Here is a 57,671-nt window from a genome sequence, read left to right as displayed (position 1 = left end):
TATTTTTTCGAGACATGTTATATATACGGTTTGGGGCAGGTTTAAACATTTAAGTTTCTCCTTCAATATTCTTAGTTCCACAATAAATAGCTTAAAATTGTGCTTCTATAATAATATAGTGGCATGGTTTTAAAATGGGTGATTATCCTACTATCCTTCTTTCTATTCAGCTTTATGGTAGTGGATGGTAGCAGAGCATTAATGATCGGTGATTATTTTCGCCCTGAGACTGGCGAGTATGCGGGTCAACTTGGCCCTTGGGCGGGATTGGTAAAATCAGTAAACATTGATCCCGAATCCGACTTCATGAAATGGATGTTTCTACTTTGGGGAGCAATAGGTCTATTTATAATGGTAGCTTTTGCGATGAAAGTACGCGATAGTGCCAAAGCATTATTGATCATATCGTTACTTACGCTTTGGTATCTTACCATGGGCACAATGCTATCTCTAGCTATTGCTGTGCTAACCTTTATATATTGGCGCCTCAATAAGAGCAAACCAAGTCTTAAAACATAACTGATTAAAGACCAGATATTTATTATTTTTATCTCTTTCTAAAGAAAGAGCAAAAACGGACAAACATTAAATAAGATAGTATGAACGAAATTGCAGAGATGAAAGCCGTCTATTTCATTCCCTACATTATCCCAATAGCCATTATCATAATTGCTATTGAGGTAATTATGAGTCTTAAGAATGATGAACAACTTTATGAGAAGAAAGACTCGGCGGCAAGTGCAGGTGTTGGTATTGGAGCAGTATTAGTTCAGGCCTTTACCAAGGCAGGGACATTAGCCGTATTCATGGCTATTTTCAAATTATTCCAACCAGTTAGAGAAGCCATGGGTTATTCGTGGTTAGGCACAGACTGGTATATTTGGGTACTTTGTATTTTGGGCGACGACTTCAATTTCTACTGGCATCATCGTTTTGCACACACTGTTCGTGTACTATGGGCGGCACATATACCACACCACTCTTCCGAATACTTCAACTTTGGTACCTCTTTCCGTAACGGTTGGGTTATATTTTTCTTTAAACCCATCTACTGGTTATGGATGCCTGCAATAGGTTTTCACCCTGCTATGGTCTTTACCGCACTAGCGATCAACTCTTCTTACCAATTCTTACTGCACTCTGTAAAAGTACCTCACTTAGGATGGTATGAATTGATATTTAATACACCTCAACTACACCAAATACATCACAGTAAGAACTTTGCCTACATGGATAAGAACTATGGCGGCATCTTTATATTCTGGGATAAACTATTTGGTACTTTCCATAATGGCCGTGATGGACAAGAACGTCATTTTGGAGTAACCAAACCACCAGAGAGCTACAATCCATTTGTGATCATGTTTCACGAATATGGCAATATAATGGGAGATGTAAGAAAGGCTAAAACCCTAAAAGACAAACTCAACTATATTTTTGCTCCTCCGGGATGGAGTCCCGACAAATCGACCTTGACAGTAAAAGAAATGAGCAAGCTGATAAGAGAACAAGAAGGGCAGCTTACTGAACACCAAAAAAAGGTATTTGGTTATATTGATGGCAATCCTGACATGAAGAAAGAGCTCATAGAAATGGACTAACAATATACACTAACGGGTAAGACAATAGTCTTACCCGTTTTTCATTAACAATACCTTATTATTTTTTTACCTACATTCAAGCATATGAACAACACACAGGATCTACGATTTGCAGTACTTATAGATGCTGATAATGTACCAGCTTCTGGAGTAAAAGAGATCATGGAAGAGATAGCCAAGTATGGTACGCCTACTTACAAGCGCATCTACTCCGATTGGACCAGACCTCATATGAACTCTTGGAAAGAAGTACTGCTGGATAATGCCATTACACCAATACAGCAGTATAGCTATACCAAAGGTAAAAATGCAACAGACTCTGCGATGATCATTGATGCTATGGATATACTTTACAGCAAACGTGTCGATGGTTTTTGTATCGTATCAAGCGATAGTGATTTTACAAGATTAGCTCTGAGATTGCGAGAAGCAGGAATGAAAGTAATAGGTATCGGTGAAAAGAAAACCCCCTCCCCCTTCATTGCTGCATGTGAGAAGTTCATCTACCTGGAAATATTAAAGCAGGATGCCCTTGAAGCAAAAGACAATGCAGACACTATAAAGCAAGAGAAAGAAAGCATTCAGAAAATAGACCAAAAACTCATTCGGACATTTACCAATGCCATCAACGATCTTGCTGAAGAAGACGGCTGGGCCTACCTTGGTGATGTAGGCAATTTGATCAACAAAAAGAAACCAGACTTTGACCCCCGTAACTATGGTTTTAATAAACTAGGGTTATTAATGAAATCCATCAGCAATTTTGAGATCGATGAGCGACAAGACAAAGGCAATATAAAACTGATATACCTTCGCTTAAAACCAAGACCTAAATCCAAAAAGAAAATAGCTAAGAAAAAAGCCTAGCTATTAAATAGTTGGGTATTTCATATTTAAGGACTTCAAGGTATCCCTTAGCTTTTTAGCAACATAGTAGGCTTTATACCAGTTTTGATCAGAAGGGACAATATGCCAAGGAATGGCATTACAATTCTCAAAAACGTCCTCATAACATTTGTAGTACTGCTCCCTATAAGCTGCCTCTACAAAGTCTCTTTTGTTGTACTTCCACATTTTCCTAGGCATGGTCATTCGCTCTTTCAAGCGTTCTCTCTGCTCTTGTTCTGACACATGTAGGTAGAACTTTAATACTTGTGTGCTATTATGCTCTGTTATCAACTGCTCAAAATCATTGATCGCTTTCATTCTCTTGAAAGCAGTCTTGTCATCTATCATGCTATGTACACGAGTCACTAAAACATCTTCATACTGCGAGCGATTGAAAACTTGTATCATTCCCTTTTGAGGAGCATGCTTGTGTATTCTCCACAAGAAATCATGAGCAAATTCTTCTTCTGTAGGTACTTTGTAGGACTTCACATGAATACCATGAGGATTAAGACTACCAAACACTTTTTTTATCAAGCCATCTTTGCCGCTGGCATCCATACCTTGCAACACCACTAGTACACTATGCTTACCTTCAGCGTAAAGCATATTTTGCAGCTCGTCCAACTCTTCAAGGATATTGGCTAATTCGTTTTTTATTTCTTCTTTAACTAAAGCTTTAGGCGCTCTAGTAGCCATTTCTTTTAATGATACTTTACCCATGTTTAGTTCACTAGATCAGCATTAAACAATCTTCTGTACGACTTAATAAAAATTGCACCTAAGTTTTTATGTGGTGGCACATAGTCGTCAAACATATCTTTGACAGGACCTCTCTTATCTGCAAAATAGACGTCTAAGCTCTTCCAAGTATCTATCCAGTTCAGATCTTTACCTTCCAATAATTGATCATTAATTTCTTTAATGATGGGCTCATTCACACTCATTGCACCCGTTTGCTTTGAAGAGATAATATTAGCATCAGGAGACTTGTCTAACACTGTAGCCAAGTTATGATACCCTCCACAAGACCCTAACATCACCACTCTTGTTTTTTTCACCAATCGCTCTAGTGTAAGTGGCAAGTGATAGCTATGCCCTCTGTGTACCATAATTGAAGGCTCTATTTTGTTTTTAGCAAGGTAGCTACACAATTTTTCTATGGCGACTTCATCTTCCGGTTCTTTCAAAGGCATGTTGGCATAAATAACCACAGGTTTACCAACCAAAGATTTAATCTCTGTCCAGTATTGCGTCTTTGTAATAGACCATTTTTTATTTTTAAAATTGGTCAGGAAACTATTATAAGAAGCAGCACCATCCTCATCTCCATAAAAATAGAATTGCTCATACACTGTTCCTGAATCATTGGTCAGATCATCAAATGTTACCCTGATAGCATCTCTAGCATAGTCTGCTTTTTTATTCTTCTCAAATAAGCTAGCTAATAAACCATATATGATAACCCCTTTCTTACTTTTTATCTGGTAAGAATGCTCATAGTTCTTCTTTACCTCTGTTCTTAAAAAATCTGCCAATACAGTATCCTTAATACTACCAAACGCATCGGCAACATCCACCGCATCCTCCAGATCGTTTTCTTTTCCTTTCTCCAAACCACCTACAAACTCTTTCATTACAGCAGTACGCTCAGCTGGCCCCATGGTTGCTAAAAACTCACTCAACGTATTGTACCCTGCACACATGCGCAAAAAGGTTCTAAACTTATCCTTATGCACATTTTCCAACAGTTCATTACCTTTTGTAGAGTCCATACGTTCCAGCATTCGACTGAACGTTCCTAAAAAGCTACTGGTATAAATTTCATCCTGGCCATAGACCATTATGAAATATAACGTTTCTGGAGAAAAACCATTGATGCATTTAAACCTCACCTTCCCTGTTTCTTCGTGCAGGTCATTCATCTCTCTCACATACTTCAATCCTCTGTATTGAAGCTCATTGGTGTAGGTATCTCCGCCAAGACTTACATTTTCCAACTTTAGCCTTACCAAGTTCTGATAAAACAGGTCTTCATCCGCAGTTATAGCATCGATCTCAGGAATTGTCTTTTTACCTCTATACACATCATTTAAAAACGGCATAGCTTTTAATGGAGACTTAGACAATGTGGCTATTTGTACAATAGTACGTACCAAAGCATCATCGCATGCCCTTACAGCATTACTCAACTTATAGTTGGTAGAAGAAGCATAGTTGAACACTTCGCTAGGCACTACTTTAGCCGCTTCTTTTATTATGTCACAAGCGTAGGGATGTGTTGCAAACTCATCTAAACGTTTTATCAACTTCTCCGGTTCACGCTTACCCATTTCCCTATAGATAAATGCTCTGTCTTCAGACGCTACTGACAGCAAAGAAGGGCAGTTATCCAAAGTATACATATTGATATTTTCCTTTACAAAAGCACTCATACGCCCTTCAAAATCAGCGATGATCATGCCGCGAAGATTTGTTGATGCTCTTCTATAATAATAAGGATCTATCTTATAGTCTGAAGTGTATCTTTTTACAAAATCATACACTACTCTCAAGTATCTTATCTTCATATTACGCTCAGCAAAAGCATCGATACTATCTGTAGGTAAATTCTCAATAGTAATTTCCAGTTGATCAATATCTTTCAGCATGGCTTCTGTAAGCATATTGGTCAACTCAGGATTTTCTGCATAATATATACGACCGTCTGTACGTCCATCTGCGAGGTCTACCTGCTCTTGCACTCTATCTATCTTATCATGCCAACGCTGCATGTTCAATGGCACCAATTTTATTAATGTATCTACGTCGTAAATACTAATTTCCGGTACATCTTCCTTTTTATTCTTATCTCTTCTTCTTTGTGCTGAGGCATCTGTAACCAACAAGGCTACCAACACAATAAGACCAATAACCTGAAAAAATCTCTTGCTCATAAATCGCTTTATATTGAAAAGAATATAGACTAGAGCCTATATTATCTGTAAAAATACAAAATGCCGTCGTGGTTATTAAAATTGTTACACGACGGCATGAAATATTAACTTTTCTGTCTATTTCTCAGGATACAGCGGAAACTGTTCCATATACTTATTCACCTCAGCCTTTACTGTGCTTATCACCTGCTCATCGTCAGGAGACATCAGCACTCTATCTAACCAATCTACTATTTGAGGCATATCAGCTTCTTTAAGCCCTCTTGTCGTCATAGCAGCCACACCTACTCTAATACCTGATGTAATAAATGGAGACCTGTCATCAAAAGGCACCATGTTTTTATTTAAGGTAATATCAGCTTTTACTAATGTATTTTCAGCCTTCTTACCACTTATGTTCTTATTTCTAAGGTCTATTAGCAGCAAATGATTATCCGTACCACCAGACACAATATCATACTCCTTTGCCAAGAAAGCCTTTGCCAGCGCCTGCGCATTGGCTACTACTTGTTTAGCATAGGCTGTATAGTCGTCACTCAATATTTCACCAAAAGCTACTGCCTTTGCTGCGATAACATGTTCTAAAGGACCTCCCTGCGTACCTGGGAATACTGCCATATCTACTAGATGCCCCATGCTACGAATCTCACCTTTGGGACTGGTCAAACCCCAAGGGTTATCAAAATCCTCTTTCATCAATATCAAACCACCTCTTGGACCTCTTAGCGTTTTATGTGTAGTTGTTGTTACAAAGTGGCAATGATCGAACGGACTTCTCAAATGCCCCTTCGCTATAAGACCTGCAGGGTGAGAAATATCTGCCAATACAAAAGCCCCAATTTTATCAGCAACAGCTCTTATACGTGCATAATCCCAATCTCTACTATATGCAGACGCTCCGCAAATGATCATTTTAGGTTTATGCTCCAGCGCTTTTGCTTCCAGCTCTTCATAATCTACTAAACCGTCCTCTTTTTTCACTCCGTAGTGAACTGCATTATACAGCTTACCTGAGAAGTTTACAGGAGAACCGTGCGTTAAATGCCCGCCCATGCTAAGGTCTAAACCTAAAATAGTATCACCAGCCTGCAAAGCAGCTAGCATAACAGCAGCATTGGCCTGTGCACCACTATGTGGCTGCACATTAGCATAGGCTACACCAAATATTTCTTTCGCTCTTTCTATTGCTAAGGTTTCACTTTTATCTACGACTTCACAGCCACCGTAATAACGCCTACCTGGGTAACCCTCGGCATATTTATTGGTCATTACACTTCCCATGGCTTCCATCACCTGAGCACTTGTGAAGTTTTCTGAGGCTATCAGCTCCAAGCCCCTTCTCTGGCGGGCCAATTCTTCATCTATCAATCCAAATATTGCTGTATCGCGTTGCATTTTGTATAATTTTCGCTGCAAAGTAAGGCAATCTAACGTTAAAGCAAAGTAGCTACCCTGCTAGTTATTCCACTATTCACAATAAAAAAGCCTCGCTGATAGCGAGGCTTCGTATATATTAAAAATAATATTACTTCTTAGAGATGTACATTTTCTCCTTAATACGAGCAGATTTACCAAAGCGGCTACGTAGGTAGTACAATTTAGCACGACGTACACGACCTCTTTTATTCACCTCGATCGAATCGATATGCGGAGAGTATAAAGGGAACACACGTTCAACACCAATACCGTCAGATATCTTACGTACAGTGAATGTTTGTGTATGACCTACACCTTGACGCTTAATAACGTTACCCTTAAACGACTGAATACGCTCTTTAGCACCTTCTACAATCTTATAGTTAACAGTGACATTGTCACCTGCTTTAAACTCAGGTATTTCTTTATTAGCAGATAACTGCTCGTGTATAAAAGCTACAGCTTCCATTTTTACTTAGTTTTTGGGTCTGCAAAGGTAATAGTAATTTGTTTATCAACAAAAATATTTATCAAAAGGTTTGTAGATTTTTTCAAATCCAGCTCATTTACTGCTTTACCACTCTGCTAAAAAAGGTCTTACCCGATTTATCAGAAGTTTTCAAACAATATACACCATTTGGTAAATCATTGATATTCAAAGGATAATCATTACTCTCCCGAACACAACTACCATTTAGATCCAGCAAAGATACTTTTTCTACTTCTATAGAAGTCTTGGCATATACCATTCCTGTAGTAATAGTCGGATAGATAATAAGCCCCGTCTTATCTCTCCTAGGTTCTTGAATACTAGTTGGCGGTTGTAGGCTATACTTATACACTGTATTAGCAACAGGAGATCCTTGTAACTCATAATTATCAAATACTACCCCCGACGATGATAATGTGCTATCATCTGGCATTGCAGTATTACCATATACCATTAACCCGTAGTCATAATTCAAAGGTGTAATACTCTTAAGATGGTGAACCCCTGACAATGGGCCTAGCACAAAAGAAGTACTGGCAGTAACATTATTTGGTCCCATGTGCAATTCAAAATCATTACTGCCTTCATATAGCCAGAGTTGAAAGTTCATGAACACCGAAGTATCGGAAGCACAACCTGCATTTTTGACCTGTATCTTCATTATTCTGTTCCCTATGCTCCCTTCTACTTTATAGGTCCTTTTCGATAAGTTCAGTCCCTTACTATAACCTCTATCTTGTATCCCTACTGCAGCAAAGCCATCGGCATAATAAAAATGGGTAGAAGGGTCAAATACCAAACGAGCAGTCGTCTCCAATCTAAACTGTGTAAAATTTTGCCCCATAAATTTGTACGTAAACCCTATGGGCAAAACAATTCCTTGTACGCCTCCCCAGGTTCTGCCATTATCTATTGAAGTATCATTGGTTATTTCCTGATACGTTTCCATACGTCGAGAAAAGTAATAAGGCTGTGCATGAACACTTAAAACCAATACCCAACAAAAAACTAAGGCTATAATTTTCTTCATGACCGTTTTATTTTATCTGGATTTTTTGAGTGTATTGCTTTGTTCCAGACGATACTACAATTGTATAAGTACCTCCTGCGAGATCACTCACATTCAAAGTACCCTTCCCATTTCCGTTTATTAGCAATGGAGCTGTTTTTATTTTTGCCCCAAGCGTATTGTAAACAGTAATAGTATATTCCTTGTTAGCAGATGCATCTAACAACTGTATACTCAATGCAGCATTAACAGGATTGGGAGATACCACTATTTGACCAGAGCTATTGGCAACAGTATTTATTGACGAGGGTTTGGCTGCACTTAGCTTAAAAATATTACGCCCTATAGCATAAGCCACAAAGTTAGCACCGTCAGGTATCACCCTTATTTTATTAGTATAAACCCCAAGATTTTTCGATTGCCATGTAGCACCTCCATCTGTAGTTTCATACCCCGACAAGTCAGAACCAACCCAGCCTACATGATCGCTCACGAAACCAATACCGAATTCTTTACAGCCATTATTCACGAGCGGTAGATCTGTCCATGTCAAACCGCCATCTGTAGTCTTGGCTACATACCTATTATTATTCAGGGGATCGTAGCTGAGTATGGTTAGGTATCCAGTTTTACGCGATGGGAAAGATGCCTTCCAGCATATCTCATTAAATCGAGAAGAGGTATATACTGTAGTAAACGTTTGCCCGCCATCAGTAGTATATAATACCTGTGCATGACTACTAGGTACTGAGGCATCGCTAGCTGTAAAAACAAAACCTGTATCAGGCCCGAAAAACTTCAGATCTAAGATCATAGCACAATGCGCACTCATATCTTTTGAGGTCCATGTTTTTCCACTATCAGTAGACTTAATAAGGTGCACGGGACTACCTACTCTACCTGCAGCGTATACAACCTTGTCATTTACAACATCTATTGCACATAAACCCTTTACGGTTGGTCCTGAGATATTAGTTACAGGCAGCCAATTCACACCACCATCTGTAGTTTTGTATAATGGGATAGTGTCTGTTACGCCGGGAAAATATGCTGTACCGATATTTCCAGCAAAGCCAGTTAAGGAATCAATAAAACCTACACATCTAAAATAGGTGCCGGGCTTATCTATTTGTTTTGTCCAACTATTGCCTCCATCTGAAGTTTTATAAATTCTTCCTGAGCCATTTATACTCCACCCAGTAGTTGGGGTTACAAAGTAAATGTCATCTTGTTTACCACCGTTGGTTGGTGCATTGGGTAGAGACACCCATTTGTACTGTGCCATGGAAACACCGGCACATAATAAAGCTGAGCATAGCAGTAATATTTTTTTCATTGTATCTATGTTTTAGCTTCAAAAAAACATAGACCTGCTTACCTCTACAAAAAATGGCGGGGTGATATATGGGGGGACAAAATTAGAATTGACAATTATGTGTCAATCCTCATACAAGTCAGGTCGTCTTTCTTCAGTGCGTTTTAACGATTGCTCCTGACGCCATTCATCAATCTTTTTTGCATGACCACTTAATAAAACTTCAGGCACCTTATGGCCTCTGAAATCTGCGGGTCTTGTATACACAGGCGGAGCTAACAATCCATCCTGAAAAGAATCTGACAATGCTGATGTTTCGTTATTCAATACACCGGGTATCAATCTACCAATAGCATCTACCACCACTGCTGCGGCCAGCTCACCACCACTTAATACATAGTCCCCTATCGACAACTCCAGCGTAACATATAATTCACGTATCCGCTCATCAATACCTTTATAGTGCCCACAGATAATGATCAAGTTACCTTTTAAAGACAGCGCATTGGCTTGCTTTTGATTAAAAGTGATACCGTCCGGGGTCATGTATATGATCTCATCATAGCTCCTTTCCTCCTTTAGCTTATCTATCAATATAGCTAAGGGCTCAGGCATAAGCACCATACCTGCACCACCGCCAAATTGATAGTCGTCAATTTGTGCTTGCTTATAAGGGGTATGATCTCTTATATCATGAATTACTACTTCTAACAACCCCTTATCTTGCGCTCTCTTCATTATAGAATGAGCGAAAGGGCTTTCTAAAAGTTTTGGTACCGCTGTTATTACATCAATCCTCATCATTGCTATCTCCTGTATATACATCTAATAAACCATCCGGCAGGTCAACTCTTAAGTATCTATTGCGGATGTTTATATCTAAAATTATTTCTTCTACTAATGGTATCAACACCTCATTATCTTCATACATAACAGTTGCTATCCACTGCTGACCCGCTTGCATTACATCTGCAATCTCCCCTATACCTCCTACAGTTTTATCTACAATGTTAAAACCTACCCACATCAACGGAGATTCTTTACTTGTCTTACCAAGCACATCTTCTGAAACATACACATCTTTGCCTACTAAGACTTTAGCGTCCTCCATTGTGGTTATCTCCTCTAGCAAAATGTGTTGTTCATCGGAACTTTTCTCCTTCACTTCTTGCACAAAATAAGGGATATTGCTCCCCTTCCTCAACGCAACAAACAGCACATCGTTTGCCTTTAACCAGTTGCTCTTCTCTACGATATGCTTTAATATCACAGTGCCTTGCAAACCATGGGTAGCTACTATTTTACCGATCCTTACCATAAAAACTTCGTGCAAAGTTAATCGAAAGCACTAAAAATAACTGAAATAGAATTTTGAGTGGGCTGCATACTCGATGTTTAGCTCATCGCCGTTGGCATAATTATTAAAATCTTGCGCTCTTACTTCTATGCTCAATTTGTTAGGCGATTCCAAGTAGAAATAATAGGAATTATTATGAGGCATATATTGCTTCCGCTTTATGTATGTACGCTCTATCACTTTTAGCTTGTCCTTCAGATCTGCATGTAACTTTCCTAAATTCCGCTTATAGCTGACAAACATAATACTACCTGCAAAAACCAAAAGAAACAAAACACCGAAAAAGTACCTCGCATAAGAAAACGCTATCTCAATTTCGATCTCATCGCCCTCTGCTGCCTGAAACCATGCAAAAATAAAAGGGATTATAAAGCAGAATGCCATCAAAACCCTTGCCACCTTATAAAACTGAGCTCCTTCTTTTTCTGCCTTTTTTTCTAAAAAAGCATACTCTTCTTTTGTTAATGCTTCGGTATATATATAGCTCTCTTTTGGCATACCTTATGCTATATCCCGTATATATTGCCGTATTTAGTAGTAGCGTACTCCATAAATGCTCCCAAGTTCAATCCTTCTCCTGTAATCCTTTCGCATAATTCTTCAGAACGGTATTTTCTACCATGAACATGCACCTTATTGGTCAGCCATTGATGAAAATATTTAAACGAACCTATTGCGATATTTGCTTCAAGATCGGGCATATCTTTTTTAGCTTGCTTATAAAACTGTGCCGCATAAAAACTACCTAAAGAATAAGTAGGGAAATAACCAAAGCTACCATGAGCCCAGTGCACATCTTGCAGCACTCCTTCTTTATCGTTAGTAGCTGACACCCCCAAGTAGTTTTGATAACGGCTATTCCATACTTCTGCCAAGTCTGCTACATTAATAGCTCCTGACAGTAGTTCTTTTTCTATTTCATAACGGATCAATACATGGAAATGGTATGTCAACTCATCAGACTCCGTTCTAATAAGCGATGGCGTTACTTTATTTATAGACTTGTAAAATGCATTTACGTCCACACCATTTAGCTGATCGGGAAACAAGCCTGTCAACTCTGGATAAAAATGTTTCCAAAACAGTAGACTTCTTCCAACATTATTCTCCCAAATTCTAGATTGGGACTCATGTATCGATAATGAGGCCGCCTCTCCTAATGGCAAACCATATTGCTCTGCTAACAACCCTTGCTCATATAGCGCATGACCGCCTTCATGTATACTACTCCATAGTAGTGACGCAAAATCATTTTCATCTACTCTGGTTGTTACCCTTACATCGTTTGGAGAAAAAGAAGTAGTAAAAGGATGCTCTGACAAGTCTTGCCTACCCGCATCAAAATCATATCCCATTTTCTTCAAGACGGCGATGGAAAAATCCCACTGCTTATCTTTTGGGTAGTTTTTGTACAAGAAGGAGCTTTCTACCTGTTGTGCCTCTTTGATCTTCGCTAATAAAGGTGGTAACTGTTCTTTTACCTGAGAGAATATGGGCTCTAGCATAGCAACTGTAGCACCTTTTTCATACTCATCTAGCAAAGCATCATAGACATGACCTTCATAACCATAGGCATCTGCTTTCTCTTTAGTCAGTGCCAGCATATTAGTCAACTCAGGCACATATACTTTATAATCATTCTCCTTCCTCGACCTTATCCAAGCGTCGTAGCTTTTACTTACTTGATTAGTCAATCTTTCCACTAAACTTGTAGACAGCTTAGTCTCCTTATCATAATCTTCTTTACTAAGTTGTACGTTGGCTAACTCATCTTCTCTTAACCCATCCTTACTTAGTAGCTGTTCTAATATATTGCCGTAGTGCTCACTAGTAAGCAATTCATGACTATAAGAGGCTAGTGTAGCTAACTGCCTACCTCTATGTTCAAATCCCTTTGCAGGCATGAAGACTTCTTGATCCCAGCCCAATACTGCCGATGCATAATTGACATCTGCTGCTTTTTGATTTATCTCCTTATAATCTTGATATAGTTCTTTAGCAGACTTTTGTTTCAGCATATTTTATTTGTTATTGTCTTCCGTACCTTCTAACCGAAGCACTTTATTAATACCATCTAGCGACAGCAATTTCCTACTCAACTCATCCAGTTCACTTCTATCCAATACATACACCATAATAGTACCATCAAAAATACCATCGTGAGAATCGATACTAATAGAACGCATATTCATATTCAACTCGGCAGAAATGATATTGGTAATCTTCTGTATCACCCCTACATCATCCAAACCAATAATACGCACCCCTGTAAGGAAAGATATCTCTTTATTCTTAGCCCATTTAGTCTTCACAACCCTATGGCCATAGTTAGCCAATAATTGTGCTGCATTAGGGCAGTCGTTCCTATGAATTTTCACACCTTCCGATGAGGTTACAAACCCAAAAACATCATCACCAGGTATTGGTTGACAACATTGTGCCAGTTTATATTTTATCTTATCAGAACTCTCTCCAAAAATAACCAGCTCAGACCCCTTAGCAGGTTTTTGTTTTGACAGCTCTTCTTCAGAAACTAACTGTTTGGCATCTAGCTGTACTTCTTTTGCAGGACGATACATTTTATCACCATGTATCTTAAACTTCTTAAAGTCCTTAGTATCAATATTGCCTACAGCAACGCCATAGAACAGATCTAGCTGCGAATCTTTTTTATAAAAAGTAGTGAGCTCATGAATATTATGAAAGGACATAGGTACACCCAAGTTTTTCAACTTTCGTTCTACTATTTCCTTACCTTCTTCTGCGGTCTTTCTCTTTTCCTCTTTTAAGTAATACTTTATTCTTGACTTGGCCTTACCTGTTATCACAAAGGACAACCAATCTTCATTAGGTCTTTGCTTTGAAGAGGTTATTATTTCAACCTGATCTCCGCTTGTTAGCTTATAGCTTATGGGTACTAATCTGTAGTTCACCTTTGCACCGATACAACGTGCACCCAATTCAGAGTGTATATCAAAAGCAAAGTCGAGTGCAGTTGCTCCCTTAGGAAGCACCCTCATTTCCCCTTTAGGAGTGTAGATGTATATCTCTTCTGTGAACAGATCGGATTTAAAATCTTGCAAGAAATCCAGCGTGTCTGTATCGGGATTGCTCAATACATCATGCAGGTGCTGCAACCAACTATCCAGCTTACTTTCTTTATCGTCCTTACCTCCTTCCTTATATCGCCAGTGTGCTGCCAATCCTTTCTCTGCAATCTCATTCATACGTTTAGTACGTATCTGCACTTCAACCCATCTACCACCTGGCCCCATTACTGTTGTATGTAGCGCCTCATACCCATTACCTTTGGGTACACTTATCCAATCTCTCAGGCGGTCGGGACTAGGTTTATAAAAGTTGGTAACAATGGAATATATCTTCCAGCAATCCTCTTTCTCTTTTTTTATTGGCGTATCAATAATGATACGGATGGCAAACAAATCATACACCTCTTCAAAGGCAACATGTTTTGTTTTCATTTTATTCCATATAGAATGAATAGACTTGGGCCTACCAAAAATATCTATATCAAACTTTTGATTTTGTAATTCTTCTTTGATGGGTTTTATAAACTCCCTTATATATTTTGAGCGTTCACGTTTAGTCTCTGTTAGTCCATTTTCTATTTCTTCATACACTTCGGGTTGTGTGTACTTTAACGATAGATCTTCCAGCTCAGATTTAATTTCGTACAGCCCCAATCTATGAGCTAAAGGAGAATATATAAAGGTTGTTTCAGAAGATATTTTCAGTTGCTTCTCCTTAGCCATGCTTCCAAGTGTGCGCATGTTATGCAATCTATCTGCAAGCTTGATAAGTATAACCCGAGGATCATCAGCAAGTGTTAATAATATCTTTCTAAAATTCTCTGCTTGTACTGTCGTATCAGCTTTTAAATCTACTACATGAGAAATTTTAGTTAGTCCATCAATGATCTTTGCATGGGATGCTCCAAACTCTCTTTCTATATCTTCTAAAGTAAGTTCTGTATCTTCTACAACATCATGTAGCAAAGCGCACATCGCAGAGGTAACTCCTAATCCTACCTCTTCAACAACAATTCGAGCTACAGCTATTGGATGTAGCACAAAGGGTTCCCCTGACTTTCGGCGCATATCAATATGCGCATCTACAGCCACTTCAAATGCTCTACGTACTCGGGCTTTATCGCCCTTTTTCATTTTTTGTTTTAATGAACGTAATAACCCTCTATACTCTCTGGTAATGAGCTTTTTCTCTTCTTCCTCGTCTTTATTGTATAATGTATTTAGAATCTGCACAGGATGGTGTCTTTGTTGTATGAATTTACGAAAATCCTAATTACAAAACATAGCTGCGGGGATGCTGCCATATATATTATTATCCCTAGTATTTAGACTGGTAAAACTTAAGGTAAGGCTCGATATCTTTATCTACCAATAGTTTTTTGTAGTTACTTTCCGATATCATGATCAGGTCGTATTCTCCGTTCTGGTATTCTCTGAATATCTGCTTAGTACTACGCAGCATTCTGATATAGATCTTTGCCTGACTTAATCCATTAAAACTCTTAACATTAACGATACCTTGCTTAGCACTTATCATAGAGATATCAGTATTCAAGTTCAATGAAGAAAACTTGAACTGATTAAAATCGTTGATAGCTGCTTTAACTCCCATAGCCCTCTGCTCCATTTTATTGAATGTAAAGAGGACATAATGATTCTCATTAGCATTATACTTAAACGCCACTGGAGCATTACTAGGTGCTTGTGCTATAGGTATATTAGCAGGTTTGGGCTGTGGTTTTGCAGGAGTTTCTCCACCTACTGACGAGGCCTTATTTTTATTAATGTATCGCAATACAGCTTCCGCCCAGCTTCTTAATGATGACGATGGATGAGCACTCATGAAGTCTGTAAGTAATGAATCTGCATATTCATAGTCACCACTACCTGCCAAAGCAATGGCTTCCATGATCCTAAAACGGTTGCTATACACTGAGTCCTTATACAACTTCTGACCATTCCTTGCTCTTGTAAGCACATTGGTATAATCTCTACTCATCAATGACTGGTAGGTCTCATCATAATAGTTGGAGACACTAACATCAGTCTTGATCACCTCTACCTTTTCTTTAGGCTGTACCAAACTTGCCCACTCAGAGTCACTATACTCTTTTATGAGACGCTGGCTATATTCACTGGCCTTATCTAGATTACCTTCTCTTAAGTTGATGATATACCTTATATATAGTTCCTCTGCCTTATGCTCATGGTCGGGGAAACGTATATTGAGTGTATCTAAAGTATGTATGGCTGGTGGATAATCTTCAAGTGCTTGGACATATGCATTAGCAACATCTACATAAGCTCTTCTTACCTCTTTTAACTTTTCCTCTTGTTCTTTACCCGCTTTTGGGATAGCGGCTAATAAACTCTCTTCTGTAGGTATACCATTCTCATCTACACCTTCTGCCCCTTCTGTTTCAGCTGCTTCATTATTATTTTGTCCGTTAAAACCACCAGCGGAAAGCCTCCTCCAGTCATCTGCCAATTCCCGATTACCCCATTTTTGTTTAAATGCATTGTAGCCTTTTTGCAACTGTGCAGGGTTAGAAAAATACCAGTTGGCGTAGTTCCCTTTCCTGTTACCAGAGTTCTTAGCTATATTGTTCAGCCCTGCATTCTCTGCCTGGAAAATACTATCTGCTATTCTCCTTTCTAGGATTTTAATATACTTCCTGACAATACTTTTTTGCTCCTTAGGCGTTTTCATAGCCAGATCCAGCAAGCTATCGTTGTGACGAATAACTCTAAGAGGAGTAGTCAACTCTTCCAATACACCCGCTCTTTTAACGGCAACCGACATTAGAGTATCATCAGGTACAGAGGTAGCAAATTGGATAGCACTATCATAGGAGTTTTTGGCATTCTCGTACTCCTTAGAGTTATAATATACATTCCCTAATAATGCAAAAGATTTCCCCTTTTGCTCAGCAGAAGATTTAGGCGAACTAATACTTTTTTTCAAATAATCTATACCATCTTCCGTATTGTTATTGTTGACTGCTAGCTGCCCCAATACAAAGTAAACTTGCTCATAATACTTAGCATATTTACCGTCCTTCAATACCTTCTCCAGCATTGCTGTTGCTCGCTCCTGTTCCGTCCCGCTTAGCATATAACTATAGGCTAAGTTCTTCCTCGAATAGAAGTCCATGTCAATATTAGGATGGAGCTTTATTGTCTTTCTAAAACTTTCAGCAGATGCAACATAATCGCCTTGCTCTTGTAGCAATTGCCCATTTATATAGGATGCTCTTCTTCTGATCCATTTAGGCAATTTATCATCATTGCTTACTATCCTCAAGTGTTCTGTAGCTCCTCTATAATCTCCATCACTAAGCCCTATATATGCTTTTTCCAAGGCCATTCTTCCTCGTAGCGACTCAGGGAAGTTTGGATCATTCTCAATAAGATCCAGTACAGATTCAGCTTCACCTTCCTTATGAGACTCTGTATACGTTCTAGCCAGCCATAATATAGCTTGGTTATGTACCGAGCGATGCTTAATTAAGCCTACAACTCCTTTATCTTCCTTCTCTACTATTGAGCTTGATTTTTTGCGTGATTTGTTTCTTTTCTTTTTCTTTTTATCTCTTAGGCTTACTATATACTGGAAAGAAGCTGCGGCATTCTTATAATCGCCTTTGTAATAATAGGCTTGCCCTAATAACAAATAAAGATCATCACCCCATTTCGTTCTAGGGTCATGTATTTGTATACCTAATGACGCTTTTTGGATAATACTATCCATATCAGGAGCCAACACCGTAGAATCTCTATCAGGGTCAAATGGATATAATGCTAAGAGCGAATCATAGTTCTCTTGCCGGAACCGCAGCATATTCCGTATGGCTTCATCCATTTTCCTATCGGCATTGAAGTAATAATTATACCTTGAAAAAGTGTTTTGTATCACTTGCCGTGGCAAAGACCATTTCTTTTTCAGCATTTTCTCATTACTCCATGCCTCTCGTTTTTTCTTTATCTTGAGCTCTAGGGCGAGTTCTTTATTTTTCTCTCTATTCTTTCTATTTAATTTTCGCTCTTTATCTCGTTCTTCCTTTATCTTAGCCAAACTATCCGACCTTATTTTTCTTACGGCCTTCACACTATCCAGATACTTGTTCCTAGAAGCGGTCATACTATCTAAAAAGGCTTTTCTCACAGCAATAGCACTATCATTCACTCTTTTCCGCTCCTTTGCTAGACTGTCAAAATATTCTTTGCGCACAGCACGCATGCTATCCAGCCTCAGCTTTCTAACTATTTGTACACTGTCTTTATACCTTTTGCTCTGTCTGTATGCCCTTACTACAGCAAGACTATCCGACCTTTTTTTCTGTATTGCCTTTATACTATCTATATATGCCTTTCGAACAGCAATGGTGCTATCCATTATTCTCTTCCTAACAGTACGTACACTATCGAAATAGGCTTTTCTTACTGCTTGTATGGAGTCTACCCTTGCCTGTCTGGCAACAGTTATACTATCTTTATAAGCCTTAGATTGTTTATATTCTCTTATTACCCTTAGGCTATCAGCTACTTTTTGACGTGCAGCCTTCATACTATCCAGCTTGTGTTGTCTGACCAGCTTAACACTATCAAAATAGTTTTTTTGCGCTGTCCGGGTTGAGTCTAGAATATACTTTCTAGCTGTTTGTATACTATCATTATACGCTTTTTGGGCCTTGCGTGTAGAATCCAGCTTTTTTTGACGTTCTTCCTTAAGCTCTTCAAAATAGGTCTTCTGAGCATTTTTTATGGAATCTAACCTTTGGCCTCTTACCACCTTTATGCTGTCTGCCTTACTCCTAGGCGGTGCAGACACTTCTTTTTCAGCTTGCTTCTTTGATTTTTTGAACAATTGAGCATGCGCATAGTTATTGGGGTACAACCCCAAACAAATAAAAAAGAAAACTAATGCGAATATTCTAGAGTTCAATGTATTTATATGTCACTTTTTTAAACTGATACTATATTAACTATAATACCATCAAAATATTTTGTGCCGTCAAGAGAGGGCAAAATACGCTTATCACTTTATTCTTTCAAAAAATACTACAAATCGTTTTATTTAACATATGTGTTTAATATTTAAGTTTGTTTTGCTCGGTCGTAATGCGCAAAAATGTAAATTGCAAGCCAATGGGAAAAGTTAAGAACGATAAGAACTTAAAATCAGGATTTTTTAAAAAGTTAAGCACTCAATATAGGATAGTGTTTATCGATGATAACTCGCTGGAAGAGGTAGCTTCTTATCGTCTTACTATGCGTAAACTATACATTCTTCTTAGTACATTATTCGTAATGGTTTCCTTCATTACTATTGCGTTAATACTTTATACGCCTTTGAAGTACTATGTACCCGGCTATGCTTCAGGCAGTAATAGATCTCAAATTATAAAACTGAAACACACCGTAGACTCCCTATCTGACAGAGTAAGTGCACAGGAACAATATGAACAAAGTATAAGAGATGTGCTATCAGGTAATATTGTAGATAGAGACACTGCTAAACTTGACTTAAAGAAATATAACGAAGAACGTAAGAATAGTTTGCTAAAAACAGAGGAAATAAAAAGAACTGCTATAAAAGAAGTTGCTAAAGAAAACAAGAAAAAGAAATGAGCCAACCTAAGCGACAAAACGAAGCACTTAAATACATGGGGCTAGGCATGCAGTTGCTGGTTACTATAGCCATAGGTGTTTGGGGAGGACTACAACTAGACAAGCTAACACCTTTTGACTTTCCTTTATTTCTGGTATTACTGCCCCTTCTGGCACTTGTTTTATCTTTTTGGAGCTTGATGAGAACACTAAATAATAAAAAATGAAACGGACATTCATCTTATTAACTATAGCTGCCTTTATTTTTATAAGTGCTGCCTTATCAGCACTACGTATATATGCACCTGAATATAATTACACCGTTCTTATGACGGGTAATATAGTCTTGTCTCTATTATCATTTATCTCATTCATGGTAGTTACAAGACAAATAAATGATAAGCCGGACGCTTTTGTAAGAGGTGTTTATGCCTCTACCTTTTTGAAAATGATCATAAGTATGTTTGCCATACTTATATATGTATTCATTAATAGAGACCAACTTCACAAGCCTACTATTTTTTCTTTGATGGGTATCTATGCTGTTTATTCTACTATAGAGACTTGGCTGCTGTCTAAAATGGCCCGTGATACAAAGTAAAATGGCAAAGCAAGAAACAGGCTTAACTACCTTAGAGCAGTTTTTGCCACCAAACACTTTTGGGATGGTTATCCGTTATTTTAAAAAATACCCGATCCATCTCACACTCACCAAGGAACGCAAAACCGTATTGGGAGATTACCGTCCTCCTACAAGAAAGGACAAACATCACCGTATCAGCTTAAATATCAACCTGAATAAATACAACTTCCTGATCACCCTCTTACACGAGCTGGCTCATTTGGTAACATGGGAAAACTATAGAGAACGTGTATCACCACATGGTAAAGAATGGAAAGAACAATTCAGAACCATACTACTACCCTTCATTGGCAAGAAAATATTTCCAATGTCATTAGAAAAGGCATTAGTATTATATCTACGAAACCCTGCCGCTAGTACATGTACAGACCCCGGACTTTTTAAGGCATTGTACAAGTACGACAAAAAGAAACCCAACTATAAATTAATAGACGACCTAGAGGTAGGACATTGGTTTCAGATAGAAGATGGCAGGGTGTTTGAAAAAATTGAGCAACTAAGAACACGCTCTCTTTGTAAAGAACTTGGAACAAGAAAAAAATATTTCTTTCCAGGCATTTATGAGGTAAAGCATGTAAGAAGAGACCGTAGGCTTATTGCCTGAAATCACCCAATTTTTCCCCCTTTACATATTTCGATCACACAAGAAAACATATAACGCATTTTGTACATTTGCAGACTAAATACATTTGGACATGAGATTTAAACATTCATTACTAGCATTTACAGCTATAGCAGCACTAGCTGCATGCCAAGAGAAAGAGAATAAAAAGGACTTAACTTGGCTGCTAGACCTGGCAAATATGGATACAACCGTTAGCCCGGCCGACAACTTCTTCTACTATGCTAATGGTGGTTGGTTAAAAAACAACGAAATACCCGAGTCTGAAACTCGTTGGGGTAGTTTTGACTTATTAAGGGAAAACAATATCAATAACCTACATACTTTATTAGAAGAAACAGCTAAGACTAAAGCTAAAAAAGGAACTGCTGAACAAAAAGTAGGAGACCTTTATGCTTCAGGTATGAATGTGGAAGCGATAGACGCTGCAGGGATAACCCCTATCAAACCAGTACTAGATAGAATAGATAATATCACTACTCCTCAAGACATACTGGATGAAGTAGCAAGAATGAGAGCACAAGGCTTAGGGCAAATATTCTCATTCTACGTTTCTCCTGACGACAAAGATGTTACTAAACAAATTTGTCAGATATACCAAGGTGGTCTAGGCATGCCTGATCGCGATTACTACTTCAACAAAGATGAAAGAAGTACTAAGATCCGTGATGCTTACAAAGCTTATCAAATTCAAGTTTTTGAATTGATGGGAATGGATGCGGAAACAGCAAAATCTACGGCTGCTGAAGTATATACTCTTGAAGAAAAACTGGCAGAAGCATCAATGACAAGAATAGAGCGTCGTGACCCTTACAAGACTTATAACAAGTATGACTTGGCTAGCTTTTCTAAGATGACACCAGGCATGGACTGGAATGATATTTTCACTAAGTACAAAGCTGCCAACCAAGACTCACTTATCGTAGGCATGCCAGACTTCTTTACATCTTTAAGCAAAGAACTACAAACAACACCTGTAGATACTTGGAAAAAGTACCTGAAGTTCCATACCATAAACGATATGGCTCCTTACCTGAGCAGCAACTTTGACAATGCGCGTTTTGACTTCTACGGCAAAGTTGTAAGAGGACAAAAAGAACAAAAACCTCGTTGGAAGAGAATATTACAAGTAGTAGATGGCTCTATCGGTGACCTACTTGGTAAAATGTATGTAGACAAACACTTCAAGCCAGAGGCTAAAGAAAGAATGATCGCTTTAGTAAACAATCTTCAAGAAACTTTTGAAGAGCGTATCAAGCGTCTTGACTGGATGACTGAACCTACAAAGCAAAAGGCTATCGCTAAGCTACACACTTTTGTGAAGAAGATCGGTTATACTGACAAATGGAAAAACTATAGCGACCTTGAAATTAGTGCTGACAACTATGTTCAAAACATATTAGCAGCTTCTGCTCATGAGTATGACTATATGATGAATAAGCTGGGCAAGCCTGTTGATAAAACAGAATGGTTCATGACACCATCTACCGTTAATGCTTATTACAACCCTGCGTTTAACGAGATCGTATTCCCTGCAGGTATCTTAGCTTTTCCTTTCTTCCACCCAGATGCTGATGATGCGATCAACTATGGTGGTATCGGCGGTGTAATTGGTCATGAAATGACACACGGTTTTGACGACCAAGGTAGTAAATACGCTGCCGATGGCAACCTGAAAAACTGGTGGACAGAAGAAGACACAAAAGCTTTTGAAGCTAAAACTCATGTTGTAGTTGAACAGTTCAACAACTATACTGTTTTAGATTCTATACATGTAAAAGGAGAATTAACGCTTGGTGAGAATCTAGCAGACCTTGGTGGGCTCGCAATTGCTTATGAAGCATTTAAGAAAACACCTCAAGGACAAAGTAATGAGACCATAGACGGTTTTACTCCTGATCAACGTTTCTTCCTTAGCTGGGCACAAGTATGGAGAGCTAACACAAGACCAGAAGAAGCTGCCAACAGAATTATTACGGATCCTCACTCTCCTGTAGAATGGAGATCGAACGGACCTTTAAGTAACATGACTGAATTTTATGATGCATTTGGTGTAAAACCAGGTGATAAAATGTACCGCCCAGATAGCATACGTGCTAAAGTGTGGTAATAGAATATATTTCAATTTCTAAAAAAGCCGTCTGCAAATTGCAGGTGGCTTTTTTGTTTACACAAAAACCACACCAAAATATCATTTTTTTGTGGTTTAATTTTTTATGACAAAAAAATTGCTTATTAAAAAACATTTGTATTAAAAAAGTAAATTAACCGTCAGTTAATGGTCATTCCGCATCTTTTCATTTTAGTTACGCTTTTCCTTGCACTAACTTTTATATCGATAGAAAAAATTGTTGAACAACTAAAACACAAAACTTATGAAAAGAAATATCAAGCTACTCATTTTGATGATGGGTATTACCATCCCGTTAATGGTAAACGGACAAACAGGCGAAATTAGCGGCAAAGTTGTAGATAACAATGGAGAACCTGCAATAAGTGCCACAGTGCAGGCACTAGAAGGAGGCATTGTAAAAGGAGGTACGGTTACTGATTATGATGGAAACTATGTTCTTAAACCTCTATTACCAGGGAAGTATACAGTAAAGGTATATTACATAGGATTTAAGACAACTGTTACAGAAAACATTATTGTTAGTTCAAATAAACTAACTACACTAAATATCAAACTTAAACCAAACTCGGGTGAACTGAAAGAGGTTGTTGTTACCAGCTACAAAGTTCCTTTAATAGATATAGACCAACCTGGAGGAAGACGCGTAATAACAGGAGAGGAAATTGACAAAATGCCAACAAGAAATACTAGTTCTGTAGCTAGTGTAGGAGGGGCAAGAGGCAGCGGAACCTTGTACTACGTTGACGGCGTACAAGTTGTGGGTGGTCGTGGTATCAATATGTCACAAGGTGTTATTGACCAAGTAGCTGTAGAATCCAATACCGAGTCCTACAAAAAACGTCATGAGAATGATTTTAAAAGCATTATATCTAGCCCTTTATCAACCTTATCAATAGATGTGGATAGAGCTTCATACAGCAATATTCGTAGATATATAGAAAACGAAACTATGCCCCCTGTAGACGCAGTACGTATTGAGGAAATGGTCAACTATTTTGACTATCAATATCCTCAACCAAAAGACAAAGACCCTATTGCCATTACTACAGAGCTTACAGATTGTCCATGGAACAAAAAACACAAATTGCTACATATTGGCATGCAGGCCAAAAACATTGAGACGGAAAACTTGCCTCCATCTAACCTTGTTTTTCTGATAGACGTTTCAGGATCAATGAGCGATTATAATAAACTACCTCTTGTGAAAAAAAGTTTAACATTACTGACAAAACAATTGAGAGCTGTAGACAAGATATCAATTGTAGTATATGCAGGTAGCGCAGGTATAGTTTTACCCCCTACACCCGGAGATAGAAAAACAACAATACTTAATGCATTAGAAGAGCTGGAAGCGGGAGGCTCAACTGCAGGCGGAGAAGGTATTGAACTAGCTTACAAAATAGCCGAAGAAAACTTTATAAAGAAGGGTAACAACAGGATAGTTTTGGCAACAGATGGCGACTTTAATGTGGGTATAAGTGGAGATAATGAGCTAGAAGACCTAATAGCAAGAGAACGAACAAAAGGGATATTTCTTACTTGCTTAGGTTTCGGTATGGGCAACTATAAAGACTCTAAGCTGGAAGTGCTTGCCGATAAAGGAAATGGAAACTACGCTTATATCGATAATGAAAAAGAAGCAAGAAAAACACTTGTAAAAGAGTTTAGCGGCACCATATTCACAGTAGCCAAAGATGTAAAAGCTCAGATAGAATTTAACCCTACTAAAGTGCAGGGATATAGACTCTTAGGTTATGAAAACAGAGTATTGAATACAGAGGATTTCAAAGACGACAAAAAAGATGCTGGAGAAATGGGTGCAGGGCATACTGTAACAATATTATACGAAGTAATACCTGCCAAAATAAAAAGTAAAGACACAAGAATAGTTAATGACTTGAAATATCAGCATACGAATATGCTTAGTTATCCTGAAGAGTTTGCCACTATAAAATTTAGGTATAAAGATCCGGACAAGAATAAAAGCAAAGAAATGACACATGTAATATACAATGTCGAGAAGACGCTAGAGTCTGCTCAAGAAAATGTGCGATTTGCAACATCTGTTGTTATGTTTGGCATGTTACTAACTGACTCTAAGCACAAAGGCAACACAAACTACAAGAAAGTCTTGGCACTAGCAGAAAGTGCAAAAGGAGAAGATAAAGAAGGTTATAGAAGTGATTTTTTAGACCTAGTAGAAACAGCAAGAACTATCAAAAAATCAAAAAACTAATTTAGATGTATTATTCAATCAATACCTCTCATCCTCGTGAGAGGTATTTTATTTAAACCTTTTTAGTTCATCTTTGGCAAAGGTCCATTCAGGAGTTTCTACAAGAGTTTTAATTTTCTTCATACTATACCATGGGCTTATACTTTCATCATTAAGGTTTTTCAGAACATGGATCTCTTGTGCAGGCATATAACTTTGAGCTAACATAAACACCTTGTCTCCTTCCATATCATAAGCCATATCTACAACAATAACTGCATGTCCTGGACTACCACCATGTATCAACACATCCCCAATTTCCATCTCTTCAAATGGTACAGATAGCAGTTCCTTGGATAAGGATAATGTACCAGCATAGGTAAACACTTTTTGCAAATAGTTTTTAAAGCTCTCGTAGCTATTATCTTCACGAGCCCCTTTCACCCAAGTAACTTTATTACCTGCAACATTTATTCGATACCCCTGTCTCCATTTTGAATAATCAGCCTTAAAACCATTAGTAAAGTTGAAATGAATCTTATCATACTGACCAATATGATAAAGATATTCTGCCCTTAACCTTATTACAGCATCAGCACATTGTTGCAGATCCTTATCACCTACATCCATTTTTATCACAGAAGCATGTACGTTTTGAGTATTTTTCAATTCTCCATTGTATAAATGCACTTTTGCTCCATGTTGTTGCATGGGTAATTTTCTAGTATACTCCCCAAAACCCCTAACTTTAGCTCGCTCATAACCATAGGGTGCGTTAAACCGATCAATAAGGGTAATGGCTGATTGATTTTCAATGGTATATTTTGAAGCTTCCTTATTTGGGATTTGCTGTGAAGAAGTTTCGCTGGCACAACCAGCCAATAACAAACAGAGAATAAAAGGAGCTAAGATTCTTTTCATACAGACATTTATGAAAAGACGGGAGAAGTTATTTATTCCATAACAACAAAACCTAAATTCTCCTTAAACAGCTTAATGGCTATTGCCAACAGGATGACCCCAAAAAATTTTCTAATTACCGAGATACCTGAAGGGCCTAAAATTCGTTCTATAAATTTAAGCGAACGTAATATTGCAAATATGATAACTAGGTTTATAATAATACCTATCAGGATATTATAAGCATGATAAGTAGCTTTTAACGACATGATGGTGGTCAAAGTACCAGAACCAGCAATTAAAGGGAAAGCTATAGGGACAATACTCCCCGCTTTATCATCTTTATCACTCCTAAATATTTCCATACCCAGCACCATCTCTAACCCTAATATGAATATCACAATAGAACCTGCAATAGCAAAAGAGCTTACATCTAAGCCCATAAAACCTAGCACCTGCTCTCCCAAGAAAAAGAACAACAACATTAAGGCACCCGATACTAATGTAGCCTGTACCGCACTAATATCCCCCATTTTCTTTTTAAGAGATATCAATACAGGCACAGACCCCAGCATATCTATAACCGCAAATAGCGTTATGGATACCGTTATGATCTGTGCTATAGATATATTTTCAATACCTCCCATACTGCAAAGATGCTTCAATATTTTTTAAGGTGGTCAGAATAGTTAATTTTACACCCTCAAATCTTGAATAATTTACTATGTCGATAGATAACTATACACACAGCGCAGCAGAGCGTTTTATGAGATATGTACAAATTGATACTCAAAGCGATCCTGCATCAACATCGCAGCCGTCTACTGAGAAGCAAAAAGATCTAAGCCGTGTGCTTGTAAAAGAGCTATTAGACATGGGCATATCTGATGCAGAGCTGGATGAGCATGGATATGTATACGCTACAATTCCCGCAACAAGCGGCAAAGAGAACATACCTACTATTTGCTATTGCGCGCACGTAGACACAGCACCTGACTGTAGTGGTAAAGATGTAAAACCCATACTACACAAAAATTATAATGGTGATGATATCGTCTTACCTGATGATAATAGTGTTGTTATCAGTACTCAAAATCACCCATACCTAAAACAACGTATTGGTGATGATATTATCACTGCTTCTGGGCTTACTCTTTTGGGGGCAGACGACAAAGCAGGTGTTGCCATTATTATGGATCTGGCAAAGTACCTAATAGAGCACCCACAAATAAAGCATGGAAAGATCAGGATATTGTTTACTCCTGATGAAGAGATAGGTCGTGGCGTAAATGCTGTAGACATGGAGCGTTTAGGTGCTGATTTTGGCTATACCCTTGACGGCGGTGATAGAGGTCATCTGGAGGGAGAGTCTTTCTCAGCAGATGGAGCAACTGTTACCTTCCACGGTGTAAGTGCACATCCTGGCTATGCTAAAGGCAAACTGGTAAGTGCCATAAAAATAGCCGGCGAGTTTATTGATAGCTTACCTAAAAATGAATGGAGCCCAGAAACCACTGAAGGGATGACAGGCTTTGTACACCCACTACATATTGAAGGCTTAATCGAAAAAACAACCGTACAGTTTATTGTTCGCGACTTTGACACAGCAAAACTGAAAGAACATGAAGACAGGCTAAAGAAAATAGCAGAAGATACTGTAGCTAAATATCCAGGCACTACAATGGACTTTGTAGTGAAGGAACAATATAGAAACATGAGAGAGATGCTAGACAAACATCCACAAGTGATGGCCAATGCAGAGGAAGCCTATAAACGTGCAGGAATGGACGCTCATAAGCAAAGCATACGTGGTGGTACAGATGGCTCCAGATTATCGTTTATGGGTTTACCTTGTCCCAATATCTTTACAGGAGAAATGGGTATACATTCCAAACAAGAATATGTTAGTGTTCAAGACATGGAAAAAGCGGTAGAAACACTAGTACACCTTGCTCAAGTTTGGGAAGAAAATAGTTAATAGATATTCTTATACAGAACATTATGAATGCACAATTAAAAACAATTCTACTTACGATAGGCACACTTTCCCTATTTGTAATAGCTATGGTAGAGTTAAGTGGTGTAAGCAGCACTGCCCTTTTCAACAAATATGGCATAGGCAATGGTAGCGGACACACGCACGAGAACAATACCATTGAGGAAGCAGAAGCAGCTGTAAGGTCTTTACCAAAGACTAATATCAGCTTCGACGATACAAAGCATATTTTTGAGCCGATAACGGAAGGAGAGAAAGCAACACATGCTTATCATTTTAAAAACACTGGAGACAACCCTTTAGTTATATCAAAGGCAATAGCTTCATGCGGCTGTACTGTGCCTTCATATCCTAAAGAGCCAATTCCTCCGGGAGGAGAAGGCGAGATAGTAGTTGAATTTAATAGCAAAGGCAGGGTTGGCATGCAAAGAAAAACAGTAATGGTTTACTCTAATGCACAGCAAGAAGCTATATCTATAGGTTTTGAAGTAGAAGTAAAAGAGAAATGAGTACGTCACTAACAGGAATGCAAAAGATCAGAAGCTACTTTTCTTTGATAAAGTTTAGCCATACTATTTTTGCATTGCCATTTGCATTAATTGGCTTCACACTAGCTGTTCTCTACGAACAGAAATCTGCTGATGCTATCCTATTTATTAAAATACTGCTGTGCATGGTATTTGCCAGAACCGCAGCCATGGCTTTCAACAGATATTTAGATAGAGAGATCGATGCAAAGAACCCACGTACTACACAACGAGAAATACCGGCAGGAATAATAAAACCTCAAAATGCTTTGATCTTTACAATCGTAAATAGTGTTTTGTTTATTCTTACTACACTATTTATCAACCTATTGGTTTTCTACCTTTCCTTCATTGCCATATTTGTTGTTTTATTCTATAGTTATACCAAACGCTTCACCGCATTATGCCATGTTGTATTAGGCATAGGCTTAGCACTAGCACCTATAGGAGCTTTTCTTGCAGTAACAGGATATTTCATGTGGCTACCTTTAATTTTTTCTTTCATCGTATTGACATGGGTATCTGGTTTTGACATTATCTATGCCTTGCAAGACGAGCAGTTTGACAAAGAACAAAAACTACATTCCATACCTGCAACATTTGGAGTAAAAGGAGCATTGAACATCTCCAACATTTTACACCTTATAACAGCAGTATTAGTAATTGCCGCTGGGTTATTAGCTAGTTTCAATTTTATCTATTGGATAGGTGCTGTTATTTTTATTGGGCTACTATTCTATCAACATCTACTTGTTAAACCAAACGACTTAAGCAAAGTAAACATTGCCTTTATGACCACTAACGGTATAGGCAGCATTGTCTTTGCAGTATTTACCATACTTTCTTTAATATTCTAATAATATGAACATCGCAATAATAGGCTATGGGAAAATGGGGAAGACCATTGAAAAGATAGCCACAGATAGAGGCCACAACGTTGTATTAAAAATAAGCAGCAGCAACAAAGATGATCTAAACCAAGAACATCTAAAAAATGTAGATGCTGCCATTGAAATGACACAACCCGACTCTGCTAAAGAGAATGTATTAAAATGTTTAGCACATGGTGTACCTGTTACTTGTGGCACTACAGGATGGAATGAAGATATACCTAGTGCTAACCAAGCAGCACTAGATAACAATACAGCATTCTTGTACGCTTCTAATTATAGTGTAGGTGTCAATATCTTCTTTGCTGTCAACACTATGCTAGCAAAGCTGATGAATACACAAGACAGCTATGATATAGAAATGGAAGAAATACACCATACACAAAAGAAAGACTCACCAAGCGGTACAGCTATTACTTTAGCGAACCAAATAATAGAACAAGTAAACAGGAAAACAAACTGGAGTGAAAACGACAGAAAAGAGGACACTATTCACATCGATGCATTAAGAGAAGAGGGAGTGCCTGGCACACACACTATCACCTATACATCAGATATAGATGATATTGAAATAAAACACACCGCACATAGTAGAAATGGATTTGCACTTGGTGCAGTTTTAGCAGCTGAGTTTATTGCCAATAAAAAAGGGGTATTTACCATGCAAGATGTATTGAACATTAAATAAGACATTCAACACCTTATAAAAGAAAAGCCACTCAATTGAGTGGCTTTTCTTTTATGGTTTTAAATACAGATCGAAGTAGTCTGTAATTTTTTGCATAAGGTGTGTTCTGTCCTTCCCTCTCACATTGTGAGGATGGGCAGGATAAACAAAGTAATCTATTTGTTTCCCTTCTTTTACTGATGCTCTTATCAGCTTCATTGAGTGTTGCCATACCACAACATCATCCTGTGCACCATGTATCACCAATAGCTTTCCTTCCAAGTTTCCTACTTTATCTATAAGGTTATTAGCCTTATACCCTTCAGGATTTTCTTCAGGAGTATCCATATAACGTTCTGTATACATTATCTCATACATACTCCAATCAATGACAGGTCCACCAGCAACACCTACTTTGAACACACCGGGGTGACGGAGCATTAATGACGTTGTCATAAAACCGCCAAAACTCCAGCCATGAACCCCCATTCTATCTTTATCTACATATGGTAACGACTTTAGGTAGTTCACCCCTACAAGCTGATCATCCATCTCTACCGTACCTAATTGACGGAAAGTAGCTTGCTCAAATTTCAATCCTCTGTTGCTGCTACCGCGGCCATCTATAGTAAAGACCACATAGCCTTTTTGCGCTAAAAGCTCGTACCATAAGTTACCCGTTTCAGGGAATCTGTTGCGCACAAGCTGCACGTGAGGGCCATTGTATAAATAAACGATAACAGGATATTTCTTCTTCGGGTTGAAGTTTGTAGGCAAGATCAATCTACCATGCAAAGGTGTGCCATCGTTAGCAGACAACACTACAGTTCTTACTTCTGGTCTGTCATATTCAGCTAAAGTATTTTTAGCAGTCAATAGCGTTTTACGATATCTACTATCTGTACTAAGCACCTGACTAACACCAGGTACATTTGCAGCACTATAGCTATCGTAAATAAAAGTACCAGCATCATTTACACTTGCACTATGATAGCCTTCCGACTTATCAATTCTACTCATTTTACCATTCTGCCAGTTTAGCGTGTAGCTATGCTTTTCTAATGGAGAGTCTTTAGTACTGGTTATAACTAGTTCTTTCTTATTCTTATTAACACCTATTATTTCATTGACCAACCAATCTCCCTTAGTCAATTGCTTTACTAATTTGCCATCAGTATTGTATACATACAAGTGCATATATCCATCCCTTTGACTCCACCACACGAACTTATCCTTTTCGCCTGGTAAGAAGTAAAGTGGGTTTTGAGGCTCAACATATTTCTCATTCTTTTCTTCAAACAAGGTCTTCACTTTATATCCTGTACGAGCATCATATTGGTTTAATGCCATATGCTTTTGCGCTCTATCCAACACAGCTATATAGACATACTCTTCGTCAGGGCTCCATGTAATGCTTGTCAAATACTGATCTTTAGGACCTTCTGTGTTTATCGTTACCGTCTTACCCGTAGTAGGATTATACACGCGTAGCTTTACTTCGTGAGAAGTGCCGCCAGCCATAGGATACTTAATGGTTTTAGCCTTTGCAGGATCAGCGCTCCAGTCTATGATAGGGTAATCATTGACCATTGTCTGATCCATGTGGTAGTACGCCAAATAATTACCTTGAGGAGAAAAGAAAATACCTCCATTAATACCAAACTCATTACGGTGAACCGATTGACCATTTATGATATCCTTATTCTCATCATCTGTCAACTGTAGCTGTTTACCATCACGGGTTATCATCCATAGATTATTATCTATTGTATAAGCTATATTTTGGCTTTTATCTACAGTAAGGTGAGCAGCATGCTCCGGTAGCTTCACCCAATCCATCCATTGGAAGCCGGCACCTGTCATCACACCTTTTCTTAACTGTGCTCCTTTTTTATAATACACCAAGCCTTTGTCTAGCCATTGCAGCATCGCTAAAGAGCTCAACCCTTGTGTATTACTCTTCTTTAATACTGTATCTACTTTTTCACTAGGGAAGTCAATAGACAATAACAATTGGTCATCACCATCCTTTACTACATGGTATAGCTTATTGGTATTAGGCTCCCAGCTTACACCCGATAACCTTTCAACAGCCAAAGAAGTGTACAAGCCACTAGTAGCCTCAGCCATTGTATATTTCTTTTGCCCCAATACTGGCAGTGCTATTAATAAGGCTACAAGAACCGAAGCTGACTTTTTCATACTTATCATTTGAAAAATTTATATGTACTTAATTAAAAGAGAACATGAAAATATTCATAATTCAGCAAAAAGGCACAACTTTATAAAACATTGCTTACTATTTCTTGCCATATAGGCATCTACGATAAAATAGATTATGTATAAAATTGCAGTTACACTTTTTTTATTACTTAGCATTAATGCACTAGCACAACCGGAACACTTTAACACTGTTGACTTTTGGTCTAAACTGAAATACGACACCTCGAGCATAAATTGGGCAACGACAAAAGCTGATACTGTAATAGTGGTTGTTTCTAACAGAAAGAAGACTAACGATTCGATACGCTTCATGTCAGAATACCCAACCAATGGAGCTTTACATCACTTTATAGTATATAGCCATAATGGCAAATGGCATGTAAAGCCTACAGGTAGCCTAGAAGAAGCTATAGACCTAGTACCTGATAAAGAGAAAGATTGGGTTGTATACACAGAGGGAATGGGAAAGCTTTTCACTAGCGACTTGGATAGAGGCATGAATATGTCGGCACAATATGGTGTTAACGTTATTATGCTCGACTACCCTAGCATTACCTCCACAAAAAGAACAAGTGGCAATTATCTATTCGCGGTAAAACAGTCAAAAGCCACTTATAAATACTTTACTAAAACACTAATACAAATAAAGCAACTGCATGCCAATAACCAACTTGGTAGCAAATTCAAAAGCCTGAACTTATTCTTTCATAGCATGGGCAATAACTTTGCCAAGCAATTGGCAAAGAAGGGACAACTCGTAAAACTCAATGAAGGCAGATGGGTGAATAATATAATACTAAACGCTCCCTGCGTACCTCAAAGCAACCATAGAAAATGGCTAGACAAAATAACCTTTGCGCAAAACATTTATGTGAACTACAACCCTGACGACTTTGTATTGGGTGCAGCCCATGTTGTTAGCAAAAGAAAACAACTAGGAGAAAAGATAAAGCACCCCATTTCTTTAAAGGCGCATTATATCAACTTCAGTAAAGTAGCGGAAGATCAGCATAGCAACTTTTTATAGCTGCACAACCATAAAAAAGTAAAACCTAATGCCAAGCTATACTATTTCACAGTACTTCACGGCATGACCATTAACTTTGAAAAAAGCCCCTTGTACCAAAAGTCTGACTATAAAGGTATTGGGTGGGACATAGCCCCTAACAAAGAGCCTTAGAGTGTATTTACCACTTGTCTTAGCTTCACTAGCTTCTCCATTAGTGGCTCTAGTAGATCAAGGTGAAGCATATTTGCTCCATCTGATTTTGCCTCTGAAGGACTAGGGTGTGTTTCTATAAACAATCCGTCCGCACCTACAGCTATACCTGCTCTTGCTATTGTTTCTATCATTTCAGGATTACCCCCAGTCACGCCGCTGCTTTGGTTAGGTTGTTGCAATGAATGTGTACAATCTAAAACCACAGGTACATCCATAGCTTTCATTGTAGGAATGGCACGATAGTCTACAATTAGATCGGTATAACCAAAACTAGTACCTCTGTCCGTTAGCATTACTTGGTCGTTACCACTTTCTCTAAGCTTAGTAACAGCAAACTGCATCGCTTCAGGACTTAGGAATTGTCCTTTCTTCACATTCACAACCTTACCTGTTTTTGCAGCAGCTACCAATAGATCTGTTTGACGACAAAGGAAAGCTGGTATCTGTAATACATCTACATACTCTGCCGCCATAGCAGCTTCTTCTGCGGCATGTATATCGGTAACTACTGGTATATTGAATTCTGATTTTACTTTTGCGATTATCTTTAACGCTTTCTCATCACCTATTCCTGTAAAGCTATCCAAGCGTGTTCTGTTTGCCTTTCTGTAAGATGCCTTAAATACATAAGGGATTCCCAGATTATCACAGACCCTCAATACTTTTTCAGCAATATCCATCACTACTTGTTCTCCCTCTACCACACACGGACCTGCTAAAAGAAAAAAGTTGTCTTTATTATATCTATCTGCAAATAGCTTACTAAGAAAATCGTTATTCATTGTGTAAAGATAATTTGTTTGCTTAGCATTCACTTAATGCTAATGGAATATGTGCCGCCAATCCACCTTCTGCCGTCTCCTTGTATTTATGATTCATATCTTGAGCCGTCTCCCACATAGTATGCACTACATGATCTAAAGAGACTTTAGCGTTATCAGGATTGCTTTGCAATGCCAATTGTGATGCCATTATAGCTTTGATAGCCCCCATGGTATTACGTTCGATACAAGGAACTTGTACCAGCCCTGCTACAGGATCGCAAGTAAGTCCTAAGTGGTGCTCCATTGCTATCTCTGCGGCCATCAGTGCTTGCCTTATACTACCACCTAAACTTTCTGTAAGTGCAGCGGCAGCCATTGAAGAAGAAACTCCTATTTCCGCTTGGCAGCCTCCCATAGCGGCAGAGATCGTAGCTCCTTTCTTAAATATGCTACCTATCTCTGATGCAGACAATAAAAACTGCATGATCTTATCTTCATCGTTGCCATCACAAAAAGTAACAAAGTATTGCAATACTGCTGGTATAACACCTGCTGCGCCATTAGTAGGTGCTGTTACTACTCTGCCGAAAGAAGCATTTTCTTCATTCACCGCCAGAGCAAAACAACTCACCCAGTCTAATATATATTTAAAACTGTCTCCACCATTTCTTATTGCTTCCAACCACTCTTCATAACTATCGTATGTTTGACCAGCAATAAGCTTTTTATTGAGCGCAGCTGCTCTTCTTTTTACATTCAGCCCTCCCGGTAGTTCGCCATTGATATGTGCCCCTCTATAGATACAATCTCTCATCACCTTCCAAATACCTAGCACCCCTTCCTTAGTTTCTTCTTCGCTGCGCCATGCCGTTTCATTTTCCTGTACTATTTCAGCAATTGTTAGCCCTGTCTTTCTACCCCAGTGCAGCAAGTCATCTGACTTATCAATTGGGAAGTGCAAGTCAACCTTATTATTCGTATAGCCAGTCTCCCCTTCTTTTATCACAAAACCACCGCCTATAGAATAGTAGGTTTCTGCTATCTGCTCACCATCTTCATAAGTACATAAGAAGGTCAAAGCATTGGGGTGGTATGGTAAGCTCTCAGTAAATAGAAACTCTATATCAATGCTTGGGTCAAAGTTTATTTCTTTCTCATGACCTAGCAATATTCTTTTGTGTTGAGCAATGGACTCTACCCTTGGCGTCACCTGATTCACATCAAACGTTACTGGATCTTCTTCACACAAGCCAAGCAATACCGCCACATCAGTACCATGCCCCTTACCTGTTTTAGCGAGAGAACCATAAAGCAGCACTTTTACTTCTTTTATGTTCTCCAGTCCTCTTTTTTTCAATGAGGCAATAAAAAACACAGCAGCTCTCCAAGGACCTAATGTATGAGAACTACTTGGGCCTATACCTATTTTAAAAATGTCGAATACTGATATGTTTTCTTTTATCACTTGTTCTTTATCAATTAAGAAGTGGCAAAGATACATACTAAGGTAGCAAGTAGGTCAAATGTTATGAAAATATAAAGCGCCGTTCTGTTAAAATAAGAACGGCGCTAATTCCATATTGTTGGTCTCTTTATTTCACCTCGATAGTATAAGGAAGCCAAGTCATTGTTTGACCGTTTATTCTCTTCAATCCTTTCAACTTCTTGATAAGTTGATACTCTTCACTCATCTCGTATTCCATTACAGCTTTAGCTATATCTACCTTTACATTGCTATTATTAGTGATGTTTTTCAACAATGCCTCAAACCTATCTACAGGCTCTGGGTAAGTAACTACCTGATAGTCGTCTATATCAGCCTTGGCAGATGCGCTCTCTATAGCCCTACTCAAACCTCCATAACCATCTGCCAATCCTTTTTCAATAGCATCAGTTCCTGTCCATACCCTACCTTGCGCTACTTCATCAACAGCATTAATATCCATATGCCTACCCTCAGCTACTCTGCTTTTGAAGATGTGGTAAATATTGTCTACCGACCTTTGCATACGAGCTCTTTCTTCTGCAGTTAAGGTTCTTATGCCACTAGGGAAGTCTGCATATGGTGCTGTCTTCACCCCATCAAAGGTGATACCTAATTTGTTCTTCATTAAGTTTTCAGTGCTGAACATCATTGAAAAGACACCTATACTACCCGTAATTGTATTAGGCATTACAAAAACACTATCAGCAAGAGCAGAGATGTAATACCCTCCTGATGCTGCATAGTCTCCCATAGAAACTATAATAGGCTTCTTTTCTTTCAATAACTGTAACTCTCTCCATATGATCTCTGAAGCTAGCGCACTACCACCCGGAGAATTTACTCTTAATACAACAGCTTTAATATCATCATTGTTCTTCACTTTTCTGATCTGTTCTACCATATCAACAGATGCAATTTGGTACATATCGTTCTTCTCACCTTTTATGATCTCTCCTTCTGCTACCAATACCGCGATCTTATCTCCTTTTATCTTTCTGCTCTGATACACTTTTTTAGCATATCTATTAATGGACAATAGTTTCAGCTTGCTATCCTCATCCAAGCCTGCAGCTTCCTTCAATCGTGCTTCGACACCATCTGCATATAACAGACTACTGATTAGTTTATTGGCAACAGCATCTTTAGGGAACTCTATTGCTCCTGTTTGTGCCATAGTAATTATCTCTTCTTTTGTCTTATTGCTATAGCCTGCTACTGCAGTTACAAATTCATTCCAAAAATCTGCTTGAAACTCTTGAATTTGCTCTCTATTGGCATCACTCATTTTTGTAGTTCTAAAAGGCTCTGTAGCACTTTTAAATTTACCTGCATAAAATATCTCCGGCTCTATCTCCAACTTATCCAATGAGCCTTTGAAGAACGCTAATACTGTAGCGAAACCCTTTAGTTCTATTTCACCTACAGGATTCAGGTAAATGCTATCTGCCGCCGTAGCAACATAATAAGCTCCTTGGGTAATATACTCCCCATAGGCATACACAAACTTGCCGCTTTCTTTGAATGAAGCTATTGCTTCTCTTACTTCTTGTAGTGTAGCCCAACCATTCGGCGAGCTTCCCAATCTTAAGTATATACCTTTTATATCATCGTCATTCTTAGCATAGTTGATAGACTTAACTATATCATACAAACTTGCGGTGTAACTTTCATCTCCACTAAATGCAGCAAAAGAATTCTCTTCTCCTATTTCATGAATTGAAGAACGCAAGTCTATTCGTAAAATACTGCTACTTGATACACTTACTTTCTCAGGTGTTGGCTTTACCGAATTAGATATTGCCGCCACCAGCAACCCGATACCAATACCAACTATAACAACCCCTGCTATAATTATTGCCAAAAATGAGGCAAAAAACATCTTAAAAAACTGCTTCATAGAATATTCCTTTTCAAACTGTATAGGTGCAAATATACAGGAGGTAATTGAAGTTCAACATATTTATCTTTTTACCAATGGGTGATTTTATACGGTATTTATTAAATCAGGTTCCCTATTTTTACTCTATGAAGCGATTATATTGCTTACTATTCATCTTGTGCATAGGCACAAATTATGTTTGGGCACAACAACTCTCTGAAGAGTCTATCAGACTAAAGAAAGTCTTTACAAAATATCAAGAGGTAAAAGATGCTCCCGAATGGCACTTGCGTTTGATAGATGCATTCCCTAACAATAAAGACGTTTTCATGGACATGTTCAATGCTCCTGAAAAAGACCAGCTATACCATGATAGCCATGACTATATGATGGCTTTTAAACATTCCAGTAATAGCTATCCCGACATGGCGCTACACAAGAGTTTATCTATTAGCACGGAACTATTAACTTGGAGTGCTGGGCCTGTAGATGATCTCCAAGAAACCATATATCATATCGCTCTTCACAACGCAGACACTTTTATTCAAACAATTAGCCTTTACAATAAAAAAGCGATTGCGGATATTGCTCATTTTCTCACCAGCAGTCAATCTGGCAAACTTCACCCTGATTATTCTAAACTAATAGCGCTACTTGAGGTTAAAGAACAAAAAAGATTAGCTAAAATATTTCGCAAAGAAATTCCAGACTATGAGCGATAATAACCCCGTATATAATACGATTGGCACAACCTATAATACAACTAGGAATGCAGACCCCTACCTAGCTGGCAGGCTTTACCATTTACTATCTCCTGATACTGAGGGAAAATACTTAGACATTGGCTGTGGCACGGGCAACTACTTTAGGGCACTTAGCGATATGGGTGTAGATCTATTAGGTATTGACCCTTCGGAAACCATGCTTCAAGCAGCAAGAGCCAACAATCCAGATAAAACATTTCTTTGCGCTAAAGCTGAGAACATACCTTTTGACGATAATTATTTTGATGGGGGCATAGGAACCTTTACCATGCACCACTGGGATAGTATAGCAGATGGGATGAAAGAACTCAATAGAATAGCAAAACCAGGGGCTCGTTTTGTATTCCTTAGCTTCGCTCCTGAACAAATGGACAGATATTGGTTGAAACATTATTTTCCTGACATGATAAAGTTATCAGGAGACCTAGTACCTAGCATCCCTAAGATGACAGAGCTACTACTAAACAATGGATTCAACAATGTAACAACAGAAAAATACTTTGTTCATGAAGAGCTAACTGACCTATTCCTTTTTGCTTATAAATATCAACCAGAAAAATATTTAGACCCCAAAGTTAGAAGTGGGGCATCCAGCTTTAGGCTTTTTGTCGAAGAAGAAGAATTGAATAATGGTTTAGCTAAACTTGAGGAGGATATTAACTCAGGCGCAATAGACGCTATCATAGAAAACTATGAAAATGATTTAGGCGACTATCTATTTTATGTTGCAACAAAATAAGGGGCAGTTGAACACTAAAAACACAGCATACTTACTACTAGGTAGTAACGAGGGAGATAGAGAACAGTGGATATCTACTGCCATAAAATATATAGAAAAAGAAGTTGGCCATGTAACCCGGCAGTCTGCCTTTTACCAAACAGCAGCATGGGGCATTGAGGAGCAACCCGATTTCTTAAACATGGCAATAGCTATAGAAACAGAACTTACCCCTATAGAACTGTTAGACAACATATTAGCAATAGAGCAACAACTGGGCAGGGAAAGAACCTTGAAATGGGGACAAAGAACTATAGATATAGACATCTTGTTCTACAATGACATCATTTTAGAGACAGAACGCCTTACTGTACCTCACCCTTATATCCATAAAAGAAATTTTGCTCTAGTTCCTCTTGAAGAAATTGCCCCAAATTTGCTTCATCCTATTTTAAATAAAGATATCACACAACTACTTGATAACTGTACAGATAAACTACAAGTTACTAAGCTTAAATAAATGCGAATCGGCTGTAGGCACTCCTATCAAAGTCCTTTCCCAAAAGGGTAATAACCAATAAAACATGCATAATTTTTTTTAAATATATTTTAGAAAACCTTTGCATTTTATATCGCTGTTTTTTAATTTGTTAGTTGTAAATTCGTGTGCTGTCACCTTTTACTTATGTGATAAAACTCTTATTAATCTTTTAAACATTGTGGATGATCTGACATTTACTTTAGTATTTTAAATAATGTATGGACGCAGGAAAAGTTGCCACAAAATCTAGAATGAACCTTAAAAAAGCGCTTTTAGAGCATTTTGGTTTCGAGGGTTTCAAAGGAGACCAGGAAAAGATCATAAAAAGTATTCTTTCAGGGAAAGACACTTTTGTTATAATGCCAACAGGTGGCGGTAAATCTTTATGTTATCAACTACCGGCACTAGTAAGTGATGGTATTGCTATTGTGGTCTCACCACTGATAGCACTGATGAAGAATCAGGTAGATCTGATACGCAGTTATTGTAGCAAGGATGATATAGCACACTTCCTAAACTCTACATTAAGCAAAACACAACAAAAGAAAGTTAAGTCAGACATTGTTCAAGGGCATACTAAAATATTATATGTAGCTCCCGAAACGCTTACAAAACAAGAAAACATAGATTTCTTCTCACAGATAGGCATCTCTTTCTTTGCAGTAGATGAGGCGCACTGTATCTCAGAATGGGGACATGATTTCAGACCTGAATACAGGAAATTGAGAGCAATGATCGAACAGATCAATGCTGATATTCCTATCATTGCCCTTACCGCTACGGCAACACCTAAGGTACAAGATGATATTGTGAAGAACCTTGACCTTAAAAAACCGAATATTTTCATTTCGTCCTTCAACAGGGCAAATTTATACTACGAGATACTGCCCAAAGGCAGTAAAGCCAATGTACTTAAAAACATAGTTAAGTACATTCGAAAGAACAAAGGCAAGAGTGGTATCATATATACCCTGAATAGAAAAACAACGGAGGAGCTTGCCAGTACATTGCAGGCTAACGGAATTACCGCTGTGGCCTACCATGCAGGTCTTGATGCTAATGTAAGGGCTAAACGCCAAGACCAATTCCTAATGGAAGAGGTGGAAGTTATTGTAGCCACAATAGCTTTTGGTATGGGCATTGACAAGCCAGATGTAAGGTTTGTGATGCACTATAATATCCCTAAATCTCTGGAGAACTACTACCAAGAAACAGGTAGAGCAGGACGTGATGGACTAGAGGGTAACTGTATTCTTTATTACTCTCATAAAGATGTGCAGAAGCTTGAACACCTGATGAGGGACAAGCCATTGAGTGAAAGAGAAATGGGTGCTCAACTTATATCTGAAACAGTAGCTTATTCTGAAAGTGGTGTTTGTAGAAGAAAATTATTGCTCCACTATTTTGGTGAAGAATACAAAGAGGACAATTGCGGCAAATGTGACAACTGTAATAATCCTAAAGAAAAGCTTGAAGTAAGAGACAGTTCTAAAATAGTTTTAGACACCGTTAATGAACTTGATGAGCGTTTTAATATCGACTATGTAGTAAATATAATCTTAGGTAAATCAAACCCACAAATCAAGACATTCAAACATGATAAATTGAAATCTTTTGGTTCAGGTCTTATCATGGAAATGGAAGATAACTTCTGGCACTCATTAATAAGACAAATGATGCTTGAAGGCCTTCTTCGAAAAGACATCGAAGAATATGGTTTGCTTAAAATAACCGACAGAGGTCGTAAATTCCTTAAAAAGCCATTCTCTATAATGGTGGTATTGAACCACGAGTTTAAAGAGGATGATAGTGATGAAGAAGAGGTAAACGCAGGAGCACCTGCCAGTGCAGACCCTGTACTCTTTGAGATGCTTAAAGAGCTAAGAAAAGATGTTGCCAGAGAAAAAGGGTTACCACCATTTGTCATCTTCTTAGAGAACTCACTTGACGAGATGGCCACCAACTATCCTACTACCCTTGATGAGCTAGAACGCATACAAGGAGTAAGTAAGGGCAAAGCAATGCGCTTTGGCAAGAAGTTTATTCAACTAATAGAAAAATATGTAGAGGAGAATGATATAGAAAAGCCTGACGATTTTGTTATGCGAAGCGTTGTCAACAAAAGTGGAATGAAGGTGTATATCATTCAGAACATAGACAAAAAGATACCTCTTGAAACTATAGCTAAAAATAAGGGCATCAGCGCTCACGACTTACTAACAGAAATGGAAAGTATTGTAGCTAGTGGCACTAAGTTAAATCTAGACTACATTCTAGATCAAGAGCTGGATGAGTATGAGCAAGAGGATATCTCTGACTACTTCAGAGAGAGCGAAGATGATAACTTGGACGATGCTTATGAAGAATTTAGAGATAGTAACGTGACTATAGAACAATTGCAAATGATGCGTATCAAGTTCATGAGTGAATTTGCGAACTAACTATACAAAAAGTATATACCGTAAAAAAGAGGCTGCATGCAGCCTCTTTTTTAATTAGTATCATTCTTCTTTTGTGGTGGTCTCTGTTTACTTCTATTTTGAGTAGCAGGTCTGTTACTGTTACCACCTGGCTTATTTTTAGTATTGTTATTTCTGTTACTAGGTCTTGCTGGTCCTTTTTGTTGTCCTTGACCTTGTTTGCCCTGTCCTTGCCCTTGCTTATTAGATGGTGAAGACGCAGAAGCATTTCTCCTATTGTTGTTATTCCCTTGCCCTTGAGGTCTGGCATTTCTTTCACCGCCGCCTCCACTTGGACGTTTTTTCTTTTTCTTCTTCCCTTTTTCAAGAGAGCGCAAACTGATCTGGCCAACATCGTTCACAAAGCCCATATCTACTTTGGCGGCATGCTTCTCATTGCTTACTTCCAGCTCTACAGGTTGTAGCTCCTCGGCTTTTTTACCCGCCTTGTTAAGTGCTAATATTTCATTTACGCGATCTATGCTTAGAGGATACTGCTTATTGCTATCGCTATAGCTAAACCACATTAGGTTCTTAAATATATCTCTCTTTTGAAGATTGGCTCTCCCTTTTACAGTTTCAACGTACTCTATATTTTCAGGGAATACCTTCAAGGCATCCATATAGGTATCTAGCTCAAAGTTAAGGCAGCATTTAAGCCTACCACACTGACCACTAAGTTTAGTTTGATTGATAGAAAGGTTTTGATAACGAGCGGCAGCAGTGTTTACACTTTTGAAGTCGGTAAGCCAAGTGCTACAGCAAAGCTCTCTACCACAACTACCTATACCTCCTACTTTACCACTTTCCTGACGAGCACCTATCTGCTTCATTTCTACCTTGACCCTGAAATCTGAAGCATAACGCTTGATCAACTCTCTAAAGTCAACGCGCTGGTCGGCAGTATAAAAGAAGGTTGCTTTTTTACCATCAGCCTGGATCTCCACTTCACAAAGCTTCATCTCCAGATCTAACTGACGAGCTATTGCTCTGGCACGAGTTAAGAAATCAGATTCTTTTTCTTTGTTCTTGTCACGTGCTTCAAGATCTGCTTCCGTTGCCGTGCGCAGCACCTTTTTAGTAACCTCTTCTTCTTTTACGTTATTCTTTTTCAGCTGTAGCTTCACTAGCTCACCTGTAAGACTTACCTGGCCTACATCGAAGCCACTTACGCCTTCCAGAGCTAGCATTTCGCCTTTGGCAGGAAGAATAGAGCTATTAATTCTATAAAAATCCTTTCTACTTCCTTTATTAAAAGATAACTCTATTATATCATACGGTTTTGCCCCACTAGGTAAGGGCAGGGTACTTAGCCAATCAAAAACATTCAACCTGTTACATCCACCACTACTACATCCACCATTGCTCTTACATCCACCGGGTTTTCCATTAGCTCCAGACCCACAATTTCCACATCCCATTTACTATATATTTATGAAGACAGTAAGCCGATATCCACATTTAACATTCATTCCTATGATACCTTTTCAGCTTACCTGATAATTAAAAAACTACAATTAGCGAAAATACTAAAAAAAGGGAGATATAATAACAATATAACAGCAGAGTGTCTATAATTGAGGTATTGGTCTATTAGATACAATATAAGCTAACTTAATAGCTAGTGCATGTAGCTGTGTTTTGCTATGCGCATTACGCTCTACTTTATGTATTGTATCGGTCATCTCCTCAACCATATTATTAAACACATTAATACTTACATTCATAGAAGCCAGCTTTTTCACAAACTGAGACTCTGCTTCAGGCAAAGAAGGTTCTTGATCGGGTAAGTATTTAGCTCTTATAGCCTGCTCTAATAGTTGGATATTATATTGTAAAAAATTCTTTTGTTTCTCTCTCCCCTCCTTACTCCACTCTTCTGCAAATTTTGACAGAGCAATGCCATTATTTGTGAATATAGCATTGAACAATGTCCTTACACTTGCAAACAAATCATTACCAGCGTGTTGCAACAATCTAAGTGCCTCGGCATAGCTACCATGAGACATATGTGCCACTTGAGCTGCCCTTGCTTCATCAGCTAGCCCTTTGGCTACAAACCGTTGAGCAATATCTACTTCTGGTATAGGAGCTAGTCTTATTATCTGTGTTCGAGACAAGATAGTTGGCAATATCTCTTCCAGATCTTCCGCCACAAATATCAAAAAAGTATTCGCAGGTGGTTCTTCTATTAATTTAAGTAAGATATTCCCCTCCTTACCCAAATATTCCGGCCTCCATACAATTTGCACTTTACCTTTCCCTTCATACGACTTTAAGTTCAAGTCTTCAATTATCGTCCTGCACTCTTCAGCCGTAATATTCCCTTGTTTATTCTCCGCGTTTATAAACTGCAACCAGTCGTAAGAAGAGCTGTATGGTGTTTGCTGGACAAACTCTCTAAAATCTTTGATGAAAAGCTTACTACTTGCTTTTGTACCAGGCTTAGGAGAAATAGAGGGAAATGATAAGTGTAGATCGGGGTGTTCTAATCCTTTCACTTTACTACAGGAAGCGCATTCACCACAAGAGTCCGTTTCCTGCCTGTTCTCACAAAAAATATACTGTGCAATAGCTAATGCCATTGGCAAACCGCCTACTCCATCACGACCAACAAGTAGTAGTGCATGAGGAAAATGGTTGTTCTGCCACATGCCTATTATTCCTTCTTTAGCTTTTTGTTGCCCAGGTATATCTATAAATCTCATTGCTATTTATAAAAGTAAAAAGAAAAAGAGTAGCTCTGCCTCTAGAAATGAAAAGTTTTGGTGGAATCAGAAAAATAATTTAATTTGATATCATTATAATATCATTTCAAATAAACTAAAACTACATAAATGGAAAAAAACGTAAAAGCAATGAATGGCTATTTAGCCTTATTATTATCACTAGTTCTACTAGTCTTATCTATTGTATTCTTTGCAATGGGAGATACTAATATAGAATGGGTATTCGTGGGTATACTCAGTATAATCATTATGGTGTTCTTACTTAAAGGACTAATGGTGATACACCCTAACCATATAAGAGTCTTGAACTTCTTTGGTAAATACGTAGGCACAGTAAAAGCAAATGGCTTATTTTTTGTCAATCCGCTATACTCTACAGTAAAACTGACACAACGTGCTCAAAACCTAGCAACGCCTACCCTAAAAGTGAATGATAAAATGGGTAATCCTATTGAGATCGGAGCAGTTGTAGTATGGAAAATTGCCGACAGCTATAAAGCAGCCTATGAGGTATCTAACTATAAAGAGTTTGTAGTGACACAAAGTGAAGCTGCTGTACGTAGTCTTGCAGGTGGTTTTGCCTATGATAATATTGAAGATGAAGAAGCAAAGATAACACTTAGAGATGGAGGCGAAGAGGTAAATGCACTATTGGAAAAAGAACTGACTGATAGACTACAAAGTGCAGGCATAGCTATTCTGGAAGCACGTATTAGTCATCTAGCATATGCTCAAGAAATAGCAGGAGCTATGCTACAAAGACAACAGGCTACTGCGATAGTAGCAGCAAGGTATAAGATAGTAGAAGGAGCTGTGGGCATGGTGGAAATGGCACTAACAGAATTAAACAAAAAAGATATAGTAGATCTTGATGAAGACAAAAAAGCAACAATGGTAAGCAACTTGCTGGTAGTACTGTGTGGAGAGAAAAACACACAACCTGTTATCAATACAGGCACACTTCATCAATAAAACATTAAAGTTACGTGGGTAAGAAAAAGAGTTTTGTTTTACGATTGAACGAAGAGACTTATAAGGAGCTGGAGAAATGGGCAGCTGATGAGTTTCGTAGCGTCAATGGGCAACTGGAATGGCTAATAGACAAAGCCATGAAAGATGCTGGAAGAAAGAAAAAGACAACAACTAAAAAAGACAATAATCTCTAACCTGACCTTCGGGTCCTAAAAATTCACAACATGTTTTTATATCTATTTCGGAAGTACCTCAGAAAAAATGCAGAACAGCACAACAAGCTAATTCCAATTTTTGTTTGGACATCCTCAGTATCATTACTCCTCGTAGGTGTCTATCTTATGTATTAACAATAAGCCCTAACTGTATAGTTAGGGCTTATTTTATATTAGCTTGAAGTCACTAGTATCCATTTCATGCCCGTTTATTATCACAGACACTTTATGAGGTCCCTTATAGTATTTTCTCGTAGTTATAGGTTTAAAACTTTGTTTTCGCTCTACATTATATTCTTCACCAGCGGCATAACTACGCTCACTTATTTTAAATACTTTTTTAGACAAAGTTCCATTTGCTCTTAAATAATACATACCATATTCTAATCGTAAGACTTTGTCTTTCTTACCAGTATTATGAATACGGAATGAGAATTTCAAATCCTTACCCTCCTTCACGGTAGGTGTAAGCACTTTAAAATCAGACAACTTTATTGACTTATCCATCTCTAAACCAAACAAGCTCATCACAGTTGTGTTACCTTGTTTTAATAAGGTACGTGCAGCATGCTTAGCCACCCAGTCTGTATGCTTGGTTTTACCTAGCCAGTTCTTAATAAGCTTCACTGCCAGTTCTGGATTGTCTTTTGATATATCATTAAGATTATTGGCCACGCTTTTTCTTACCCATACATCATCGTCATTCTTTAAGTTTTCTAGTATGGGTAATATTGGAGCAGGGTTATCTTTAAATCTATCAAGAGCCATACCCCAAGGCAATCTTGGTCTACACCCCTCAGTGGACAGCCTGCGCACTTTAGCATTTTTGTGTTTTGACCATTGAAGCATTTGCCGCATCATCCTATCCTCATACTTTATAATAAAAGGTCTTACTGCAAATTCACAACTCATAAATTGAGTAAGCAGCTCCATTGCTTTTATAGACTCATCATAGTATTCCAGACCATAACGTTCTATATATTCACAAAGGCACATGTACCCAAAACTCACCTCTTTAATATTAGCCGCTAAAAGCTCCTTCGTTATATCTGTAATTATTTTAGCAGCCTTAGGGAAACTATTTGGGAGTAATCCGTGTAACACTTCCGTAACGTGTTTTACTCGTTGTTTTAGTTCCTTTTCGTTCCATTCTTTATCAAAGATGCTATCTCTGAATTTCTTCTTTGTGCCTACTTTTACATGCTTTGCAACCCCATCATAGAGCTCATCAACAAACGAAGGCTTAAAAAAGACATCCTTAAATAATTTACTTTCTTCTGCCATAATTATAGTTTTGACTTTATCTCTTTAACACGTTCCTCAAACGTCATTTTTCTATCTAGTGGATTTTCTAATGGCTTAAAATAATCCATCAGTTCCTTTGAATGTTCGTCTCTCTTTTGTGTAGCAAAATTAAAATGAACAAACTTTGACCACAATATGGCTTTCAATTGGGTCTTTGTCTTATCCCACATATACATCTCTACAAGAATGTCTGTGTTCGTCAATTCTAACAAGGTTGATTGTATCACTACTGTTTCCATCAACATGGCTGGTTTTAGATAAGCTATCTGATTCTGCCCTACCACCCAGCTTTTACCATGCTCCTTACCATAAGCATATATGTTCAATTGGTAGTTTTCCCAAAGATGGTCTTCGCGAGCATTAATAAAATAGTCTATATACCTAGAATTATTCAAGTGATTAAAGGGGTCACAATCTGGGAAACGGATCAAAACCTTACTTTCCAGTACTTTGCTTTTGTTCATGCTAAATAGTTATAGCTGCAACTTAAATCATTATAAATAAAAAAGGCTACCAAATTGGTAGCCTTTAACATTATATAAGTTTAAAGAACTAGTCTTTATTCTCTTCTTGTGCTGGAGCTTCTGTAGCAGGAGTCTCTGCAACTGTTTCTTCAGGAGCTGGAGTTTCTGTAGCAGGAGCTGCTTTTTTAGCACCACCACTACGTCTGCTACGACGAGTTTTCTTATCAGAAGTACTCTTAGCCGTGTTTTGATAGATCTCGTTGAAATCAACTAACTCGATCATTGCCATATCAGCAGCATCACCCATACGACGTGGTAACTTGATGATACGAGTGTAACCACCAGGACGGTTAGCTACCTTATCACCAACAACAGAGAAAAGTTCAGTAACTGTCTCTTTATCTTGAAGATAACTAAAAGCAACACGACGGTTGTTAGTGTTATCAACTTTAGAACGAGTAATGATCGGCTCAACATGTACACGTAGTGCTTTTGCTTTAGCCAATGTAGTATTGATACGTTTATGTTGTATCAACTGACGCGAAAGGTTCATCATTAGAGCCTTACGGTGTGCCTTTTTACGACCTAGATTATTTACTTTATCTCCGTGACGCATGACTTATGTTTTTAAATTGTCATTAATTTCCTCCGTACCGTGTCAAGGAATTACGAAGTACATTTGTTATAAAAAATACAGGATAAACTATGTCTTATAGTTTATCCTGCAAAATTATTAATTAGTCGCTGCTGCGAACATATTTGCTGATATCCATACCGAAGTGTAGACCACGCTCACCCAGTACTTGCTCGATCTCAGAAAGAGACTTCTGACCGAAGTTACGGAACTTCATTAGCTCTTCTTGAGTGTATTGAACTAACTCACTTAGAGAATTGATCTTAGCTGCTTTCAAACAGTTAAAAGCACGTACAGAAAGTTCTAGATCTTCAAGTGGAGTATTCAACACTTTACGTACTTGTAAAGTTTCTTCATCTACTACAGCTTCCTTCTCTTCACGTTTGGTATCAAGAGAGATATTTTCGTCAGTAATGATCATCAAGTGCTGAATAAGAATGCGAGATGCTTCTTTAACAGCTTCTTCCGGATGAATAGTACCATCTGTAGCAACTTCCATGATCAATTTTTCAAAGTCAGTACGTTGCTCAACACGAGTGTTCTCAATACGATACTGAACGTTCTTGATCGGAGTGTATATAGAGTCGATAGCTATGATACCTACAGGTGCCTCAAGAGGACGATTTTCTTCAGCAGGAACATAACCGCGACCTTTACCAAGATGTAATTCTATTTGGAAAGTAGTACCTGGCTCCATATTGCAAACAACCAAATCCGGGTTCATTACCTCAAAGTTTGGAAGCGCATCACCGATCATACCTGCAGTAAAGCTCTCTTGACCTTTGATAGTTAGTTCAACACGGTCAGTAGATACTTCATCCTCAACCACTTTCTTTAAGCGCACTTGCTTAAGGTTCAAAATGATCTCTGTAACATCTTCAAGCACACCTTTGATAGTGGCAAACTCATGGTCAGCACCAGCGATCTTGATAGCTGTGATTGCATAACCCTCAAGTGAAGATAATAGAACACGACGTAAAGCGTTACCAATAGTAACACCATAACCAGGTTCTAACGGACGGAACTCAAATAGAGCTTCAAAATCTGTTGCTTTTTGAAGAGCAATTTTATCCGGCTTTTGGAAATTCAATATGGCCATATTGAGCTTACTTATTTTTAGAAAATATTATTAAAAATGGTGGCTTTGTTAAAAAGCCTATAATAAAACCTATAGCCTCTGTATAGAGGCTATAAGTAATCATTACTTAGAATATAACTCGACGATCAATTGCTCTTTAATATTCTCAGGAACGCTATCGCGCTCTGGATGAGCAATGTATGTACCTTTCAACTCACCTTCATTCCACTCTACCCAGCTAATTTTAGGATTTTTACTTCCTATCATGCTAGTGATGTCAGTGTTTACTTTACTCTTAGGCTTCAATTCAATAACGTCACCTGGCTTCAAACGGTAAGAAGGAATATTAACGATATTTCCGTTTACCATGATGTGCTTGTGAGATACTAGTTGACGAGCAGCAGGACGAGTAGGAGCAATACCTAAACGATATACTGTATTGTCTAACCTAGCTTCCAGAAGACGGATAAGGTTTTCACCTGTAGCTCCCTTCAAACGGTTAGCTTCTACATATGTGTTACGGAATTGCTTCTCTAGAACACCGTATGTATATTTTGCTTTTTGCTTTTCTTTAAGCTGTAAAGCGTACTCTGAAGTAGACTTACGTCTACGAGAGTTACCATGCTGTCCCGGAGGGAAGCTGTTCTTTTGTAGGCTTTTTCCTGAACCAAGTATTGGTTCTCCAAATTTTCTACAAATTCTGTTTTTAGGTCCTGTGTAACGAGCCATTTTTTATTTGCGATTTTTCATTTTCCCGTAACGTCTCATAAAAATCGAAAAATCGGATCCGTTACGGTAATTGTTATTAAAAGATATTATACTCTACGTTTTTTCGGAGGACGGCAACCGTTGTGCGGTAATGGAGTCACGTCTTTGATGGTAACGATCTCCAAACCAACATTTGATAAAGAACGGATAGCACCTTCACGACCAGAACCTGGTCCTTTTACATAAACATCCACTTTCTTCAATCCAGCATCCATTGCTTTTTTACCACAATCCTGAGCAGCAGTTTGAGCTGCGTATGGAGTGTTTTTCTTTGAGCCACGGAAGCCCATTTTACCTGCAGAAGACCAAGATATAACTTGACCGCTCTTGTTTGTTAAGCTAATGATGATGTTGTTGAATGTTGCACTGATATGTGCATCACCGTAAGCATCAACTTTAACTACGCGCTTCTTAGAAGAAGTCTTTGAAGATTGTCCTTTTGCCATTTTTTACAAATAAGGTAGTCTAAAAATGAAATTGGGATCACCCAACCGCGAGCCACTCCTCCCTGCTGCACCACAACAGATCCAGTAGTGGCAACGCTATTATTTTCTTGGTGCTTTCTTTTTACCTGCAACTGTCTTACGCTTACCCTTACGAGTACGGCTGTTAGTACGAGTACGCTGTCCACGAAGTGGTAAACCTTTACGGTGACGTAAACCTCTGTAACAAGCAATATCCATTAAGCGCTTGATGTTCATTTGCACTTCCGAACGAAGCTGACCTTCTACCTTGAATTCGTTAGTAATCGTGTTACGAATTTCAGATAGTTCATCATCATTCCAATCCGCTGCTTTCTTATCATAGTCTATACCTGCTTTATCAAGTATGTACTGAGCAGTGCTACGGCCAATACCGTAGATGTAAGTAAGCGCAATTTCGCCACGCTTGTTTTTCGGAAGGTCAATACCAGCTATACGAGCCATGTATGTATATAAATTTTATTATTAATAATGATTACCCTTGACGTTGCTTAAATCTTGGGTTCTTCTTGTTAATTACGTATAATTTCCCTTTACGACGTACGATCTTACAATCGGCGCTACGTTTTTTTATTGATGCTCTAACCTTCATTACTGTTGGGTTATATAATTATAATTATGATTACGCTTATTTATACCTATATATAATACGACCTCTTGTTAAATCATAAGGGCTCATCTCTACCCCTACTTTATCTCCAGGCAGTATTCTGATGTAGTGCATACGCATTTTACCAGAAATAGTTGCCAAGATCTCATGATCATTTTCCAATCTAACTCGAAACATTGCGTTGGACAATGCCTCGACTATTATACCATCCTGTTTAATTAAAGACTGCTTCGCCATATTATAAAGGATTGCAAAGGTAAAGAAAAAATTGCTTCTCCAACAATTTTTCTCCACTAAATATGGCTTTTTTGTTAAATTGTAGCTCAAAATAGCCACATAAGGCTATTTCTCCTATGTAACCTGTTAGTTTTCAGATATATGCGAAGAAACAAATTGCTCTGTCCAAGACAATAAAGAAGCATATTGTTCGTCAATTAGGTCGTGCGGAAGCTCAAAAGGAGGGTTTGTTGTCGTTAAAAACACGGTATGCATCGACTGACGCTTGCCAAACTCCATATCACTTAAATTATTACCGACCATTACACTCTTACTAAAGTCTATATTAGAAAAGTCTTCTTTTGCCTGCTCCCCCATACCTGTATTAGGCTTACGGTTATGGTTATCATCTTCCAAAGCCGTACACGCATACACTTTATCTATTCTTCCCGAAGCATTGGCAATAGCCGCTACCATTTTATTATTAATATCCTTCAGATCGTCTATTGACATAATTCCCCTACCTACACCTCTCTGGTTGGTAACTACTATAATAGTACCAAACAGCTGAGCTACATTACCTAGGGCTTCTAGCGCGCCGTCACAAAACCTAAATTCGCTCCAATCCGTGATGTATGTACCTTTATTTTCAACATTGATGACTCCATCTCTGTCTAAAAATAATGTCCAATCTTTATTTACTTCAATACCCATAACATCCAGTTTTCTATCCTTTAAACAATGATTCTTCCGTCAGCTGGCAGATAATATGACCTATTGTAATATGCGATTCTTGTATTCTTGGCGTATCCTTACTCGGCACATTCACCAGATATTGACAAAGGTTCTTCATCTCACCACCATCCTTACCTGTAAAACCTACAGTAATCATACCAAGCTCGTTAGCCATTTGTAAAGCATTTGTAATATTAGTAGAATTACCCGAAGTACTTAACCCTATCAAAACATCTCCTTTTTTACCTACCCCTTTTACTATCCTACTGTATACATGCTCATAACCATAATCGTTAGCCACTGCTGTTAAATAAGAGGTATTGCAATGCAACGCCTCAGAAGGCAACGGATCTCTATCGCTGTAAAAACGCCCACTAAACTCTGCCGCCAAGTGTTGCGCATCAGCTGCACTCCCCCCATTACCGCAGAACAGGACCTTGTTACCATTCTTAAACGCTTCTGTTATCACTGAGGTCACTTTTTCAACCGTATTTAATAATACTTGGTCATTAAGGACTTCATTTTTAACAGCAATAGAAGCTGCTACGATATTCTTTATTTGTTCAAGCATATACTAACAAAAATAAGACAGCGTTCGGATAAACCGAACGCTGTCTGTAAAACATTATAAATATTCTTAAATATTATATTACTAACATAGCATCTCCATAGCTGAAGAAACGATATTTCTCCTTTATAGCTGTTTGGTAAGCTTCCATAGCTAAATCGTACCCTGCAAACGCACAAACCATGATCAGCAAGCTAGTTTTAGGTAAATGGAAGTTGGTAACTAAACAGTTAGCAATAGAAAAATCGTGAGGTGGGTGAATGAACAAATTGGTCCACCCTTCTTCTGCTTTCAGGAGACCTTGAGCAGTAACTGCGCTCTCCATAGCTCTCATAGTGGTAGTTCCTACTGCACATATTTTTCTGCCCTCCACCTTAGCCTTGTTCACTATATGAGTAGCATAGTCTTCAACATTGAAGTACTCTGCATCCATTTTATGCTTAGATAGATCTTCTACCTCTATCGGACGAAAAGTACCTAGACCAGTATGTAAGGTCACTTCGGCAAACTTAACACCGATTATCTCTAATCTTTTAATTAGCTCACGGCTATAGTGCAAACCAGCAGTAGGAGCCGCTACAGCACCTTCATACTTTGCATATACAGTTTGGTAACGTTCTTTATCTTCCTCATCAGGCTTACGCTTGATGTATTTAGGAAGTGGCGTTTCTCCCAACTGATCTAATATTCTCTTAAATGCTTCTTCATCGCCATCAAAAAGGAAACGGATAGTACGACCTCTTGAAGTAGTATTATCAATCACCTCTGCTACCAACTCATCATTATCACCAAAGTATAGCTTGTTACCTACACGTATTTTACGAGCAGGGTCTACTATAACATCCCAAAGTCTGTTTGGCTTGTTTAATTCACGAAGAAGGAAAACTTCAATTTTAGCACCAGTCTTTTCCTTACGGCCATACAAGCGTGCAGGGAACACTTTGGTGTTATTTACCACCATCACGTCCTTGTCATCAAAATATTCTTGTATATCGCGGAAAGTTCTATGCTCAATCTTGCCTGTATCCTTATGCACCACCATTAGGCGACTATCTTCTCTAGATTTTGCAGGATGCTGTGCTATTAGGTTAAGCGGAAGGTCAAACTTAAATTGTGACAACTTCATATATAGAAAGACTAATTTAAAAGTCTGCAAAGATAGTAAATCTTTGCCATAATTTTATTATACAGCCTGTTTTTAGGATTTTATGATTTCTTTCTGATATATATCCTCATAAATACGGGCTGCGATTTAAGTCTTTGGCTTTGTTACCTTACTTTTGAGACCTAAATTTTAATATATATGCAAGCTTGGAAAGACTATATGTCTGAAAACAAAGACCGCTTCATGGACGAATTGCTTGATCTATTACGCATTCCGTCTGTAAGTGCAGATAGTAAATACAAAGAAGATGTAGCTCGTTGTGCTGAGTCTATCAAAGAAAACCTTCTAAACTCGGGTTGTGATTCTGCTGAAATATGCCCTACAAAGGGACACCCGATCGTATACGGTGAAAAGATCATTGACCCGGCTTTGCCTACAGTATTAGTATATGGACACTATGATGTGCAACCACCGGACCCATTAGACCTATGGGATAGTGGCCCATTTGAGCCAGTGATAAAAAATGGCAATATATATGCGCGTGGTGCTTGTGATGATAAAGGACAAATGTTCATGCACGTAAAAGCATTTGAGATGATGGCTAAAACCAACACTCTTCAATGCAACGTGAAGATCATGATAGAAGGCGAGGAAGAAGTTGGTTCTGACAACCTAGGCACTTTCCTAGAAGAAAATAAAGAGAAATTAGCTGCTGATATCGTATTGGTATCCGACACAGCTATGATAAGCATGGAAAACCCATCTATCGAAACAGGGCTTCGTGGCCTTACTTATGTTGAGGTAGAAGTAACAGGCCCTAACCGCGACCTACATAGTGGTGTTTATGGTGGCGCTGTGGGTAACCCGATCAATGTACTAAGCAAAATGATCGCTTCGCTACATGATGAGAACGGTCATATCACGATTCCAGGGTTCTATGACAAAGTAATAGACCTAAGCGATGCAGACAGAGCAGCTATCAACAATGCTCCATTTAACCTTGAAGAATACAAAAAAGATCTTGGCGTAGACGAGGTACGTGGCGAAAAAGGATACTCTACACTTGAGCGTACAGGTACACGCCCTACACTAGATGTAAATGGTATTTGGGGTGGATATACTGGCGAAGGTGCTAAGACGGTACTTCCTTCAAAAGCTTTTGCTAAGATATCTATGCGTTTGGTTCCTGACCAATCTTCTCATGAGATCACTAAATTATTTACAGACCATTTCTTGAGCATTGCTCCTGCTGATGTGAAAGTAAAAGTTACACCGCATCATGGTGGTGAGCCGGTAGTCACCCCAACAGACTCTATAGCTTACAAAGCTGCTGCAAAAGCGGTAAAGGAAGCTTTTGGCAAAGACCCGATACCTACACGTGGTGGAGGTAGCATTCCAATCGTTGCCTTGTTTGAGAAAACACTAGGACTTAAGACTGTACTTATGGGCTTTGGACTAGATAGCGACAATATCCACTCTCCTAACGAGAAGTATGGTGTTGAGAACTACTACAAAGGGATTGAGACCATACCTTTCTTCCACAAGTATTTTGCAGAAATGAGCAAATAAGTGCTTTTTATCGTATACAACAAAGGGTAGCAAATTGCTACCCTTTGTTGTATACTCGCTTAGTTAAATAACAAAACTGTAACTACCTTACAATACATTCCTGTTTATTTTTATAGCATGCAATCTACAGGAAATACTGCATCTATTAACATCCGTCAAATTATCGCTCTGCTCAAGTTGAGGTCTATGCAATTGGTGCGTGTAATAATAGACGCGGGCTGGCGTTCTTTGTTAGTTGTCCCCATCATACTATTTGCCATAGGTTATGGTATCAAAATCTTGACAGACCGCAGCGCTTTGCAACTGAACATTGTCGCTTGTGTATTAGTGTATTTAGCTAATACTGCTCGTAAAGACAAAGGCTTCTTATCTCTATTGAGGGTGAACGGGCAAGCTTTCAGACTAATAGAGTACACTATGCTGATTATACTAATAAATGCGTATGCTATATCACAGTCCGCAGTGAATATCCTATATATGTTAGGCACAGTTTTATTCGTAGCAATACTGACAAACATTAAGCCCAACAAGCAGCTAAAAAAGCCCGATATATTAAAGCGCATCACAGGACGACTCCCGTTGCGACTGTATGAGTTAAAATATGGTGTAAGGCAGGTTTCGGTATTGATATTCTTGTTTTGGTTTGTGGCTATGGTGGCTGCTTTCCTTGGTCCTATATTACCGTTCATTATTACACTGGTATGCCTGACGCTTTTAGAACATATAAGTTATACTGAACCTGTAGAAATAACGCAAAGTCATCGAACAATCCCCAAGGTATTAAATGGAAAAATGAAGCACATTGCAAAAGTCATCTTCATATTCTTTTTGCCACAGACAATCATTACACTAATAATAAGACCCGAGTGGATAATTCTAGCGGGTATTGCATTTGCATACCTGCTATCTTATATCATCATTTTTTACGCGCTGCTATTACGCTATGCTGATGATGTTACCATGTATAGTCGTTTTTCTAAAAACGTACAACTTATTTTATTTTTAGTCGTGTCTCCCCTACTACCTGTATCTGCTTACTTATTATACAGACAATATAAAAACGCCACATGCAATCTTCAACCGTTATTGAATTAAAAAGTTTTTCGTTTTCGTATGGTAACAAGCCAGTGCACAAAGACTTGAACCTGCTTATAGAGCATGGCACAGTACACGGCATACTGGGAGCTAACGGTGTAGGTAAGTCCACTTTATTCAACTGCTTGTTTCACAATTACCTGCATGATGCGATGCATGTAGCAAAAGGTTATGAAAAAGAATTGGCATACCTGCAGGCAGAGCCGTATCACTATCCATACATGACTGGAATGGAATACCTAAAAATCATCTGCGCGAAAGAGAAGCATGCTGACATAAAAGATTGGAACAGTATTTTCCAACTTCCACTTGGAGAGTATGTACACAACTACTCTACAGGTATGAAAAAGAAAATAAGCCTGTTGGGTAATATTCTACTAGATAAAAAAATAATACTGCTGGACGAACCAACCAATGGGCTAGATTTAGAGACCAACGAGTTTTTCAAAGTACTGATAGCCAAGCTAAAACAAACAGGTAAGACTATCATAATATCCTCGCATGTATTGGAAGTGCTATTCAGCATTTGTGATACAATTACGCTTATTAGCAGTATTGACAAATCTGCAACCTATACGGTTGAAAACTTTGGAGAACTGAAAACAACTGTTCAGTCAAATTACGGAACAGATAAGCAAGAAATGTTAGATAAATTACTGCAGGTATGACAGCTAAAATACAGAGATGGAACAAACTATTAAGTTACCACATTTTTATAACAATTACACTATTTGAAATTCGGTACATAAAAAGGAGCTTTGTACTAGTTCAAACCACACGATTATGGAAGAGCAAATTATCATA

56 protein-coding genes and 1 pseudogene (2 of these 57 cut by a window edge) are annotated in these 57,671 nt (G+C 38.3%); 25 read left to right on the top strand and 32 right to left on the bottom strand.

The genetic code is table 11. The features are described from left to right. From R2800_00860 to R2800_00845, 4 genes are all read left to right on the top strand, one after another. Nucleotides 1-53, top strand: the 3' end of a protein-coding gene (locus R2800_00860; protein MEZ5015575.1) for a hypothetical protein. 646 nt of this gene lie to the left of the window's left edge; only the last 53 of its 699 coding nucleotides appear in the window; the start codon falls outside the window, past its left edge; the stop codon is at nt 51-53. Between the two features lie 70 nt (nt 54-123). Then, nucleotides 124-519, top strand: a complete 396-nt coding sequence (locus R2800_00855; GenBank protein MEZ5015574.1) for a hypothetical protein — start codon at nt 124-126, stop codon at nt 517-519. An 80-nt stretch (nt 520-599) separates the two neighbouring features. Continuing rightward, complete coding sequence (locus R2800_00850) at nt 600-1,601, top strand: sterol desaturase family protein (protein MEZ5015573.1); 1,002 nt, start codon at nt 600-602, stop codon at nt 1,599-1,601. 84 nt (nt 1,602-1,685) lie between these two features. Further along, nucleotides 1,686-2,468: an NYN domain-containing protein gene (locus R2800_00845; GenBank protein ID MEZ5015572.1), complete on the top strand. Its 783-nt coding sequence runs from the start codon at nt 1,686-1,688 to the stop codon at nt 2,466-2,468. Between the two features lie 3 nt (nt 2,469-2,471). Here R2800_00845 and R2800_00840 read toward each other — a convergent pair whose 3' ends face one another. From R2800_00840 to R2800_00785, 12 genes are all read right to left on the bottom strand, one after another. Continuing rightward, the gene (locus R2800_00840; protein ID MEZ5015571.1) at nt 2,472-3,212 is read right to left on the bottom strand and encodes a polyphosphate kinase; all 741 of its coding nucleotides are present in this window, start codon (nt 3,210-3,212) and stop codon (nt 2,472-2,474) included. Nucleotides 3,213-3,214: 2 nt separating this feature from the next. Then, nucleotides 3,215-5,425: a hypothetical protein gene (locus R2800_00835; GenBank protein ID MEZ5015570.1), complete on the bottom strand. Its 2,211-nt coding sequence runs from the start codon at nt 5,423-5,425 to the stop codon at nt 3,215-3,217. A gap of 117 nt (nt 5,426-5,542) precedes the next feature. Further along, nucleotides 5,543-6,820: a serine hydroxymethyltransferase gene (gene glyA, locus R2800_00830; GenBank protein ID MEZ5015569.1), complete on the bottom strand. Its 1,278-nt coding sequence runs from the start codon at nt 6,818-6,820 to the stop codon at nt 5,543-5,545. A 130-nt stretch (nt 6,821-6,950) separates the two neighbouring features. Beyond that, nucleotides 6,951-7,310: a 50S ribosomal protein L19 gene (rplS, locus tag R2800_00825; GenBank protein MEZ5015568.1), complete on the bottom strand. Its 360-nt coding sequence runs from the start codon at nt 7,308-7,310 to the stop codon at nt 6,951-6,953. A gap of 97 nt (nt 7,311-7,407) precedes the next feature. Then, nucleotides 7,408-8,361, bottom strand: a complete 954-nt coding sequence (locus R2800_00820; protein MEZ5015567.1) for a T9SS type A sorting domain-containing protein — start codon at nt 8,359-8,361, stop codon at nt 7,408-7,410. Nucleotides 8,362-8,368: 7 nt separating this feature from the next. Next, nucleotides 8,369-9,676, bottom strand: a complete 1,308-nt coding sequence (locus tag R2800_00815; protein ID MEZ5015566.1) for a T9SS type A sorting domain-containing protein — start codon at nt 9,674-9,676, stop codon at nt 8,369-8,371. A 102-nt stretch (nt 9,677-9,778) separates the two neighbouring features. Beyond that, complete coding sequence (trmD, locus tag R2800_00810; protein ID MEZ5015565.1) at nt 9,779-10,459, bottom strand: tRNA (guanosine(37)-N1)-methyltransferase TrmD; 681 nt, start codon at nt 10,457-10,459, stop codon at nt 9,779-9,781. Continuing rightward, complete coding sequence (rimM, locus tag R2800_00805) at nt 10,446-10,973, bottom strand: ribosome maturation factor RimM (GenBank protein MEZ5015564.1); 528 nt, start codon at nt 10,971-10,973, stop codon at nt 10,446-10,448. The genes trmD and rimM overlap by 14 nt, the downstream gene beginning before the upstream one ends. 30 nt (nt 10,974-11,003) lie before the next feature. After that, on the bottom strand, nt 11,004-11,510 hold the full coding sequence (locus tag R2800_00800; GenBank protein MEZ5015563.1) for a hypothetical protein: 507 nt from the start codon (nt 11,508-11,510) through the stop codon (nt 11,004-11,006). Between the two features lie 8 nt (nt 11,511-11,518). Further along, the gene (locus tag R2800_00795; GenBank protein MEZ5015562.1) at nt 11,519-13,030 is read right to left on the bottom strand and encodes a carboxypeptidase M32; all 1,512 of its coding nucleotides are present in this window, start codon (nt 13,028-13,030) and stop codon (nt 11,519-11,521) included. A gap of 3 nt (nt 13,031-13,033) precedes the next feature. Next, nucleotides 13,034-15,295, bottom strand: a complete 2,262-nt coding sequence (locus tag R2800_00790) for a bifunctional (p)ppGpp synthetase/guanosine-3',5'-bis(diphosphate) 3'-pyrophosphohydrolase (GenBank protein ID MEZ5015561.1) — start codon at nt 15,293-15,295, stop codon at nt 13,034-13,036. Nucleotides 15,296-15,380: 85 nt separating this feature from the next. Then, nucleotides 15,381-18,929 (bottom strand): hypothetical protein, encoded by a 3,549-nt coding sequence (locus tag R2800_00785; GenBank protein ID MEZ5015560.1) that lies wholly within the window; start codon nt 18,927-18,929, stop codon nt 15,381-15,383. A gap of 281 nt (nt 18,930-19,210) precedes the next feature. Here R2800_00785 and R2800_00780 point away from each other — a divergent pair, with 281 nt between their 5' ends. From R2800_00780 to R2800_00755, 6 genes are all read left to right on the top strand, one after another. Further along, nucleotides 19,211-19,693, top strand: a complete 483-nt coding sequence (locus R2800_00780; GenBank protein MEZ5015559.1) for a hypothetical protein — start codon at nt 19,211-19,213, stop codon at nt 19,691-19,693. Continuing rightward, on the top strand, nt 19,690-19,899 hold the full coding sequence (locus R2800_00775) for an AtpZ/AtpI family protein (GenBank protein ID MEZ5015558.1): 210 nt from the start codon (nt 19,690-19,692) through the stop codon (nt 19,897-19,899). The genes R2800_00780 and R2800_00775 overlap by 4 nt, the downstream gene beginning before the upstream one ends. Next, nucleotides 19,896-20,273, top strand: a complete 378-nt coding sequence (locus R2800_00770) for a hypothetical protein (protein ID MEZ5015557.1) — start codon at nt 19,896-19,898, stop codon at nt 20,271-20,273. The genes R2800_00775 and R2800_00770 overlap by 4 nt, the downstream gene beginning before the upstream one ends. A 1-nt stretch (nt 20,274) precedes the next feature. After that, nucleotides 20,275-20,919 (top strand): SprT-like domain-containing protein, encoded by a 645-nt coding sequence (locus tag R2800_00765; protein ID MEZ5015556.1) that lies wholly within the window; start codon nt 20,275-20,277, stop codon nt 20,917-20,919. Between the two features lie 91 nt (nt 20,920-21,010). After that, nucleotides 21,011-23,047: a M13 family metallopeptidase gene (locus R2800_00760; GenBank protein ID MEZ5015555.1), complete on the top strand. Its 2,037-nt coding sequence runs from the start codon at nt 21,011-21,013 to the stop codon at nt 23,045-23,047. A 265-nt stretch (nt 23,048-23,312) separates the two neighbouring features. Continuing rightward, nucleotides 23,313-25,307 (top strand): von Willebrand factor type A domain-containing protein, encoded by a 1,995-nt coding sequence (locus tag R2800_00755; protein MEZ5015554.1) that lies wholly within the window; start codon nt 23,313-23,315, stop codon nt 25,305-25,307. Between the two features lie 48 nt (nt 25,308-25,355). Here R2800_00755 and R2800_00750 read toward each other — a convergent pair whose 3' ends face one another. Both R2800_00750 and R2800_00745 read right to left on the bottom strand, forming a co-directional pair. After that, nucleotides 25,356-26,207, bottom strand: coding sequence for a DUF4846 domain-containing protein (locus R2800_00750; GenBank protein ID MEZ5015553.1), 852 nt, complete (start codon nt 26,205-26,207; stop codon nt 25,356-25,358). A gap of 32 nt (nt 26,208-26,239) precedes the next feature. Then, nucleotides 26,240-26,833 (bottom strand): MarC family protein, encoded by a 594-nt coding sequence (locus tag R2800_00745; protein MEZ5015552.1) that lies wholly within the window; start codon nt 26,831-26,833, stop codon nt 26,240-26,242. Between the two features lie 77 nt (nt 26,834-26,910). On the opposite strand from R2800_00745, the gene pepT reads away from it, so the two are divergent. Genes pepT through dapB form a run of 4 tightly spaced genes read left to right on the top strand, consistent with a single transcriptional unit; the run spans nt 26,911 to nt 30,287 of the window. Beyond that, nucleotides 26,911-28,164 carry a peptidase T gene (pepT, locus tag R2800_00740; GenBank protein ID MEZ5015551.1) on the top strand — a complete coding sequence of 418 codons (1,254 nt, stop codon included), beginning with the start codon at nt 26,911-26,913 and terminating at the stop codon, nt 28,162-28,164. 23 nt (nt 28,165-28,187) lie between these two features. Beyond that, nucleotides 28,188-28,691 carry a DUF1573 domain-containing protein gene (locus tag R2800_00735; protein ID MEZ5015550.1) on the top strand — a complete coding sequence of 168 codons (504 nt, stop codon included), beginning with the start codon at nt 28,188-28,190 and terminating at the stop codon, nt 28,689-28,691. Beyond that, the gene (locus R2800_00730; protein MEZ5015549.1) at nt 28,688-29,566 is read left to right on the top strand and encodes a UbiA-like polyprenyltransferase; all 879 of its coding nucleotides are present in this window, start codon (nt 28,688-28,690) and stop codon (nt 29,564-29,566) included. Before R2800_00735 ends, R2800_00730 begins: the two co-directional genes overlap by 4 nt. Before the next feature lie 4 nt (nt 29,567-29,570). Then, nucleotides 29,571-30,287 (top strand): 4-hydroxy-tetrahydrodipicolinate reductase, encoded by a 717-nt coding sequence (dapB, locus tag R2800_00725; GenBank protein MEZ5015548.1) that lies wholly within the window; start codon nt 29,571-29,573, stop codon nt 30,285-30,287. Between the two features lie 51 nt (nt 30,288-30,338). On the opposite strand, the gene R2800_00720 is transcribed toward dapB, so the two are convergent. Then, nucleotides 30,339-32,468, bottom strand: coding sequence for a DPP IV N-terminal domain-containing protein (locus R2800_00720; GenBank protein MEZ5015547.1), 2,130 nt, complete (start codon nt 32,466-32,468; stop codon nt 30,339-30,341). A gap of 136 nt (nt 32,469-32,604) precedes the next feature. Here R2800_00720 and R2800_00715 point away from each other — a divergent pair, with 136 nt between their 5' ends. Beyond that, nucleotides 32,605-33,516: an alpha/beta hydrolase gene (locus R2800_00715; protein ID MEZ5015546.1), complete on the top strand. Its 912-nt coding sequence runs from the start codon at nt 32,605-32,607 to the stop codon at nt 33,514-33,516. 149 nt (nt 33,517-33,665) lie between these two features. Here R2800_00715 and kdsA read toward each other — a convergent pair whose 3' ends face one another. The 3 genes from kdsA to sppA form a co-directional block, all read right to left on the bottom strand. Then, nucleotides 33,666-34,493: a 3-deoxy-8-phosphooctulonate synthase gene (gene kdsA, locus R2800_00710; GenBank protein ID MEZ5015545.1), complete on the bottom strand. Its 828-nt coding sequence runs from the start codon at nt 34,491-34,493 to the stop codon at nt 33,666-33,668. A 22-nt stretch (nt 34,494-34,515) separates the two neighbouring features. Next, a complete protein-coding gene (locus R2800_00705) occupies nt 34,516-35,976 on the bottom strand; it encodes an L-serine ammonia-lyase (protein MEZ5015544.1) in 1,461 nt (486 codons plus the stop codon). A gap of 91 nt (nt 35,977-36,067) precedes the next feature. Beyond that, nucleotides 36,068-37,858, bottom strand: a complete 1,791-nt coding sequence (sppA, locus tag R2800_00700) for a signal peptide peptidase SppA (protein ID MEZ5015543.1) — start codon at nt 37,856-37,858, stop codon at nt 36,068-36,070. A gap of 128 nt (nt 37,859-37,986) precedes the next feature. Between sppA and R2800_00695 the strand changes: the two genes are divergently transcribed. The 4 genes from R2800_00695 to recQ all read left to right on the top strand — a co-directional run bounded on the left by R2800_00695 (nt 37,987) and on the right by recQ (nt 42,304). Continuing rightward, nucleotides 37,987-38,562 carry a hypothetical protein gene (locus R2800_00695; protein ID MEZ5015542.1) on the top strand — a complete coding sequence of 192 codons (576 nt, stop codon included), beginning with the start codon at nt 37,987-37,989 and terminating at the stop codon, nt 38,560-38,562. After that, on the top strand, nt 38,552-39,343 hold the full coding sequence (locus tag R2800_00690) for a class I SAM-dependent methyltransferase (protein MEZ5015541.1): 792 nt from the start codon (nt 38,552-38,554) through the stop codon (nt 39,341-39,343). Before R2800_00695 ends, R2800_00690 begins: the two co-directional genes overlap by 11 nt. Further along, nucleotides 39,327-39,842, top strand: a complete 516-nt coding sequence (folK, locus tag R2800_00685; protein MEZ5015540.1) for a 2-amino-4-hydroxy-6-hydroxymethyldihydropteridine diphosphokinase — start codon at nt 39,327-39,329, stop codon at nt 39,840-39,842. Before R2800_00690 ends, folK begins: the two co-directional genes overlap by 17 nt. Before the next feature lie 239 nt (nt 39,843-40,081). Then, nucleotides 40,082-42,304 carry a DNA helicase RecQ gene (gene recQ / locus R2800_00680; GenBank protein MEZ5015539.1) on the top strand — a complete coding sequence of 741 codons (2,223 nt, stop codon included), beginning with the start codon at nt 40,082-40,084 and terminating at the stop codon, nt 42,302-42,304. 50 nt (nt 42,305-42,354) lie between these two features. On the opposite strand, the gene ricT is transcribed toward recQ, so the two are convergent. Next, the gene (gene ricT / locus R2800_00675) at nt 42,355-43,743 is read right to left on the bottom strand and encodes a regulatory iron-sulfur-containing complex subunit RicT (GenBank protein MEZ5015538.1); all 1,389 of its coding nucleotides are present in this window, start codon (nt 43,741-43,743) and stop codon (nt 42,355-42,357) included. Between the two features lie 150 nt (nt 43,744-43,893). Beyond that, on the bottom strand, nt 43,894-45,030 hold the full coding sequence (locus tag R2800_00670) for a hypothetical protein (GenBank protein MEZ5015537.1): 1,137 nt from the start codon (nt 45,028-45,030) through the stop codon (nt 43,894-43,896). Between the two features lie 129 nt (nt 45,031-45,159). Here R2800_00670 and R2800_00665 point away from each other — a divergent pair, with 129 nt between their 5' ends. Continuing rightward, nucleotides 45,160-46,023, top strand: coding sequence for an SPFH domain-containing protein (locus R2800_00665; protein MEZ5015536.1), 864 nt, complete (start codon nt 45,160-45,162; stop codon nt 46,021-46,023). Between the two features lie 14 nt (nt 46,024-46,037). Next, nucleotides 46,038-46,217 (top strand): hypothetical protein, encoded by a 180-nt coding sequence (locus tag R2800_00660; protein MEZ5015535.1) that lies wholly within the window; start codon nt 46,038-46,040, stop codon nt 46,215-46,217. 189 nt (nt 46,218-46,406) lie between these two features. Here R2800_00660 and R2800_00655 read toward each other — a convergent pair whose 3' ends face one another. From R2800_00655 to queA, 12 genes and pseudogenes are all read right to left on the bottom strand, one after another. Beyond that, nucleotides 46,407-47,522: a DNA alkylation repair protein gene (locus R2800_00655; GenBank protein MEZ5015534.1), complete on the bottom strand. Its 1,116-nt coding sequence runs from the start codon at nt 47,520-47,522 to the stop codon at nt 46,407-46,409. A 2-nt stretch (nt 47,523-47,524) separates the two neighbouring features. Further along, a complete protein-coding gene (locus R2800_00650) occupies nt 47,525-48,007 on the bottom strand; it encodes an acyl-CoA thioesterase (protein ID MEZ5015533.1) in 483 nt (160 codons plus the stop codon). Nucleotides 48,008-48,260: 253 nt separating this feature from the next. Continuing rightward, nucleotides 48,261-48,623 (bottom strand): annotated as a pseudogene (gene rplQ, locus R2800_00645) (50S ribosomal protein L17). Between the two features lie 121 nt (nt 48,624-48,744). Next, nucleotides 48,745-49,740, bottom strand: coding sequence for a DNA-directed RNA polymerase subunit alpha (locus R2800_00640; GenBank protein MEZ5015532.1), 996 nt, complete (start codon nt 49,738-49,740; stop codon nt 48,745-48,747). A gap of 102 nt (nt 49,741-49,842) precedes the next feature. Beyond that, a complete protein-coding gene (rpsD, locus tag R2800_00635) occupies nt 49,843-50,448 on the bottom strand; it encodes a 30S ribosomal protein S4 (protein ID MEZ5015531.1) in 606 nt (201 codons plus the stop codon). A gap of 86 nt (nt 50,449-50,534) precedes the next feature. Next, a complete protein-coding gene (gene rpsK / locus R2800_00630) occupies nt 50,535-50,933 on the bottom strand; it encodes a 30S ribosomal protein S11 (GenBank protein ID MEZ5015530.1) in 399 nt (132 codons plus the stop codon). Between the two features lie 99 nt (nt 50,934-51,032). Continuing rightward, nucleotides 51,033-51,413, bottom strand: a complete 381-nt coding sequence (gene rpsM / locus R2800_00625) for a 30S ribosomal protein S13 (protein MEZ5015529.1) — start codon at nt 51,411-51,413, stop codon at nt 51,033-51,035. Between the two features lie 31 nt (nt 51,414-51,444). Next, on the bottom strand, nt 51,445-51,561 hold the full coding sequence (ykgO, locus tag R2800_00620; protein MEZ5015528.1) for a type B 50S ribosomal protein L36: 117 nt from the start codon (nt 51,559-51,561) through the stop codon (nt 51,445-51,447). A 36-nt stretch (nt 51,562-51,597) separates the two neighbouring features. Next, entirely contained in the window at nt 51,598-51,816 is a 219-nt protein-coding gene (gene infA, locus R2800_00615) for a translation initiation factor IF-1 (GenBank protein ID MEZ5015527.1), read from the bottom strand. Nucleotides 51,817-51,942: 126 nt separating this feature from the next. After that, nucleotides 51,943-52,509: an HAD-IIIA family hydrolase gene (locus R2800_00610; protein ID MEZ5015526.1), complete on the bottom strand. Its 567-nt coding sequence runs from the start codon at nt 52,507-52,509 to the stop codon at nt 51,943-51,945. 13 nt (nt 52,510-52,522) lie between these two features. Next, a complete protein-coding gene (locus tag R2800_00605; protein MEZ5015525.1) occupies nt 52,523-53,101 on the bottom strand; it encodes a D-sedoheptulose 7-phosphate isomerase in 579 nt (192 codons plus the stop codon). A gap of 73 nt (nt 53,102-53,174) precedes the next feature. Further along, nucleotides 53,175-54,224 (bottom strand): tRNA preQ1(34) S-adenosylmethionine ribosyltransferase-isomerase QueA, encoded by a 1,050-nt coding sequence (queA, locus tag R2800_00600; protein MEZ5015524.1) that lies wholly within the window; start codon nt 54,222-54,224, stop codon nt 53,175-53,177. Nucleotides 54,225-54,401: 177 nt separating this feature from the next. Between queA and R2800_00595 the strand changes: the two genes are divergently transcribed. The 4 genes from R2800_00595 to cmk all read left to right on the top strand — a co-directional run. Further along, nucleotides 54,402-55,772 carry a dipeptidase gene (locus R2800_00595; protein MEZ5015523.1) on the top strand — a complete coding sequence of 457 codons (1,371 nt, stop codon included), beginning with the start codon at nt 54,402-54,404 and terminating at the stop codon, nt 55,770-55,772. A 117-nt stretch (nt 55,773-55,889) separates the two neighbouring features. Continuing rightward, entirely contained in the window at nt 55,890-56,867 is a 978-nt protein-coding gene (locus R2800_00590) for a hypothetical protein (protein ID MEZ5015522.1), read from the top strand. Beyond that, a complete protein-coding gene (locus R2800_00585) occupies nt 56,840-57,535 on the top strand; it encodes an ATP-binding cassette domain-containing protein (GenBank protein ID MEZ5015521.1) in 696 nt (231 codons plus the stop codon). The genes R2800_00590 and R2800_00585 overlap by 28 nt, the downstream gene beginning before the upstream one ends. 115 nt (nt 57,536-57,650) lie before the next feature. Then, nucleotides 57,651-57,671, top strand: the beginning of a protein-coding gene (cmk, locus tag R2800_00580) for a (d)CMP kinase (GenBank protein ID MEZ5015520.1). 675 nt of this gene lie beyond the right edge of the window; the window shows 21 of its 696 coding nt (coding positions 1-21); the start codon lies at nt 57,651-57,653; its stop codon lies beyond the right edge, outside the window.

The sequence above is a fragment of the Flavipsychrobacter sp. genome (assembly GCA_041392855.1).
Lineage (GTDB): Bacteria > Bacteroidota > Bacteroidia > Chitinophagales > Chitinophagaceae > UBA5543.
Note: the sequence above shows the minus strand (reverse complement) of the source record. Positions and strands in the feature narration are given on the sequence as shown.

Bases quoted from the DNA above. Each gene is read 5' to 3' on its own strand.
- R2800_00650 (MEZ5015533.1), bottom strand. From the start codon at position 48,007: ATGAACAAAAGCAAAGTACTGGAAAGTAAGGTTTTGATCCGTTTCCCA.
- R2800_00705 (MEZ5015544.1), bottom strand. From the start codon at position 35,976: ATGTATCTTTGCCACTTCTTAATTGATAAAGAACAAGTGATAAAAGAA.
- R2800_00665 (MEZ5015536.1), top strand. From the start codon at position 45,160: ATGGAAAAAAACGTAAAAGCAATGAATGGCTATTTAGCCTTATTATTA.
- R2800_00775 (MEZ5015558.1), top strand. From the start codon at position 19,690: ATGAGCCAACCTAAGCGACAAAACGAAGCACTTAAATACATGGGGCTA.
- R2800_00770 (MEZ5015557.1), top strand. From the start codon at position 19,896: ATGAAACGGACATTCATCTTATTAACTATAGCTGCCTTTATTTTTATA.
- R2800_00590 (MEZ5015522.1), top strand. From the start codon at position 55,890: ATGCAATCTACAGGAAATACTGCATCTATTAACATCCGTCAAATTATC.
- queA (MEZ5015524.1), bottom strand. From the start codon at position 54,224: ATGAAGTTGTCACAATTTAAGTTTGACCTTCCGCTTAACCTAATAGCA.
- sppA (MEZ5015543.1), bottom strand. From the start codon at position 37,858: ATGAAGCAGTTTTTTAAGATGTTTTTTGCCTCATTTTTGGCAATAATT.
- R2800_00760 (MEZ5015555.1), top strand. From the start codon at position 21,011: ATGAGATTTAAACATTCATTACTAGCATTTACAGCTATAGCAGCACTA.
- R2800_00855 (MEZ5015574.1), top strand. From the start codon at position 124: ATGGTTTTAAAATGGGTGATTATCCTACTATCCTTCTTTCTATTCAGC.
- R2800_00795 (MEZ5015562.1), bottom strand. From the start codon at position 13,030: ATGCTGAAACAAAAGTCTGCTAAAGAACTATATCAAGATTATAAGGAG.
- pepT (MEZ5015551.1), top strand. From the start codon at position 26,911: ATGTCGATAGATAACTATACACACAGCGCAGCAGAGCGTTTTATGAGA.
- R2800_00595 (MEZ5015523.1), top strand. From the start codon at position 54,402: ATGCAAGCTTGGAAAGACTATATGTCTGAAAACAAAGACCGCTTCATG.
- R2800_00730 (MEZ5015549.1), top strand. From the start codon at position 28,688: ATGAGTACGTCACTAACAGGAATGCAAAAGATCAGAAGCTACTTTTCT.
- R2800_00715 (MEZ5015546.1), top strand. From the start codon at position 32,605: ATGTATAAAATTGCAGTTACACTTTTTTTATTACTTAGCATTAATGCA.
- glyA (MEZ5015569.1), bottom strand. From the start codon at position 6,820: ATGCAACGCGATACAGCAATATTTGGATTGATAGATGAAGAATTGGCC.
- R2800_00820 (MEZ5015567.1), bottom strand. From the start codon at position 8,361: ATGAAGAAAATTATAGCCTTAGTTTTTTGTTGGGTATTGGTTTTAAGT.
- R2800_00850 (MEZ5015573.1), top strand. From the start codon at position 600: ATGAACGAAATTGCAGAGATGAAAGCCGTCTATTTCATTCCCTACATT.
- trmD (MEZ5015565.1), bottom strand. From the start codon at position 10,459: ATGATGAGGATTGATGTAATAACAGCGGTACCAAAACTTTTAGAAAGC.
- R2800_00605 (MEZ5015525.1), bottom strand. From the start codon at position 53,101: ATGCTTGAACAAATAAAGAATATCGTAGCAGCTTCTATTGCTGTTAAA.
- folK (MEZ5015540.1), top strand. From the start codon at position 39,327: ATGTTGCAACAAAATAAGGGGCAGTTGAACACTAAAAACACAGCATAC.
- R2800_00845 (MEZ5015572.1), top strand. From the start codon at position 1,686: ATGAACAACACACAGGATCTACGATTTGCAGTACTTATAGATGCTGAT.
- R2800_00840 (MEZ5015571.1), bottom strand. From the start codon at position 3,212: ATGGGTAAAGTATCATTAAAAGAAATGGCTACTAGAGCGCCTAAAGCT.
- R2800_00800 (MEZ5015563.1), bottom strand. From the start codon at position 11,510: ATGCCAAAAGAGAGCTATATATATACCGAAGCATTAACAAAAGAAGAG.
- R2800_00735 (MEZ5015550.1), top strand. From the start codon at position 28,188: ATGAATGCACAATTAAAAACAATTCTACTTACGATAGGCACACTTTCC.
- R2800_00745 (MEZ5015552.1), bottom strand. From the start codon at position 26,833: ATGGGAGGTATTGAAAATATATCTATAGCACAGATCATAACGGTATCC.
- kdsA (MEZ5015545.1), bottom strand. From the start codon at position 34,493: ATGAATAACGATTTTCTTAGTAAGCTATTTGCAGATAGATATAATAAA.
- rplS (MEZ5015568.1), bottom strand. From the start codon at position 7,310: ATGGAAGCTGTAGCTTTTATACACGAGCAGTTATCTGCTAATAAAGAA.
- R2800_00670 (MEZ5015537.1), bottom strand. From the start codon at position 45,030: ATGAGATTTATAGATATACCTGGGCAACAAAAAGCTAAAGAAGGAATA.
- rpsM (MEZ5015529.1), bottom strand. From the start codon at position 51,413: ATGGCTCGTATAGCTGGTATTGACCTTCCGAAAAACAAGCGTGGCGAA.
- ricT (MEZ5015538.1), bottom strand. From the start codon at position 43,743: ATGGGATGTGGAAATTGTGGGTCTGGAGCTAATGGAAAACCCGGTGGA.
- R2800_00655 (MEZ5015534.1), bottom strand. From the start codon at position 47,522: ATGGCAGAAGAAAGTAAATTATTTAAGGATGTCTTTTTTAAGCCTTCG.
- R2800_00765 (MEZ5015556.1), top strand. From the start codon at position 20,275: ATGGCAAAGCAAGAAACAGGCTTAACTACCTTAGAGCAGTTTTTGCCA.
- infA (MEZ5015527.1), bottom strand. From the start codon at position 51,816: ATGGCGAAGCAGTCTTTAATTAAACAGGATGGTATAATAGTCGAGGCA.
- R2800_00755 (MEZ5015554.1), top strand. From the start codon at position 23,313: ATGAAAAGAAATATCAAGCTACTCATTTTGATGATGGGTATTACCATC.
- R2800_00720 (MEZ5015547.1), bottom strand. From the start codon at position 32,468: ATGAAAAAGTCAGCTTCGGTTCTTGTAGCCTTATTAATAGCACTGCCA.
- R2800_00585 (MEZ5015521.1), top strand. From the start codon at position 56,840: ATGCAATCTTCAACCGTTATTGAATTAAAAAGTTTTTCGTTTTCGTAT.
- R2800_00815 (MEZ5015566.1), bottom strand. From the start codon at position 9,676: ATGAAAAAAATATTACTGCTATGCTCAGCTTTATTATGTGCCGGTGTT.
- R2800_00750 (MEZ5015553.1), bottom strand. From the start codon at position 26,207: ATGAAAAGAATCTTAGCTCCTTTTATTCTCTGTTTGTTATTGGCTGGT.
- recQ (MEZ5015539.1), top strand. From the start codon at position 40,082: ATGGACGCAGGAAAAGTTGCCACAAAATCTAGAATGAACCTTAAAAAA.
- rpsD (MEZ5015531.1), bottom strand. From the start codon at position 50,448: ATGGCTCGTTACACAGGACCTAAAAACAGAATTTGTAGAAAATTTGGA.
- dapB (MEZ5015548.1), top strand. From the start codon at position 29,571: ATGAACATCGCAATAATAGGCTATGGGAAAATGGGGAAGACCATTGAA.
- R2800_00835 (MEZ5015570.1), bottom strand. From the start codon at position 5,425: ATGAGCAAGAGATTTTTTCAGGTTATTGGTCTTATTGTGTTGGTAGCC.
- R2800_00690 (MEZ5015541.1), top strand. From the start codon at position 38,552: ATGAGCGATAATAACCCCGTATATAATACGATTGGCACAACCTATAAT.
- rpsK (MEZ5015530.1), bottom strand. From the start codon at position 50,933: ATGGCAAAAGGACAATCTTCAAAGACTTCTTCTAAGAAGCGCGTAGTT.
- ykgO (MEZ5015528.1), bottom strand. From the start codon at position 51,561: ATGAAGGTTAGAGCATCAATAAAAAAACGTAGCGCCGATTGTAAGATC.
- rimM (MEZ5015564.1), bottom strand. From the start codon at position 10,973: ATGGTAAGGATCGGTAAAATAGTAGCTACCCATGGTTTGCAAGGCACT.
- R2800_00640 (MEZ5015532.1), bottom strand. From the start codon at position 49,740: ATGGCCATATTGAATTTCCAAAAGCCGGATAAAATTGCTCTTCAAAAA.
- R2800_00695 (MEZ5015542.1), top strand. From the start codon at position 37,987: ATGAAGCGATTATATTGCTTACTATTCATCTTGTGCATAGGCACAAAT.
- R2800_00780 (MEZ5015559.1), top strand. From the start codon at position 19,211: ATGGGAAAAGTTAAGAACGATAAGAACTTAAAATCAGGATTTTTTAAA.
- R2800_00610 (MEZ5015526.1), bottom strand. From the start codon at position 52,509: ATGGGTATTGAAGTAAATAAAGATTGGACATTATTTTTAGACAGAGAT.